Raw genomic sequence first — 54048 nt, forward strand, 5'->3', positions numbered from 1 at the left:
CTCGCTAGGCCAGGCGTTTCGCAGCATGCGAGCGGCAGATAAGCGCTGGCTCCGGTGATGTAGAGCGCCTCGCCCGACCGGCGGCAAGGGGCTGGTGGCGACCATGTCACAGAGTCACTACTTGCTCGCCCTAGGCAGAGACCTAATCTGTTCGACCATGAAAATGCGCAAGAAGTCAGAGCTCCCAACTAAGGTCTGCCCGGTATGCGGTCGCCCTTTCACATGGCGTAAGAAGTGGGCTCGGGATTGGGAGTACGTCATTTACTGCTCAGACCGGTGCCGGCGATCGGCAAAGTGAGCGTGCTTGGATGCCACCAGCCCCGCTCTAAGCAAACACCAGCAGAGCGAGGTGCTCGTGCCCAGGCTGCCCACGATAGGCCGCCCGAGCCTTCCCATACTTTACCGAATACGGTAATTTTCACCTCGCAACGAGCCCTGAGCGTCGATTTTTACCTTAAACGATAAATGCATTGCTCTTCGGTGCGATCTCCCGTAGCGTTTACCGTATTCGGTAAGAGGCGGCGCCATGAACATCGATGAGAACGGAGATATCTTGACCCGGGTCGGGGCTGAAATCCGGCGGCAGCGACAGGCCGCTTCTCTTAGCTTGCATGACCTCGCACTCTTGTCCGGCATCTCGAGCTCGGCCCTGTCGCTGATTGAGACCGGCAAACGCGATGCCCGGCTGAGCACTCTTGATAAGATCGCGCGCTCACTTGGCACCGACATCTCAACGCTCTGCTTCCGCTCGACTAAAGCGGATCCTGCTCAGGTCGGGGATAAGGGCCCAGGCTATGATCTGAGTGGCTTCGAATGAGCGAGGTTGAAGTCTACTTTGGCCGTCTGCTTGTTGGGCGCATTGGTGTGGCTCCGGAAGGCGACTTGAGCTTTTCGTATGAGCCCGCATGGCGAGCCACCGAGGGCACCTTCCCGATCTCGCTTAGCATGCCGATCAAGACTGCAAGCTACCCGTCAAACATCATTTCGCCCTGGCTCGCAAACCTCCTCCCCGAGGAAGAGCAACTCGACATGCTGACGCGCTCTCTGGGACGCTCACGAGCGGATATCCTGGGCCTCCTATCGGACATCGGCGGCGACACAGCTGGGGCGCTGTCGTTTGGAGAACCGAGCGATCCAACCGCTTGGCAGTATAGCCCGCTTACCGAGTTTTACGGGACAAAAGACGCCGCAGAAGCTCTTGAAAAGCACATTGCGGACCTCGATCACAGACCATTCCTTGCCGGAGAAGAAGGCGTCCGCTTGTCCTTGGCCGGCGGACAGAAAAATGAGCCAGCCCCTTTGAAGTGGTCCACCCACGAAGCCGGAAATCCGATAGGATTTCGGCGAACAGGAGGAGTATGGAATGGCTGGAAAGCGTGAGAAGCCTGAAGACATTGTCACCAAGCTGCGCCAGGTCGAGGTGTTGCACGGCCAGGGCCTGTCGATGGCCGATGCGGTGCGACAGATAGGGATATCGCAGCACACGTTCTACCGGTGGCGTAAGCAGTATGGCGGTATGAACCGGGCACAGTTGTCGCGGCTGAAGGACCTCGAGAAGGAGAACCTGAGGCTGCGGCGGGCGGTATCTGACCTGACGCTCGAGAAGTTGATCCTGGCTGAGGCTGCCCAGGGAAACTTCTAAGCCCTTCGCGCCGCCGCGAGTGCGTGGAGCATGTGTGCCAGACACTCGGCATCTCCGAACGCCGGGCCTGCCGGGTGCTCGGCCAGCACCGCTCCACGCAGCGCAAGCCGCCCCAGGGCCGGGAAGACGAGGCGCGGCTGACCGCCGACGTCATCGAACTGGCCCGGGAGTATGGCCGCTACGGCTACCGCCGGGTCGCCGTGCTGCTGCGCCGGGCGGGCTGGCAGGTGAACCACAAGCGGGTGGCGCGCATTTGGCGGCGCGAAGGGCTCAAGGTCCCACACAAGCAGAAGAAGCGCGGCAGGCTCTGGCTGAACGACGGCTCTTGCGTGCGGCTGAAGCCCGAGCACCCCAACCACGTCTGGTCCTACGACTTCGTGCAGGACCGGACCAGCGACGGCCGGGCTTACCGGACGCTCAACATCCTCGATGAATATACGCGGGAGGCGTTAATGATCCGTGTCGACAGGCGACTGAACTCCACCGATGTCCTGGACGCCCTGACGGACCTGTTCATCCAGCGCGGTCCGCCGCGGTTCATCAGGTCCGACAATGGCCCGGAGTTCATAGCGCAGAAGGTCCGCGACTGGATCGAGCTGGTGGGGTCAAAAACCGCCTACATCGAACCCGGGTCACCCTGGGAGAATGGCTACTGCGAGAGCTTCAATGCGCGCTTCCGTGACGAGCTGCTGAATGGCGAGGTCTTCTACTCGTTGAGGGAGGCGCAAATCCTCATCGAAAGATGGCGAAAACACTACAACATGGAACGACCACATAGTGCCCTCGGATATCGAGTGCCCACGCCAGAGGTCTTCATCCCCATAGATCGAAGGCCGACCATGCATTAGCATTTAACCCGGACCACTCAATGGGGTCAGCTCAAGCACATCCTCGTGCGGCCAACCGACCTGTGTTTCAGGGGTGCCAAGACTGCCCTTCAGGACGCAGTCGCCGGCAAGCACGATGATGATCGCCCCTGGGAGATCATTGATCTCAGAGGGGACCGCTACCAGTCCTCGGCCCTCAACTCTCTCTGCGCTCGCGAGAAGCGATCCCCGGGCGCTAGCCACAAGCTAGTCCTGATGAGTGCGGACCTCTCATTTCAGACCCTGTTCGACACCACCCGTGCCGCCCGCAACGGTGTCACCATCGCAATGACTGCCAGGCGCCCAGCGCGATACCGGTTGGCGCAAGGCGTTCAATTCGAGAGCGCAACCAGACGGTTCGAATACCGCGCGACACGGTCCTGGTCTGGTGCCTTTCGTCTTGAGAAACGAGATCCCGAGATGAGCCAGGTTCCGACACCAGCGGAGCTGCGGGCGCACTACGCCAAGGGAGGGCACATCCATGACATCTGATATTCAAATCGGGCAGCCTGAGATCCAGCGCAGGGCCTACTGCGTCGAGATTGACGTGGCCGACATGTTGGCGATTACCAACGCCGAACACGAAAACCTTTTCGACTATCACGACAAGCTCGTTTTCAGACTCGAAGGCGATGGCACCGCCAAAGAGGCCGAGGTCAAATACGTCCACAGTGTCGAGTACGACGGTCACTTTGGCGCAGCGATCTTCTACTCTGTCGATGACGAGGACGACACGCCGGAACTCCACGAGCAGGTCCGCGAAATCATCCGTGATCAGATCGAAAAGGCGCGCGGGCTGACCGCCGCGCCCGCTGCGCCCTCTCCTTGACGTGAGAGCTCTTCAACCCCATCGTCCGCCCACGGCGCGCCAACGATCAGAAAGATGACGGTCATGAAGTACTTCGCTCTCCCACTCCTCCTCGCGCTGGGCGCCTGTGCCTCTACGCAAGAGGTCTGCATAGATCGCGCAGGAGAGCGCCTGAACGCCATCCAGGAGCGCATTGAGACCGCTGAGGGCAACATCTCCCGCGGCTATGCGATCCACGTCTCAGAGGAGCCCAGAGCCTCCGTGGGCTTCTGTACCGGCAATGGATACGGTGGTGGCTACCACAGCAATATCGGTATCTCGACCTGCATCGGCACCGACAACGGCCCCCGTGAGCAGGCCGTGGCGATCGACGTCAGCGAAGAGCGCGCCAAACTAGAGCAACTCCGAGAGGCCTTTGCTCAGGAGCAGGTGACCTATCAGGCGCAGGTCGCTCAATGCCGATCTGCCTTCCCTGACTAATACTCTATTCAAGCGTCGCGGCAACTAGGCGTAGACTACGCCTGTGCGCCTTTCATTTTGTGCGGTATCCGGATCGCTTGAGAGTGCCACATGCCGTCGAAATGCAGAGCTCGCTATACCATGTCCTTTGCGATGTTTGCCCAGATTGCAGCAGGTTGTGTAGGCAATGCGAAACCGCCCGCGCTTTCGGGTGTGGCCACCCAGGTCGACGGCAAGGCGCTAAAGCTAGATCAGTCCCCGTCGATCCAGTTTCATGATGACGGCCGCTTCTCGATGTTCGCCGGCTGCAACACCCATAACGGCCAGGAAGAGATCACAGACACCGTGTTCATGCTCGTCGGCCCCATGGCCAGCACCCGGAAACTATGCTTCGAGGATTGGCGCACGCAACTGGAACAGGCCATGGTCGACCCGCTGGGCGAGGCGGAGGGCTACGTGTTGAATGGCCCCAAGCTCACGCTGACAAACGCAAGCGGCGTGCCCCTGGCCTCCTTCACCGCATCCGCAAAGTGAGTCACCGCCGAGCGACGCTGATGTCCGCGGAAGTCTCTGAATATCAGAAAGTTCCCAGATCTCCGTCGGCACGTTTCCGTTCTATCGCCTCTTCTGTAAGCCGCCTGCCCTCGTCCCCTTCGACGAACTCTCCGGCTCGGCGTTCTATAAGCAGCTGGCTGAGGGTGTATGCGATCTCGTTTTGCTGACGCATTAGTTCGACGGCTTCCTGCATCACGGCACTCAAGCTGGAGAAATGGCCCTCCTCCACTAGCCGGCTTGCGTACGCCGCCTGCTCTTCAGTCAGAGAGATCGACAGTTCGACGTTCATATCGTGCTCCTTACGAGGGCCACCCGTGAGAATGGACCCCTGAAGGCCTGCTGTCAAAGTCAGAGCCCCCTCACCGCCCCCTTTGCAAAAGGGGGGCGGTGAGTGTCCCGCCTCTCGTACGCATGTCTCCCTTCAAACCCTCATACAGCGTTCAATAACGGCGCAGCTGGATACTCCCATCCTCCAAGTTTTTCGCCCGCATGATCCATAAGGCTCATGCGCAAATCCCTCCAGTCCGGCATTACTCTACCTCCATCCAACATCTCACCGTCACCAGTGCACTCGGAGATCACAAGCGACAATATCTGATCGCCACTCCAAGTCAGCATTATAGAGGAAATTTCCTATGGCCCATTTTAAATCCTTCACACTAGTTATCATGCATTCGTTTCTGACGGCCATTCCCCCTCAAGCCAGTTTGGCCGGGAATTGTTACGATTATAACTCCACGGAATATAATTCTCCGATGTGCCAAAATCAAAGAAACGCTGATCGTGTATTCGAGCAACAACGTCGCGAGCAAGAAGCTAGCAGGCAACGGGAGTTAAATCGCCAGCACGATCGCGAACACAGCATCAACCAACGCCAGGGCTTCGTGGGAGCCCCATCTGGTGACGGGGCCTGGATCGGACACAACTGGACCACCGATTGAAATAATTAATTGATGGAGATATGCCATGAAAATTATCATTCTCGCAGTTTGCGCCATTGCACTCGCTACACCCACCCTCGCTGCCCAAGCCAATTTTAGGGCTGAGTGTCGAAAGACAAGCGACAGAGGATGTTCAGCCAATGCCAATGGCGTCTACAACGCTCCTCCTGGTAAATACATCGAGGAGCAAAGTGTTACATCTGGCCAAGTGCTCAACTACTGGCTGAAACAGCCAATTTGCGGGAAGCCCACCCTTGAAGGCAAAGTCTACAAACAATTTCCCGGCACAACAGCGACTGCGACATTTCACACGTCATTTAAGGCGCCCATCCACGTGGAGAGTGGTTCCGGCGGCGGCAACATTGGGAAAGTTGCATTCATAGACTGCCGATATAACTTCCGCCTTGGCGATCTACCTCAATAACAAGGCGACCGACCCTAAAATCCTTTGAGTGGCTCCTCGGCGCCACTCATTGCACTAGGTTTCCACTAGAAACCTATGCGACTGGAGGTAGTACTCTCAGAATCAACCTGATAAGCTCCGCTCTGCTTCTAACACTGGTTTTGGCAAGTATCGCCGCCACTTGATTCTTCGCTGTAACGGGACTGGTGCCTCGGCGCTCCGCGATTTCTTGCACAGCCGCGCCATCAGCAATCAATCTGCACACATCAGTTTCCGCCTGGGTTAAGCCATAAAGCTTGGTGAAGCGATCAAGGCGCAAGTACGGGATGTTTTCTGGATCAATTATAGTTACCAGCGCCCCGTCTAAACCTTTTTCAATTTCCGCCTCACAGTCCCTTATAGGGGCGACATCCAGGAGGAAAGGTGTTAACCCAGATTTTCGCTCGACCGAAACTAAGAATTCATGCTGACCGCCCTGCCCCAACGCCGTCGCGCTGACTTCAACAATGTGACTCTGAACTTTTGATGTTACATCAGGACGTGTCGTTACAATTTTCGCGTCTCGCCCCAATGCCATACCATCATCAAGATCAAATATCCGTTCCGCCTCCGCATTCATAACAACGATCTGTCCATCTTGAAGGGCGATCGCAACCCCAGCCTGCACCCGATCTATGGCCGCTAAAGCCGATCTATATCTCGCCCTCAGGAGGGAGAAAACACGGCCCATCTCAACCGCCTTGGTGAGATGAGGAAGCAAAAACCTTGCTCTATGTGCTCCGATGTCTGAAAGCTCTTTCTTGGAACTAGATAATCCGATGCTTAATGCATCGAACCAAACCGCGTCCTCGTTTAGACGAACTCCAACGCGGCGACCTACCCCCGTTCGGCCCCTTAAATAGGCGTAGTCCTTCCGAGAATCCAGATCGCCCTCCGAGCGACCGGTTGCTGTGTCAGGTATCAGCTGATGGGAACTCTGTGATTTGAGAAACTCCCAATCCTGGTTCTGAATTTTAGATAGCCAAGCCCCGTAGTACCAACCGGCCGGCGTACGGGAGAACTCAAGGTAGACGCTCGATAGCATGGTAAGGTCCTTCACACCCGCGCGTCTGCCACGGATCACAAGAGCTATCGCCTTGGCATCGATCGCATCGGCTGTCGCGTCTAGGGCACTGCGCCATCTCCCGGGGTTCACCGGCGTGTCGTAGATTGCTTCAAGAGCTCGAAACCCTTCTGCATCCATTATATATTATTACCCTAGAGCCAATGCGTGTGGAGAAAACGAGATGCAATGCCTCATCTTGCTTCGTCGGTTGAACTAACGCAATAGCTGTGCTGGCTCTCATATTATCAACCATGGGAAAAGGCACGCCCAGCGCGGACGTACCCTTCTACGATAATGGGTTGGCGCGCCTAGGCTGCCGGAGAAGCCTACTTCCCGCCCGAAGCCGTACGCGTCGTTTTCGAAAAGGTCTCCTCAGCCCTATCAGTAGCGCCAGCCGACACTGCGCCCATCTTCCCGCCGGTTGTCTGCGCGACGTCGTAAAGCGCCGATCACGCGCCCAACGCGCGAAAGGCCTCTGCGATGCTTGCTTAGACCGGTGTCGATTTCACCTTATGGTCGCCCTCGGGCTCAGCCTTTTCGACCACATCCTGGGCTTCTTCCGTCACCTCAACAGACGCCTCGATAACTTCCGTCATGACCTCAGTCGTCTCTTGTGCGGCTTCAGTCGCGAGCTCGCTGACCTCTGTACCGCTTCCCTTCATTATCTCGGAAAGGGACGCCGCAGTGTCCTGCGCGACTTTTGCCTGGGCCTGCATAAAATCTAAAAAAGCTTGGGCGTAGTTGGATCGATCACGCGCCTTGGTGAGCGTCCTGACATTTTCCAAGGCATCTTTCGTTCCCTTCAGAAGTACATCAGTGGACATCGACGCCGACGCGATAGCTATCTCCGAGAACTTCCCCTGAAAGTCTGAAAACGAAGCGAAGGCTCCCTTGAAGGCATCACTATCGTAGACGTTGGGAAGGCTGGAGAAGGCTTTGGTGAATTCAGTAGCAGTACCCATGACGAGCTCCTCAATCTGGATGGGCAGTCTCGAATGAGTGTGCTCGCTGCGCTGCAGTGCAGCAAGAGGCTTTATAGATCGCTCGACGACCCCGGCAAAACTTCGCCTTACCGCCGGCACCCCTGCTAGGTGCCGGCCATCAGCTTAGGGCTTTAGTCCTCCCACCGATAATGTTTACGCACCTCCGTGTAGGTGTCGTAGTTGTCTAGGAAGCGGACTCTCCGCGTGGTCTTGTAGTGCACCGGCATCACGGAGCCTGTTGCACCCAACACGATCACTAGCATCAGTATCGCGCCTCCCACCTTGAGCGGAAGATATCCAACACCGTGCAGCCAAACTGCGATCCCGTAGGCCCAGCCGGCAAAGTGAGAAAGCTCAGGAAGGAGGTAGGCAATCAGGATTAGCAGGGGCAGTCTGCACAGTGTCCAGGTGATGACTGAGATCATGATCAGCACAGGCGTGGGGCGTGTGTCGGCCTCCCATTCTTGGCGACATAGGGAGACAAATCCCGGAATCTTTGCGAGAAGGAGAAGTCCGGAAATCCCAAGCACCCAATAGGCGCTCTCGCCCAGCGCGTGCCAGCCTGGGAAAGATGCCAGCAGGTCCATGGTCGAAGACTTCAGACTGTGCCAGGAAATCGGCGCTTCCAGAGGGATATCGTTCGCGCCTGCCTGGAATGCGTTTGCTAGCTGATCCCTAAAAGTTGCATTGGCAACGAGCAGCATGAGAGCCACACCGGCTAAAATTCCCTGCAGCCGATAGATGAACTCCAGACCACTACTGCTCAGCTCCCAGTCGTTCACTTCATTTCGCAGTTTGACGATCAACGATCGCATGAGAAGGGCGAACCCACAGAAAATCAAGAAACCGGTCATTCATACTCGCCTTGGATGCTGTAATCTTTGAATAATCTCGAACTCGGACAAAAGTAAGACCGCTAGGTCAGAAACATGGAGGCACGGGCAAACCGCAGCACTCCTAAGGATGCGCCCGCCTCTACCGCCGGCGGAAACCCTTGCGCCGGTCTGCCAAACAGCCACATCAATGAGGCACCAACTTTCAGGATCCTCATGCCCCGCAATCGATACTACTCCGGACCCGTCAGCGCCCACTTCGATGGGGAGAGGTTCCAGACACCAGGTCACCGCACCGATCGCTCTTTCAAGGACCTTCTGAAATGGCACCGGAGTGGGCAGCGGGCAAAGTGGCCGACGCATGTCCCAATCACGCCGGCCATCCCTGTGGAGCGCAGCCAGGCGCCGCGGATCACGATGATCGGCCACGCTTCTGTCCTCATCCAGGTTGCCGGCTTGAACATCCTGACGGACCCTGTCTGGTCAGATCGCGCGAGCCCCTTCAGCTTCATTGGTCCCAAGCGGGTCACTGCACCTGGGATCGACTTCGACAAGCTGCCTCCAATCGATGTCATCCTGGTCAGCCACAACCACTATGATCACCTGGATGTCGCCACCCTGAAGCGTCTGCAGGTCCGCCACAGCCCGCAGATGGTGATGCCACTCGGGACGGACGTTACCGTCGGCCGTGCGGTGCGAGGCGCCAACATCAGTACCGGCGACTGGCACGACCAATTCGAGATCGGCAATGGTGTCACCGTGGCCCTCACTCCCGCAAACCACTGGTCGGCCCGCGGCCTAGGCGATCGCCGCATGGCGCTGTGGAGCGGCTTCTGGATTGAGACCCCGCAAGAACGCATCTGGTTTGCCGGGGACACCGGCTACGGGGATGGCTCCATTTTTCAGAGTCTGCGCAGCCGCTACGGCTCTCCGGAAATCGCCCTTATCCCGATCGGCGCATACGAGCCGCGGTGGTTCATGGCCCCCCAGCATGTTGCTCCCGAAGAGTCCGTGCAGATCTTCAATGACATCGGTGCTGGCCAGGCACTTGGCTTCCACTGGGGGACGTTCCAGCTCACCGATGAGCCGCGGGATGAGCCAGCTGAGTTGCTCGCGCAAAGCCTAGAGGCTGCAGGCATCCCTCGGGGTCGTTTTCAGGCTCTCTCTCCAGGAAATGTCTACGCGCATCCCTCAGGCTGATGAAGGCTTAGACGCGTCACATGCCGGCCGCGAAGCGCGAGGCCGTCGGCTGCTGGAAGGTCTCGATTTTCAGAGTCTTCGGGTCCATCACGCCGATGTGGAACGCTTTCCATTCGCCAAGGTCGTAGTTTTCTGAGATCTCATCCCAGAACTCACCACTGTCGAGTTCGGCATCTCCGTCATAGACGAACGTGTTGGCCACATAGACAACCATGCTGTGGCGATCGTCGAAGGCTCTCATGGTTTCTTCGTCGTTGCGGTCCGATGTATTGACGATGAAGACCTGAGCCTCCCCCTCGCGCGCGCCGGCCACTTCCGCCTCAGAGACACGTGGCTGAACAATCAAATCGCGGATGTCAGCCATCGTATCGGCCATATGGGGGCCAAACTGCGCCAGCTTCGGATTGTCCCAATCGCCCTGAAGGCGCGCCTGGATAGCCTGGAGGATGTCTTCTGCGGTATTCACGTTGCTCATGTGACCTCTCTGTCTGTGCTCGAGCATATGCGGTGCCTGATGAGAAGATCCAGAACCGCCTTACCCAATCAAACTGCGTACGAAATCAGAAATTTACTTCGCTGTGGCATCTTCATGAGCACTAAGAAAGCTCAAGACAATGAAGAATGACGACCAAAACATCCTGTTCTACGGAGACCCGCACGGCAACTACGCACCACTGATCAGCGCTTGCCTTGCAGAACGCCCCGACACTGTTCTGATTGCCGGTGACATGACCGGTCCCAAGGATGGGCCCGACCGCATCGTCCCCATTCGGGAAGCGATCGCTCCGCTGCTACGTGATGGTGTCGAGGTCATCTGGACCCACGGCAACCACGACACAGACTCCGAAGAAATCTTCGATGCCACGTTCGGAAGCTACCCGGAGCGTCATCTTCACGGCGACGTCCGCACGCTCAAGGGCTCATCGCTGCGCGTGGGTGCGCTGGGCGGGGTGTTCCGCGGCGCCATCTGGTTTCCGGAGATGGATTACGAGGATGCAGCTCGGTACGATAGCCCAGAGCATTTCATGTCGGAAACGGATACCCGGTGGAGAGGCGACCTCCCGCTCCGGCACTGGAGCTCGATCTTCCCGTCCGATGCCGAACGCATCCGCAATCTCGGTGCGGACATTCTTCTGACGGACGAAGCACCTTCGAACATGACAAAATTCGGCTTCATGGCACTTGACCAGTTGGCAGACGACATGGGGGCGAAGATGATTGTTCACGGACATCATCACACAGCCTCTAGGGGACGCCTCATGAATGGCCTGCATGTTTGCGGTTTGGCGAAGGCAGAGCCCTTTCGGTTTAGATTGCCTCGCCAGCAGGTATGCCCGGGCGCCTCACGGGACGGTGCAGACACCCGGGCGACCGAGCAATCTGGGGGACTGGTCGGCCTCAGCGCACGAGGGAACGCGCACCACGCGTCTCTATGACCACAGGTGGAGGAAGACGATAGTGCGCGGGCTTGCGTAAAGCACGTAAAGTGGCATTCCTGTGACAGGTTCGTTGGAGGGTATCCACCGCTGCAGATCACCGCGACACCCAGAAGCGCGTACATCTTGTGGTCGCCCCTGAAGTAGTCTTCGCCCTCCCGCCAGCGACCGGCGACCATCAGGACGATGAACGTCGCCCACCCCGCATAGTGGATATTCATGAGGTCAAAGGTGTCCATGAGAACGTCGCGCATGACGCTGGAGCATCAGCAACGAGTTTGCGCACCCGCGCATCAAACCCTGTCGCGCCGACCATTCCCACCTTGAGGCCAAAATTTCGCAGCTGCCCGCGCAGATCGTTCTCTATGTCTGCAGCTTTGCGCTGCAGGAGTTTGCGCGAGGTCAGGAGAAGACGCCTTTGCTGGCTCGCCGGCGTCTTGACGTGGACGAGCCTGAAAAGGCCGACCCGCATCATTTGCGCTATCCCGAGCGCGTCGTTCCGGTCGGTCTTGTTGATCCGCGCGGCCAGCGCAGCGTGCATATGGCGTGTCTCGACGCGAATTGCGGGAAGACCCGCGTCGACAAGGCCGGCATAGAGCCAAGGTGAAAGCGGGCCAGCCTCGAGACCAATCCGGCCAAAGCCGAGTTTCAAGGCGAGGAGGCTCGCGCAGATCATCTGCGGGTCGCTCTCGACGGACTCGCGTTGAACGACTTGGCCGCCTGGACCGACAACGCAGATCGCGGTCGTCTTCACAGAGATATCGAGGCCTACGAAGTGTTGCTGTGACATGGAAACGCTCCCGGTTGCTATGGAAGAACATCATGCAGCGAGTCCCACAGCAGGACGCCCCTCCGAATACCCCATCTAAGCCCTTCGCGCCGCCGGGAGTGCGTGGAGCATGTGCGAGACACTCGGCATCTCCGAACGCCGGGCCTGCCGGGTGCTCGGCCAGCACCGCTCTTCATCCCCATAGATCGAAGGCCGATCATGCATTAGCATTTAACCCGGACCACTCGATGGGGTCAGCTCATCCACTTTGCTGCTTTTCAGCAAGTTTTTGCCCTGTATCTGCTGGGCGTTTCGGTGTGCCAATTGCAATGAGGCCGCGCCTGAAAGACTCTGATTTACAGGCGCGGCCCGGACGCCAAGTTACTGGTTCACCATCTGTGGTGAGCCAGCCCCTTTGAAGTGGTCCACCCACGAAGCCTGAAATCCGATAGGATTTCGGCGAACAGGAGGACTACGGAATGGCTGGAAAGCGTGAGAAGCCGGAAGACATTGTCACCAAGCTGCGTCAGGTCGAGGTGTTGCATGGCCAGGGCCTGTCGATGGCCGATGCGGTGCGGCAGATCGGGATATCGCAGCATACCTTTTACCGGTGGCGGAAGCAGTATGGTGGGATGAACCGGGCACAGTTGTCGCGGCTGAAGGAACTCGAGAAGGAGAACCTGAGGCTGCGGCGGGCGGTATCTGACCTGACGCTCGAGAAGCTGATCCTGACCGAGGCTGCCCAGGGAAACTTCTAAGCCCTTCGCGCCGCCGCGAATGCGTGGAGCATGTGTGCGAGACACTCGGCATCTCCGAACGCCGGGCCTGCCGGGTGCTCGGCCAACACCGCTCCACGCAGCGCAAGCCACCACAGGGCCGGGAAGACGAGGCGCGGCTGACCGCCGACGTCATCGATCTGGCCCGGGAGTATGGCCGCTACGGCTACCGCCGGGTCGCCGTGCTGCTGCGGCGTGCCGGCTGGCAGGTGAACCACAAGCGGGTGGCGCGCATTTGGCGGCGCGAAGGGCTCAAGGTCGTCCCACACAAGCAGAAGAAGCGCGGCAGGCTCTGGCTGGACGATGGCTCTTGCGTGCGGCTGAAGCCCGAGCACCCCAACCACGTCTGGTCCTACGACTTCGTGCAGGACCGGACCAGTGACGGCCGGACCTACCGGACGCTCAACATCCTCGATGAATATACGCGGGAGGCGTTAATGATCCGTGTCGACAGGCGACTGAACTCCACCGATGTCCTGGACGCCCTGACCGATCTCTTCATCCAGCGCGGCCCGCCGCGGTTCATCCGGTCCGACAACGGCCCGGAGTTCATCGCGCAGAAGGTGCGCGACTGGATCGAGCTGGTGGGGGCGAAGACCGCGTACATCGAGCCGGGGTCACCCTGGGAGAACGGTTATTGCGAGAGCTTCAACAGCAGGTTCAGGGACGAACTCCTCAATGGCGAGGTCTTCTACTCGTTGAGGGAGGCGCAAATCCTCATCGAACAATGGCGAAAGCACTACAACACCGCTCGGCCGCATAGCGCTCTTGGATATCGGACACCGGCACCGGAGACCTTCATCCCCATAGATCGAAGGCCGACCATGCATTAGCATTTAACCCGGACCACTCGATGGGGTCAGCTCAGTGGAGCGCGATGGATGTTCACCGGGAACTTCGGGTCATTCACCAGCCAGCGGTCGGGGCGGTTGAGGTAGACCCAATGACTGATCCGGTCGAGTTGCTTGTGCAGGAGTGTCGACTTGCGCTTCGTGTCGCCCATGCTCCAAAAGTTGCCTGCATCATCCCGGTAGAACCCTAGGATGTGGTTGGTCACGTTCTCGGCGTTGTCGAAGTCTGGGGACGTGATGACAAAGCCCATCTTCTCTCGTGGCACGCCAGCGCAAATTGCCATGGCGACAGTGGTAGCAGCCTGGTCATCGCAATCGCCTTTCACGTTGCCGTCCGTTTCGAGCAGGATGTCGGGGTGAGCATCCCAATGATCTCCTTTGTCCCACCGGTAGCGGAACCGACTGCGAACCATGCGATCAATTTTCTGGATCACGGAGACGCTGTCTCCGGTTGGCCAACCCTGCTGGAAATAGGCCTTCTGATACTGGTCGCAGCTGTAGAGCTCGGGGCTGCGCGAGAACATCTGTATAGACTGGTAGATCCTGACTGACTTTGGAGCCTCTCGCGGAAGGGAGATGGGGTCTTGTACGGTTCCAGCGCAAGCGGTCAGAGTGGAAAAAAGGGCCAGAGCAGAGAGTGCTCGCCCAGCGGATGTCTTAAAATAGGATAGAGTATGCATGGCCCTTGGCTAGCCGAGGGCAGTTTCAGTGCATTTAATGCTTTAAGGATAGGCGGGATTGCAGTATCATAGGCATGGACGAGCATGGTGCGCCGAAGACACACCTCAAGGGTGTGGAAAACTTCCCATCTTATCAGCTCGTTAATTCGACGTGATAGTCGTCGAGCGCAAATCACTGCGTAGATGGTGGGTGACAGAGGTTTCAATGTTCAAGGAAACAAACGAGGCTGGGAGAGGAATTCTCAAGCTCGTGAGTGTAGTGGGTGGCGTCTCAATCGCGATTGGGGCCTTATCAGTACTTTATGGCCTAGGGGAGATGCGTGGCTTTGGGTCTATCTTTGTTGGAAGCGGTATCGCAACAGCCGTCGCTGGCATGATCCAAATCGCAGTCGCACAGATCGGCGTCGCCGTCTTCGACCAAAGAGACATCTCTCTGGAGATGCTGCGCATGATGAAAGGGGAGGCCACGCAGGGTCAGGAGCCCGTAAAGGAAGAAGCGAGTGCCGAGTACGTTGCTCCACAGGCCATCACTCGACAAATCGCTGAGGGCGTTCGGGTCTACAAGGGCGTGGAGATCCACAAGATCGGCAACAGGTGGTTCATTGGGGCGCAGGAATTTATGACGCTTGGGAAAGCCAAGCAATTTATCGACAAAGAGCCGAGCGCCGCAAAGGCTGCCGGTGCGAATTCTGTACAACTAGGGGAGTGAGTATGAGTAGAGCGATTTTTAACAAGACGCTGCGGGGAGGGCTCATTTTGGGTCTGCTCGCAGCAGTCTCTGCATGTGGCACCACCTATAACGTGCCGACCGCATCCGATAAGAATACGCAGATGGCAGCTAACATGTTCGCTGAGGAGCGAGACCCGGCGACAGCGCAAGCGGGCCGGCGTTTGTCGACATCAGCTGCCTTGCGGCAGTTCGCGCAGGTTGTCGCGCGAGTCGAGCCGGTTGCAGAGCGGTTCTGCAAGCAAGAGACGGCGGATCGTCCCGACTTCAATTGCGACATCAACATCGTTGTCGACGAACAGATGCCTGTCCGGAACGCCTACCAGACCTACACCAAGGATGGACGACCGGTCGTGGCCTTCACTGTGCCGATGATTGCAGATGCGCGAAACCCAGACGAACTCGCTTTTGTCATGGGCCATGAAATGGGTCACCACCTTGGCCAGCACATGCACAAGCAGAAGCAGCAGGCGATGGCAGGCGCCATCATCCTAGGGGCGGTCGCAGCCTACGGTCAGGCGTCGGCGAATGCTTCCAATCCGTACCGTTACCGCGGCAACGATCAGCAGGTTCTGCAGGATTCCATGACGCTCGGTGCTGGCGTCGGTCAAATGGCGTACTCGCAGACCTACGAACTGGAATCCGATGTCATCGGCGCCGCGATCACCAAGGCGGCAGGCTACGATCCTGTGAAAGGCGCTCGTTTCTTCGCACGGCCTGAAGGACAGAAAACTCAGGACGGAAATCTGAGCTTCTGGGGCACCCATCCGCCGGACGCTAAGCGGCTTGCAACAGTTCTCGCGACCGTGGAAGGGATCGAAGCCAACGGAGGCATCACCCGGAAAACGAACTGATGATTGGCGCCGGGATACATTGATTTTTGTATTCCGGTGAGCTACTTAGGCTTTGCCTTATGACCGGTGCCCCCTGACCTGGCCTTCGTCGCCTTGTTACGGCCCGGTCTTCTTCTTTCTGATGAGATTGGCGTTTCGCCGCCGTCTAGCAGGCCCGCTCGCTTGGAAGCTTGCGTGGTGAGCCGAGATCGCTGATCGTCAATCGGCCGGCGCATCCGGCATTTTCAGGGAGGAATTTAGATGGGCGATAGCATCCCGGTGGTCGATGCAGTGAAGTACGGAGATGATCTGATTGGGTCGGCTCTAGAGACCAAGGATTTTGCGATGGCAGGAACCTTGTTGAACGAGACTCCTTATAGCTGGAAGCAGGTGGATCAGTTCGGGGGGCCGATCGAGAATTTCTTTTCCATGGTCCCGCACGGGTTTGCTGCCTTATCTGGGTATACACCGGCAGATAGCAACCCAGGTTGGAAGCACGCGCCTGACTCCTACGTCCAACCGTACGATCCGAAGTTAGGAGACGTTCGGAACTCTCTCGATCTTTTCGTCGTGGAGGGGACCAGTCATGTCTACAATTTTAAGCAGGCTGGCGGCTTCGAGGTATGCGTGTCGTTTCATTGCGCGGAAATTGAAGTGACGATTATCCTTTACATGAACCACTGGCAGTACGCGAGCGACGACGTAGAGCGCGAGGTTGGAGGCCTGCTATGTGGACCGAGCCCTTACATAAAGAAGACCAATGGGACGCATCTTTCCGAGCGTGAGACAATCACCTTGCTTGAAAAAGCGTATAAAACAAAGCGAGGCAAGAGCTCCGGCCTGCTTGGGTTCTCAACCGGTAACGCGAAGGAAATCAAGATTCCGATCGATGGTAAGAACGACATCACGTTGGCTTTTGTGGCTGCTGAGAACACGATGTTTCACCTAAAGGGCGGTGACTGATTTTATTCCAGGGTGCCTCTTGAGACGTGAGGCACCCTACCAGCGTCGGCCTGGTATCTGCGTAGAAAGACGCTAGGGCGGTGCTCGGGAAGCATGGGTAGACTCGTCCCAGCATCGCCCTCAAGGGGTCGCTATAGAAACTCTGGTGAGCCGACTGCCCAGCCGAGTGTCAGTGGCAGCCCTGACGGCAAGACGACTTCTAATGGCTGGTTCAACTCGGTGTTCTGCCCCATGGCTTCGCAGAAGAGTGCGAAATCCTCAAACCAGCGATGCTGCTGCGAAAAGGACTGAACTACCATAGCTGCGCGATCAGTCTTGAAGCGTTGGGCTTCGATAACCGCGGCGGCCGTACGGTGAAGCAGTTGGTAACGTAGCTCCTCGGGAAGAGGGCCCTCTAGACCGAGTGCCTCGCAGATGAATGAGATACGCTCCCGCTTTCCCGGGCTGGGGTTCTGCATCCACTCTTTGACAGTGGGGCCGAAGGGCTCGTTTACCTTTGCCTCTACAGCGAGGGAAATCGTATTGTTGGACGCGCTGACCAAGGCAAACACGTCGCATTGGCTTTCGCGTCTCCCGCCTGGCAGGGGCACTTTGTGCTCGGGAATAGCCAAGAGGAGCTCAATGTCCCCGGCGAAGAGCGTCGCGATTTCAGTTGGCAAAGAGCCTGCAGCGGCTTCCCATGAGAGAGCTGCAGCCATGGCCGAATACCCGCGCTTCCACTGTTTTTCAGGGTCTGCCAGAAACTGGCGCCAATCGTTAGGACCATCCGTCGGAACGAGAATATGGGCGATCGCTACTACCTCCATTCGGGGCTCTGATGCTACCTGCCCCGAGTGATCATGAACCAGGTCACCACTCTATGCCAAGTTCGAATTCCTACGAGTGTCGCGAGAGATGCTTCAGATGCCCGGGGCGCTGACAGTACTAGCCTCCAGCTCGAGTGGCCCGTCTTACTTTGGTGTCAGTTCAAGCGGCTCTCGCGACAAAATCAGGATTTCCTCAAGGCCATCCTGATCGACGCCGCCAATTTCGTACGCATCTAGGTTCACCTCATCGTTGGTCCCAAAATAGAGATGATAGGTGCCCGGCTCGACCTTCCGGTGGATGATGTCTTGATGCTCCTCCACCCGCAAGGCGGAAGCCGAGGCAAAGCTAAAGCGCGAACACCCTGATGTCGTCCAGCATGAGGTCGTTCTTCGAGGTGCTTTCCGCAAGTAGCCGACCTGCACCTCCATCCCTGGTAGCAGTCAGCAACCGGCGCGAACTCGCGCGATGCGAACTCCTCCCTTGAAGCACGCGGGTGGCAGAGATAGCTCTCTGGCATGGCAGCCAAGACTTTCGTTTTGACCCCGCGCGAGGACGGCAGCGTCCACTTTTCGCTGAGCTACCGAGACCCCCGGCATAGTGGTCTCGCGCGCATAAGCTGTGAACTCACAGCTGAGGAAGCTCAGAAGCTTTCACTGTTCGCAGAGGCGACCAGCCTGCACCGCTCTCTGAACGTGCCGGGACAATCTGAGCTCGACCTCGAGGGACTGTCCCTGACCCATGATCCCGCTCGAGATGCGCTCTGGGTGGAGCGACGTGTCGGATTCAACAGTCAGACCGCGGAAATACCCTACGAGACCTTCCGCCAGGAAATGATCGATATCATCGATATGTGCCTCACCCGTGCCAGGGAGAGTAAGCACGGCGAACTCTTGAATGAGGTCTTGGTCGACTGTCCGCGGATCGAGGCATTGGAGTTCTCCTTGCCACCGAACGAAGCCGACATCGTCCAGCACAGGCTTCAGGAGATCACGTTGATGATTTTGGAACCAGAAGCTTCGCGCCGCGGGTCCGACCTCGGGCGGATGCTTCGCGCTAAGAAGTCAGGAGATGAAACCAAGGCCGAGGTCTACTGTATCATCACCACGCTTGCAGACGGATTGCTTCCGTCTGTTAGCCGTGATGTCGAGCAATCGGTCGCGAGGTAGGCTTCGTTATTCTCAAACTAGCGCATCCGAGATCTCGTGGCGAATGCAACATAGTCAGTCTACGAAATATCTAGCAAGCCACTTTGATGAGAACGACACTGCGTCTGTTAGACCCATGGTTTGAACAAACTCACGGCTTGCCCCACGCTCACCATTCGTTCTGAAAGTGGCGCTACAGCCCTCGGCCTTCATCGCTCCGCGCAACAAGTCCAACGCGTCGTTCCCACGAAAACCAGGCCTATATTGGCTAGCGGAGCTAGATGTCTTGCCCGATTTACGAATGCCTCCGCACGTTATTGAAAAGTTCGACCCGCGGTGCAATTTCGAGGGCAAGAATGAGACTGCCACCTCTCCCGACTTATCGAGCCGGAAGGCTATACCCTTCGATGGAGACTTCCGCACCCCGCTCCTAGGGTAGGTCTCACCGCTCCATGGCTCGAGAGTACAATTAGGCTCTCCAATGATTTTTCCGGAGATCTGCCGCGAGCACTCGATGTTCCAGCGCTTCGATGCAGCCAGTTCAGTACGCCACTGCTGGATCCCACCAGAGACTCTCGATTGATAAACGCTGACTTCGGCAAGCGCGGCTCCAGCAGGAAGGAACGCGGTCAATAGCCGCCGTGAAGCCATGCTCATCGCGAAGCCGCTCGAATACCCTCTTCGCCGTGTGCCGTTGCTTTCGATGGACCTCGCGATCCCCTTCCAGCCAGCCATCGATGATCTCGGTAAGGCGACTAGAATGAGCGCGTATAGGGCGGCGGCGACCGGTATGTTAAAATTTCGATCAAACACGGACCGCAAAGATTTCAGCTGTTCCTCACTACCGAGGGGTGCGCTGAATATCTGTTCGACGTCCCACCTTAGCTTATCCAAAGACCCGCACCCGACATACTAACGTCAGATATCTGCGAGAACCTTGTTAAGAATACCTCAAAAGGTCATCAGGAGTTCACCAGTCGGTACCCCACACCTCGTACGGTCTCGATAGTAACATGACCCCGAAGCGGCTCCCCCTTAAGGAGGTGGCGCAACTTGAAGATGTGCTGATCAAGAGATCTATCATCATACGACGGCTCACGGTTGAGGATGCGGCGGTAGAGGTCTTCTTTCGACACAACGTCTCCGAACGAGCCTATGAGGCAATCGAGGATCTTCGCCTGCGTTGAGGTGAGTTTCACGCTCCCCGACCTACCTTTCACCGTGAGAACTCGGCCGCTTTTGAGCTCAAAGGGTCCGCTCCCAAGCGAGGGAACATCCACACCTTCGTTCTTCAGTGTATAAATGACCCGCTCCAGGAGATCGTCAGGTTCGAAAGGCAGATTAAGGCGTCCAACGATACGAAAATCCTCGCGCATGTCGCCTACAAAAGAAATTTCTGCGCTCAAAAGGGCCAGGACCCTTACCCTGCTGCGTGCCATTCTGAAAGCGCCGGAAAAATCCGTGATCGCCCCATCTGAAAAAGGCGGATGACAGACAAAGAGGTCTGGAAACCCACCCTTAGAAACAGCGTCTGTGGCCTCATGGATGGAAGACACACAGTCTACGCGCCAATCAGGGCGAGCACTTCTAAGTGCCTGTGACATCAATAGGACCATGCTGCTGTCTGCGCCAACCACGGTAATATGGAGAGCTTTTTGTGTTTCACAACCATGAAGGTCTCTGGAAATCTTCATATTCGCTCCCCTAGACGAAACCAACGCAAAAAATGACCACATACTCTGTACTAGGCTGACCTTGAACAGATCAACTCGAAACCAACAAGTATGTCATTTAGCCGGCACATCCTCAAATTTGGTTACACGATTAACCACGTAAACTGCCCCTACATCATGAATTGTTACATGATTAGGAAGCCATAGGAGTGTATCATGTCGGCAACACAAATTCGCAAAATTACAACCGTCTGCCCTATCGGGACCAAAGGTCTTCAACTTGCACAAGGTGAAATGCTGAGCATCGGTGACAACGATCACGCCTCAGGAACCAAGAGCATCGCAAGCATTCGTGTAGGAAAGCGCGTTGTAGAAGGTGAGCTTCTAGCTGAAATGACATAAGAGAACTGTCTTTCAAAACATCCAATCATAGAGAACTACCAACCTAATGATCAGCCGGCGTCGAAATAAGGATTGACTCTACCTAAACTGTTCTTTAAAAATTGTGGCGTCTTTTGGTTTTAACGAGGATGATATGAAGGATTTCTCCGACATTCCCGCAACCCCTGCTCATGGCGAAACCGACGCCGCAACGATGGATACTGAACAGATGATTTTTCGCCTGGTCGCCGCCAAAGCTGCCGCCAGCGCGCGTGCGGGCCAACCAATGGGCCCTGAAGCCATTGCCAAGATGACGCTCGATCTTCACAAAATGATGTCTTCCAGTGACCTGCCCGTCGTGGCATCACTCGACAAAGAACCCAAGGCAGCGCCTGCCCCAAAGACTTGGAAAGGCGAACGCGCTCCTGACGATCCTTTTTGCGCGATCGAAGATACGGTGCAAGACGACTACATCGTTTGCCTCGAGAACGGCCGCCACCTCTCTATGCTCAAGCGTCACCTCAACGAGACCTACGGCATGACACCCGCGGAGTACCGTGCCAAGTGGGGCCTGCCGGACGACTATCCGATGACCGCCCCCAACTACACCGCGAAGAAGGCGAGCGCTGCGTTCAAAAGTGGGCTGGGCCGGCATGCTCGATCGGCAAAGGCAGTGCTCGCCTGACAAGCACGACATCGCACAGGAAAGGCCCCGCAACCGCGGGGCCTTTCTAGTAATTGTAGATAGAAAAGCAGGAGCCGCATGTAGCTAAAGAGATTGAACAAAAATTTCTGATCGATACCGATCATCCACACCTTAAGGCAATCTTTGCCATGAACCCATTGCGCATCAAGCAAGCCTATCTCTCGACAAGTGCAGGCTCCACCGTCCGTCTTCGAGTGCAAGATAGCCATGCATTCCTAAACGTTACTGCTTCCGCCACCGATAGAACGTGTGCTGCGATATCCCGATCTGGCGCACCGCATCGGCCGTCGACAGGCCCTGACCGTGCAGCACCTCAACGTGGCGCAGCCTGGTGACAATGTCTTCCGGCTTCTCTCGCTTTCCAGCCATTCCGTAGTCCTCCTATTCACCGAAATCCTATCGGACTTCAGGCTTCGTGGGTGGACCACTTCAAAGGGGCTGCCTCAGCTGCTCATGAATTTCGGAGGAGAAGTCATCGTCCTTCAACTGGCCACCTGCCTGCAGGGCCAGGTCCAGGAAAATTTCACTCCACCGCGGGAATTTCCCCGTCTGGCTGCAAGGAAGAATGGCATGACGGACGTCCCCGCTGCGGTCCTTGATCTCGATAGCAGAATTCGACATGATGCCTCCCTGCTAGAGAGGGTTGCGACGGAACTTTGAGAAGTCTTTTCTCCATGTCGCACGACGACGTTTTACCGAGGACATAAATGGACAACTCCAACGCTCTTCCAGACCGGTTCGAGGCCGCAAGCGAACCGACGGATGGTCTCATAACGATCACTGATAAGAAGACCGGCCGCGAGACTAAGGTTGGCCTCACGTTCTACGCGAGCTTCGTCCAATCCCTGAACGAGCTCATCGATTTCTCGGAAATTGAGACCCCCTCTTCCGAGACTGTCGCCACTGCGCCTGCCGCGGCAGACGAAGAGGTTCTCGTCGTAGAGGCTACCAAGCCCAAGCGTGGCCGGCCGAAGAAGGTCGTTAAAAGCGCGCCTGACGAGCCCGCGCAATCCCCGGAAGCTACGGACGCCGCTCAAGCGGAAACTCCCGCGGAGGAGCAACCTTCGCAGGAACCCACGAAACCCAAGCGTGGGCGAAAGAAGAGGGCCGCAGAACAAGAGCTGCCACTGGAGCCTGCGGCACAGCCGTCGGAGGAAGCCCCAAAGCCGAAACGTGGCCGCCCTAAAAAGTCTGACGCAGCACCCGAGACGTCAGCGGAACCTGCCGAGACCGCCCAGGTCGAAGAGGCAGCACCTGAAAAGGTTGCTGAACCGGCTGCCAAACCGAAGCGTGGGCGCCCCAAAAAGAGCGCTGCGAAGACCTCTTCCGCAAAGGCAACGGAAGAAGCCAAAGTTGTTGAAGAGGCTCCGAAGTCTAAGCGCGTACGACCTCAAAAAGCCGTTCCCAAGAAAGAGGCTGCTCCCGCAACCGCGGTCAGCACACCATCTATCGAAGGCAAGGGCTACGTCCTCGTTCCGCGATCCGACGACAAAATGCCGGTGTACGACATCATCGCTACCAGTGGCGCAAATCTCGGGACGGTCCAACAGAAGGCGGACAAGCGATATTACGTGGAGCCTGCGGATCAGGAAAAGTTCGACCCCACTGACCATACCAGCCTGATTGCCGCCAAGACACGCGTGTTTGTCATCGCGCGCTAAGGCTAGAGCTCGATCCCGAAGGCCAGCTCGTCTGCGGCCTTCGGGGCAAAGAGCGCGATGATATCCTCCGCCGCGCTCTGGATGGCCTCGTTCTCCGACAACGCTGAAATCTCCTCTTTCGTCGTTGGTCGCGCCTCAACGATCCGTACGATTTCGATCTCCCGCACCTGACCGGCATCCACCTTTTCAGAGAGCCGCTCTCTCAGGGAGACGAATTTCTCCTGCAGTCCTTCTGGAAGGCGATCACGCTGCCTTTCAGACAAAGCAACGTACTCCTCGACCTAAATCGTAGGGGCGATCTCATGCCAACTTCCTGACAGCACGATCTCCGCAGTATCGGACAGAAGTGCTCGCCAGCCATGAAGTGTGACCTTAAGGGCCCCATAGCGCTCAGGGAGGATCGCCATGTACCCGCTACCGATAAGCTGCCGAATGATCGACTTCCAGGTTTCCTGCGGCAGCGAACGCCCTGCACCAAAGCAGTGCAGTGCTTATTCTCGGCCGTTTCTTGTAAGCGGAGGTCTTCTGCAATTGTCACACTTGCCGCAGGGCTGCGCGTCGATCTCGCCGAAGTAGGCCAGCAAGGGTTTCATGCGGCAGCCCGGCGTCTCAATCATAGAGATCACGCTCTCCAGTTTAGAGCGCAAAACCGCGCGGCGGTCGTCATCCATGTCCCTGTTAGCTTCGATCTTCTGGCGTTGCTTCCCGAGAGCTTTCTTCTCAAACAGCATCAACGCCGAAGCAGGCTGGCCATCACGGCCGGCACGCCCGATCTCCTGATAGTACCCTTCCAAGGTCGAGGGCGGCTCCAAGTGCACGAAAAAGCGAACGTCGCCCCTATCGATCCCCATCCCAAAAGCGATCGTAGCAACAACGATGATTTCCTCTTCCTCGAGGAACCTCTCTTGGGCTCTTTCACGGTCCTCTGAAGACATGCCGGCATGATAGCCCACAGCGTTCAATCCCTTCCGTGTCGGTTCCAGAACAGTCTCGTCGACACCTTTTCTACTCGCGCGGTAGATGACGCCGGCCTGACCGCTACGCGATTTGAGGAACTTTTGGAGGTGAGGCAGGACTTCGCCCTCAACCTGCCGGATCTCCACGGACAGCTTTTCCCTCTGGAAACTGGATTGGAACCAGCGTGCGTCCTCCAACCCCAATGAGGCAACGATGTCATTCTGTGTTGCGGGGTCCGCGGTAGCTGTCAGCGCAATCTTCGGACTTCCCTCGAACTCCTCCAGGACGCAGCCAACCTCTCGGTACACACTCCTAAAATCGTGCCCCCATTGGGAGACACAGTGTGCCTCATCGATCGCGAAGAGAGAGACCTTCACGCTTCAAAGGAACTCTTGAAAGCGAGGTAATTGGAGCCTCTCTGGCGCCACGTAAAAAAATCCACCTCCCCTGCACGAATGCCCGACAGGGTGTCCCGGTGAGTGGCCGCCGACTGTGAACTGGAGATGTATTCTGCACGCAGGCCCCGCCCCCTAAGCGCGTCGACCTGATCCTTCATCACAGCGACCAAAGGAGAAACCACAACAGCAACCCCTTCACGGATGAGACCGGGAACCTGGTAGCACAAGGACTTACCGCCGCCCGTCGGCATGAGAACGAACACGTTCTCCCCCGAGACGACAGCGTCGACGATGTCCTTTTGGTTCAGGCGGAATCCATCATACCCGAAGACCTTCTTGAGTACTCCCAAGGGAGCTCCAGTGCTTTCCTTAAGGTCGTTTCCCATGTTCATGTCACCTCATTAGCGATGCGCGAAGGAAAATAGCACACAGTGCCTTTCGCACTTCCTTCTCGGTGACGCCAAAGAGAAGCACTTTCCTTGTTCTCAACAATAGTAACAAGATCACAAAAGGAATGAAAGGTGAACGTAAAAAGAACAGATCAGCATACGGCGTCAGGTAGAAAGACAGACTCTGAATTTTTCTCTATTAAATGGATAAATTCTTGACGAAACACTCTGAAAAGTCACATAAAGGGCCATCAACGACCCCGCTAACTCCCAGATTCATGGAGTATCCCCAAAATGGCATCCGACGATAACCAGTGGTTCAAGATAGCCGAGGCTTTCGCTTCCAAAGAGTCATCCAGCGCAGACGATGTTGTAAAACTCCTTCGCGAGATGAAGTCCCTAATGGGAACAGAAGCACCCACCTCCACTACAGCGCCAGTCGCAGAAGCGCCTGCCCCCACCCCGGCCCCAGAACAAACCGCTCCGGCTGTTGAGCCCCAGAGCGCCCCAGAAGAGGCTGCCCGCGCCGCGGACCTCTTTGAAGAGGCAACTAACACGGCTCCGGTCGCAACCGAGACCCCGGCTCCCAAAAAGCGCCGTGCACCTCGCAAGCCCAAGGCAGAGACCGCTCCCGAGGCAACCCAGCCCGTAGAAGACGCCCCTAAAACGCGGAAAAAGCGTTCGACAACCAAGGCTGAGGCCACTGTTGAGAACTTGCAGCCCGCGGTCCTCGAAGAAGGAGAACCCGAAGTCCAAGGGACTGATGAAGTCCAGGTAGAAATGCCGGATGGCCCGCCGGCGCTGCCGATCGAAGACGCTCTCACAGACGACGAGATTTTCTGTCTTGAGTGTGGCCGCGGCATGACGATGCTTAAGCGCCACTTGGGTTCAGCCCACAATCTGACACCGGAACAGTACCGCAAGCGTTGGGACCTCCCCGACGACTATCCGGTCACAGCACCGAACTACTCCGTGTCCAAATCGGACTATGCCAAGAAAATTCAGTTCGGTCAGAAGGACTCCAAATACGCTCCCAAGCGTCGAGGCCGCAAGAAGAAGAACGCTGCCTGACCCTAGGGATGTTTGAATGCGATCGCCGGGCCAATGGTCCGGCGATTTTCTTTTTGAGGCCCGTGGTGGCTCCATTTTAACGGCGATGCGCTTGGTTGCAGGAAAGAACTGCGGAGCCAAGCATGCAAACCAAGACAACCCTTTTCACCCTCCTGCTTTGCGGCGTTGCTGTCTGTGGGGGCGACGATCAACGCCCGGGGTACCTTACCTCCGACAGCGTCACCCCCTTGCCGCCCGTTGCGTACTGCTCTCGTAGCGCCAGGAGGTGTTCTTCGTGAACCAACTCCTCGGGGGCATGCAGGGCGACCAGCCGGCCGGCGAAGTCCTTCAACCTCGGGTCCGTGAGCTTTTCAATCTGCTGGAGTCGACGATCCCACTCCTCCTCTCGAGAAATGATCCTGCACCGATTTCTGTCCTCGTTGCTGACGCAACTTGTTGTAGATCTCGGACTCCCGGGCAACCTTTCGGCCAGAGAACTTCTGGCACCCGTCTGCCTCCATAATGGAGGCCACCTCTTGGAACTTCTTCACGATGTCTGGCCGCCGAATGTGCTCCGCGCGACGCTCCAAGGTGTCAAAATCGCACCGGTAGCGCATCTCAGTCAGACGCATGCGCAGGCTTCTATCGTGCCGCTCCACGAGTACGGGACATGCAATATGCTTGATGATACGAAAAGGACCGTCGCCCTTGTAAAGGTTTTCAGCGATCTCTTCCGCCGACATGTGCATCCACTCTCTTGGATGAATAGCCAGGTCGACACCAACTGTCTTGAAGCCACTGTTTCCGACCTTCGCCATCGGGCGAACGGCGTAACCTCTGGTGCACCAAAGTGCGAAATTCGAAAAGGAAGTCGCCACCAGTCATGTGCTTCTGGATAAGACTCCCAACATACTTCTTGTTGGAGAGGTCGACGAACTGGTGGAACACGGACGGGGCAGCCCGCACAAAGATGACAAGCAGATCCTTGGTCATCAGAGTGTCCGCCTCAGCATCGTGGGCATTATCAGAGATCATTCCATTGGCGATCATCACATCTGAGAGGCGCCAACTTACAGAACCGTCATCCTTCGTCCCCGGTTTGATGATCCCCGGGCGGATAAAATCCAGATACTGAAATGCAGGATACAAATCGAGACGCCGCACATCCTTACCCGTGGTAAGGTAAGTATCCTGCAGGTTGCGAAAAAGGAAGTATCTCAGGAGCCGCTCATCGTAAGAAAGGATGTTGTACCCGAAGATCACAGTCTTTTGTCCGTCAACTGCGGAGCGCGTTCCCACAGTCTTGCTGACTTCCTTAGCGGCTTCATATTCGGTCACACGGTCTGAGGAGGTAAGATCGGAAGGGCGAAGTCCCGTGACTTCAAGAGCTTTGGGGCCCGGAACCGCATAGGGCGTTCGCGCAATCTTGAGATTTACTGTCTTGATCACGTCCAGGTTTTGGTCAAGCTTAACGAAGGCCGCCTGCATTGGCTGGTCGGTGTCACAAAATAGACCTAGAGCCTCAAAGTCGTAACCAATATAGTTAAATTCGGGCAGAGAAGGCTTCTTCGGCGCTCTTCTGCCCATCAGTTTGATCGCCATAAGATGTAGTTCCGTTGGGCTCTAAGTGTGATAAAGCGCTACACTACACTTCTTACGAGAACGTTAACCGCAGGGTGAAGCCGTCGAATGAGACCTCAGTTCAAATCTCAGGGCCAGTTTAGTGTCGTACGCAAGAAGACCAAAAGCGTTCAGCAAGGCTTTCAGGAGTTTGACCAGAAGAGCGTGTTTGACACGACAGAACCCTCGCAGGGTAACGTGCTAGCGTCGGTCATAAGCACTGGTGACGTTCCGGTCATGAAAGTGAGATCAGATGCATTTGGAGCAGGCTCCAAAGAGGTAACTGTGCGCTTTCGAAGCGAAGAAGCCGCTAAGAAGTCTGCACCAGCCGAAGACGTGTACTCCTCATTCGCGATCAAGCCCGCTTGCCACGGGGAAGTTCCCAGAATTGCCGACAGCCTCCAGCCCGGCGATCTGGTAGAGCTTCAGGGGGTGATCGTCGATCAGTTTGAGCAGTCAGAGGTCTTCCCATGGAATGCGAAAACGGTTGTTCCGGCGGCTGAGACCAGAACAACCGTCGCTATGTCTGAAGCCCTCTGCAGCATCTTGCATTCAGTGAACCCGAAGGACGATGCGAAAAAAGACTTTCGCATCGTGATCGCCTCACCTGCCGAGGCGCAAGAGGTTACAGATGTCTTGGGTGATCTAACGCGACTGAAAGAGTATCTCGGTTTCAAGCATGGTGCCGTGAACGGCTTCGTCATCCGCGGTACGCACCGGGCCGGCGGCCGAGAGCTCAAAGGCGCTGCATGCTACCGGACTCTGCAAGACGACGAGAGAGGCCTCAGCGACGAAGCTGTCATCCTGAATTTCCTGAAAACGAAAAGCCATGTTTTCGCGCCTTACATGTCGGCAAAGAATCCCTGGGAAATCATACCGCTTCACGTTGTAAACGTGCTCAATAGCGCCTCTCACCGGTTGGAAAGCCTTACGAAGCGGTATAGCTTCATGGCCCAGATAGATGGCTCTCATCAGGAAATGGAGTTTGGACACGCGAATGTGGTCCTGGACTTCAGAAGTGGTTCTCAGCGCCCTGTCTGCCGACATTTCAACCTCTGCCGCCAGAAGCCAATCCGAATAGACACAGGCCTCCCAACGCGCGCACGCCCAAGGAAACTAAAGACCAACGAAGAGTCTGAGAGCTCAAAGATCACCAAGCTCTTCGGTTAACGGTCAGGAAAGCGATGTCTGCCACCTTGCGGGACAAAGGTGGACGACATGGCAGACGACAAGAAACAACCAATTATCGTAAAGAAGGTCATCGAAGAGGGCAGCCACGGGCACCATGGCGGGGCTTGGAAAGTGGCTTACGCTGATTTCGTGACGGCCATGATGGCCTTCTTCCTGCTTCTCTGGAGCCTAGCTTCCTCAGAGGAAGATGAGCTCAAAGGACTTGCGGACTACTTTACTCCCACGATGAGCACCGCAAATGGCGCTGGGGGAGATGGAGCTCTCGACGGCGACACTATCGGCCCCCCGGGCACTCTAAACTCGTCGAACTTCCCCATGAGCACTGTGGCCATGCCACAGTTCGGCCAGCAAGACCCAATGGGCGCGTCTTCGGCCGGCATCACGGAAACCATCGTTGAATACGAAGAGGTAACCGCTGAGGGCGAGCCATCTGATGAAGCCATGCAAATGCAGGGCGAGCTCGAGGAAGCGCTGCTAGAAAAGCATGAGCAGAGCTTCAAGAACCTCGAGGAAGAGATCGTCCAAGCGATGAATGAGGTTCCCGATCTCAAGCCGCTTATTCCTCGCGCTTATCGAAGAAGCCAGCTTCACGTAGCGCCCTTTGCAGCGCCACGACATAGAGAAACGCGAGGCCAGCCGTGCATAGATATCTGTAGGCACCGGTCTCATCATCCCGGTTGGGGTGCACCAGAATACCGGCAGGATGCTTCTCATCCGACAGGTGGTGGTCGAGCGTGATGATATCCATTCCGAGCTCAGCAGCTTTGGCCAAGGGCTCAAAAGCGACCGTACCGCAGTCGGCGAAGATGATCAGGTCCGGATTGTTATCTTCTCGATTGCCGGCACGTTGGGCCCATACCCTTCCGAAAGCCTTTGCGGGATGTAGTAGCTCACCTCACACCCCATCTCCTCCAAGTATAGAAGCAGCATAGACGAGGATGTCGCCCCGTCGACGTCATAGTCGCCAAAGACACAGACTTTCTGCTTCTCTTGCGCAGCTGTGCCGCCACGCGCGACCGCTTTATCCATGTCTTTGAGAACCAACGGGTCCGGCATGGAGCCTTTGAGGGTGGGTTTGAAGAACTCCTGCAGATCTTCAATGCCACGGGACATCGCGAACGAGACCACTTCGCTAGGGATTCCTGCAAGCTTACCTTCTACAGGTTCAGCCACCTTCCAGTCCAATCCTCGCACAGAGAGACCAGCTATACTTATCCTTCCTATGTTGCCGCCATTCTATTCAATCCAGGCGGACTGTGAAAGGATAAATATTCGGTTAGCCATTCTCTCTCTTCAGGTGGAATGAGTGACCTTCCTCCTTTGTAGCGGTAGGTTTTCCCCCGCCTGCGTCCGCCGGCGCTCTTCTTAGGCTTGGTCGCCGTCTCCTTGAGCTTTTTTTCTCCGCAGGTTTTTCAGAACTTCGTTCCGGATCGCTCCACTTGAACACGCCGACATTCTTCCCCTCTGCAAGGGCCGCCTCCTGCAGAAATCGGGAGGGTTTCTTCGGTTTGTTGTACCTGCGGCGTGCATAGCTCATCACAAGCTGACTGCGCGCGCGCGTCATGCCTAGCCATGTTGTCCTCTTCTCTTTCAATCCTTGTTTACGTTGCAAACCAACGTCTGTTGAGAATTGTGACGGCAGGTGAAAGAAAGATGATCTCGCTCGACATCGACAAGCTGAGACTGTGGTACTCTAAGCTGCCCAGCGACTTCCAGAAGGTCATTGAAAGCGACTTTCCCGACCCAGATGACGCGTTTCTCAAGGCATTCGCGGAGGAACTCGCCGAGCTAGAGTTTGTCGAGCTCAAGGAATTCTTTGACGAGTTTACCGAAGCCCTCACTAAGCTGGGCCGGATCGGCCGAATACGTCTTCTGGCGTCGCTGAGTGGGAAGACCTTCCCCTACCAGGTGAAGACTTAAAAGAAATCACCGAGGACCCTCAAGAGGGGGAAGACGGAACAACCTCTCAGTCGGCCTCTCAGGTCCTTTTCATCGAGGACATCAAAGCATTCGCTGAGGCAGTCGCAGCCCGCACCTTCACGGCGCAAAACCTCGACAGCATTGCTTTGTCAGCTCTCAACGACGCGGCGCTCGACCAGGAAGACGCTCCCGCTCCGCCGTCCGGACCTCCGTCTTAATAAACAAATTTTGAGCGCCTTACCCCACAAGTGATCGTCGGGCGCATATATCGACACAAAAGGATAGACGAAATGAAGAACAAATCTCTGGTCGCTTCAGCGCTCGCCCTTCTGGCCACCTCAGCCGGGGCTCAATCTATGACAGCGCTCAAATTCAATGCAGGAGACAATGGCGGCGCGCTAGGGGTCGCGCAATCCAAGTTTGGGCGCGCCCAGACGATGTCCACCGCCATCGTGGACATAAACGACGTTGGGAATGCTGAGATCGCAGTGAAATTCGATGAAACGTGCGAGCAAGATAGATGCGACATCTCTCTCCTCTACTATGGGGGGGGCTCGTTGGCAGGAGATCTTGGAGACCCGTAGCGCGACACTGGCAGTCGGCTCTGAAAAGCAGCAGTGCGCTCGCACGCTATATCAGGATCACAACGTTCAGTGGTCTTGGATGAATGGCGCCTACGAGCCCTCCCCTACCGACTTCGCACGCGTTGAATCCATCAGCAGCCCTTCCAACGCGCTTTCGCGCTCCGATTCCGATATTCGCAAAATCAGCCAGGTGACGCGTGAACTCGCCGACCTCACCGGCAATGGGGAAGACGAGAGTATCGTCCGTTCCCGGATTATCCCCGACTGCACGGGCACCAACATCTGCCCTGTACTGGTCTACGACAGTGACGGCAACAAGATCGGAGACTTCCTGTCCTACGCCGGCCAACTCGGCCTCTCTGGAGACGATCTCTACACCTTCGGCCGCTACGGTTTCTCGTCCTATGCTTTCGACGGGCAAACTTACTCACACAAAGAGACATTCACGTCCCTGGCAGTGCCGGGATAAAGAGAGGTTTTGCCCATGAGATTTCAGAATAAACAATTCGTTGCGGCCGTTTCGGTTATCTCCTTGATGGCTTCGAGCGCGATACCAGCTTTCGCTGCGCCGGTTGCCCCTATGGAGTGGTTCGAGCAAACCGCTGGCCAGGAGAGCCGAGGCTGGCCCAATGATGGCTACGGAGCTGACCATGGCTCAGGGCCAAATGACCCGATTGGGAGTGGCATCGGCCAAGGATCAACTGCGGCTGGGAAGTACCAAATCACAATCGAGAACTGGCAGAACCTTGGGTATGTCGAGCCAGGCGCGTCGGACTGGGATCAAGCAGTATTCACCGACAAAGCAGTGTCGATGGGTGTCTCCTCTTATCAGGACCTACTCGCATCGGACTCCGGAAGGGTTGTGCAGGATCAGATGGCAATGGAGCTGGCAGGCAACATGTGGGACAGTCTCAGTTCCACTGCAAAGTCAGGCGTGGGTGGCCAAATCAACGAAGCTGGCTTGTTGGGTGGCGCTTGGTTTTTAGGTCCCGGCGCAATGAATACGTGGGCAGAAGGAGGTTTCTCAGCAGAGGCCCTAGGCAATCTCGACAACATTGACCAGATCCTCGAGCTGAACGGATTTGACTCTCCAGCAGAACTCCAAAGCTACCCTATCGGCGACGTCGATGTTTCCAAAGATCCCCGTAAGCTCGGTGACGATCACGGCGTGAGAACAATGGTCGCTCGCAACATGGTGCGCTCTTCCCTCCCCCGCGAGCGGCAGATCGCTCGTTCAGGCGAGATCGAGACCTTCCTTAAACGGAGCGGCTTCGACGACAAGGTCGCCAAATTCGTTGCCGGCCGGAACTGGACGCGTGAGATCGGACCTCGTTTTCCGGGAGAGAAGACGTTTCAGGAAAGCTCGACGACACAGCGTATGCCGGACACCGTCTTGCTTGAGAAAGCTGTTGCCCTCGGTCTTGGTCGCCCCAGCACATGGGCCAATCACATCGAAAACTTCATCGAACGAGAGCTTTGTGACGAGAACTTGCAGCTCACGGAGAAGGGCCAATCCTGGGCGGCTGCGTCACCGGATGAGCTTCTCAACCCAAGGCTCTCAAATCTCACCGAGAACGCCTGCGAGCATGTCCTTCCAGGCATGATGGAGGATGCAGAACGGGAACCCTGGAGTATTCTCGCAGAAAAGATCTCGAGCTCCCTTCCGGAAGGTCTTTCTGCTGCAATGGGCCATGATCTCGAGCCCGAACCCAAGACACCAGAGGACCCTTATGCTTCTGTCATCGCACGGGTGGAGCACAGCGATGAGCCACCCACAAGCGAGAGCGACCAAAAACTCGCGAGCTAGAGCTTCGACCTCGGCAGCTGTTACCGTGGTAACAGCCGCTCCGATCAACCGGTGATTGGCTTCTCAACCGTTGCGAATAGGCAACCTAACACTCAAACCTCAGACATCTCTGGCCTAATTTCTGAATTCCCTTGATATTTAGATTCAATGCAGGCCATTTTGGGTCAAAACACAAAAAACCCAAAGCATAGAGCAGCTATCAAGGACAACGAGATGAAACACACGGCTATCGGGCAGATGCCGAGCTTTTTCCGTCGTTTGAGCGCGATGCTGAGAAGCATCGACAGCGTTGGCCGGCGGGACGACACCGTAAATCGACGCGTGGAGCGCAAGTTCTCTCTTAAGGAAGTCGCAGAACTCCTCGACGTCGATCCCGCCACGATCACGAGAGCAAGCGCTGCAGACGCTGATTTCCCGCAGGTCGATAAGATCGGGCGCGAAAAGCGCTTCGACATCGAGGACGTTATGAAAGTCCGCGCGATGCTCTCCAGCGCCCCGAGAGCACGGAAAAACCACCTTTTCTGGCGCGACCCCGAGGACACTTCTCCCATCCCGGTTGTATGCTTTTCCAGCCTCAAGGGTGGCAGCGGAAAATCAATCTCGGCATCGCACTTCGCACAGTACCTTAGCCTCTACTACGGCATGCGCGTCGGGATCATGGATACCGACCCTCAGGCGACCACGACGCTCTACTATGCGAACCAACAGCTCGAAGTGTTCGACCGGAAGGACGGCACCGTTGCCAGCTTTATGGGCGTTCGCGACTATGGCTCCAATGACGTTGTCGATGAGCCGGCCGATAAGCTCAATGCCATGTGGCAGCCAACTCCTTGGCCCGGCATTCGCATCATCCCTGGTGGGCCTGAAATCCAGCGCGGAGACCTGGTCCTCTACAACTTGAGCCTTAAAGCCGACAACCGTCGCCGCCTCGACTTCATCTTAAAGGACGCGATCGAACGTTGGAGTGCAGGGTACCCATCCAAAACCCAGCCGAGCGATCTGCGCCGTGCAGATGGAAGCTTTGACAACGAGCGGTACCAAGAAGCGCTCAACGAGACGGTTGATATCATCATTATCGACCAGCAGCCCTCGCTGACGACGACACAGATGAACGGCATTATCGCAGCGACCAACCTTGCTGTGGTCATCGGCTCCCGCGGCTTCGATCTGAACTCTCTCAGCGTTTACGTAGAGAGCGTTCGGAGCATCATCGACACCCACATGGAGCTCGACCCCAACCTCGAACTCGGCCAAGGGACGCATAGTGTCCTGGTAACAAACGTCGATGAGACCAATAGCACTGACCGTGAACAGTTCGCAGAACTGATCGAGCGTGCTCCGACCGACTTCCTGCCTCTCTACGCGATCAGAAGCGTCGCGGTGCCTAACGCAGCCAAAGAGTACAAGAGCAACTATGAGTGGACCCCTACTCCCGGCGGCCGTGTTGCTCAGCAACGTTTCATCAAATACGTGAACGCGGTCAATGATGCGCTGTTTAAGCGCGTGTATCCGAACCAACCCGGCAGGGGTTTCCAAGAGATCGTCGAAGCTGAGCTTTGGGCTGACGACGACGAGGAGCAGGCAGCATGAGCAAACTTTCCCGCAAGAAACCGACGGCAGCACCTGTTACCGCGGTAACAGCCGACGCCGAAACGGCGCCTCTGCAGCATCAAGAGGCTGAGGCATCGAACCTGCATGAGCAGCCGTCGGGACAGCACGATGCAATGCGGATGAACGCTATCCGCCGAAAGACACTCGACCAAATTTTCTCGCGTCAGCAAACGGTTGAGGTCCCCGTATCCCTCATCGAAGACGAAGTCGGAACCGACCGCTCGCACGACTGGCAAAACGACCCGGAGATTGAGGCTCTGGCCTACAATATCCAGAAGGAAGGCCAGATGACGCCAGTTGAACTTCGTGTCAGCGATCCGAACTGGGTTCCACGTGCCGGCAGATATGAAGTCCGCGATATCCAAGACGATGAGGACGTCAAGTTCTTGGTTCAGGCAGGCCGTCGTCGGATCGAAGCCTGCCGTCGGCTTGGGATCAAGGTCGTTGCGTTCTTGAATGCCGGCGAGCTCTACGATGACCTCCGCAAGCGTTTCTTCGAGAACTCGATGCGTCAGGACCTGACGCCAATCGACTTCTTGCGTTCAGTTGGCGGTCTTGCCAAGGAAATGCAGCAGAGGACCGAAGGTGTTTCCGGCGAAACCATCGCGAAGGAACTCGGAGTGAACCGCCAGTACGTTGTGAACGGTCTTAAGGTCCTTTCGTTGGAAACCGAGATCAATACGCTTCCGAACCAGGGCCGCGACCTCACACACACTGCCCTTCGCAAGCTTCTACCGCAGCTCACAAGCGGAGAGCCTGTAGAGGCTGTTACCGCAGTAACAGCAGAAGACTCACCGACTGCAATCGCGCACGATGACATTGAGATCGGACAAGAGCAGGATACTCGCGAAGTCAAAGACCACCGTTCGCGTTCTGTATCGGCTCCTCCGATCCGCCAGACGCGGCGGTTTGCTGGCTACCAATGCCACATGGACAGTCTCAAAACTGGCGCCGACCTGAAGATCCGCGGCGGAAAGATTTCCGACGAAACCCTGCAAAAGATCGGCGCGGCGATTGAAGACATCCTGCGAGACGCTCTCGACTAAACTCGCATCACCATACCTAAATGCCAAAGAGCCTCGGTTGCACCGGGGCTCTTTTTTCGTCTGTTACCGTGGTAACGACCGTGCTCATTGCACATCGAAGCCACAGTCCCTACGAAGGTTACCTTCCCACAGGACAGCTGAAATCTGCCTTACCCCTCTTTTCATTCGCTGGCTAAAAAGGGGGGTAATAAGGCATGAAGGTCACCCAGCCGCACGGGATGTTGTCCAACCGGAAAGACCCGTGACACGACTCAAGACATTACCCTCCGCACAATCATGACCGTCGTGCGTCACTTCCCGATCCGCAAACAATTCTTGTGCGAGCTCTCCTGTTACCACGGTAACAGCTCTACCAAAGCTTCCTCAGAGGGACCCTGCTCAACAAAACCTACCGGACCGTGGTCCAGACCCTGCGCTGTTACCACAGTAACAAATCACTGGCTGCCTGATAGAGTTCCTTGCTCTATCATCGCCTCAACCGGGGACAAGTTCCTATAGATGCGCATCCTGACCGGCTGAACATTCCCTCGAAATCATACCTAGAGGATTTCCGTCCCGGTCGACCGGACGCCCGCTTCTGTTACCACGGTAACAGCTTCCGCTCACACAGACGGCTCTACTTGCTCGGTATATAGCTCTCCCTTGAAGTGAGAGAGCAGGCTCTCGACGCCGACTAGCACTTGCTCGACAGTTTCTTCAGGCTCGTGAACGTCGTCACGTCTCTCGTCGGCTGCCTGCGACACTCCGCTATTCTCTCGCTCAAGCCTTAATGCGCTCTCGAAAATGGCGCTCTTCAGAGTTCCCATCACAGGCTGACAACGGGCGTGCAAGCTCGGAGCGCCTTCCGCTACCGGCTCGTAAGACAAGGCCAGCCCACAATAAATACAGCGATCGTCCGGGCAGGGGACATCCAACAGCCCCCAAAAATCCTCAGTCGAGCTCTCTGTTACCACCGTAACAGCAGACACCGCGAGAGCCTTTGCATGCGCCAGAGCCTGCGAAACCCGATCGAAGTCGTCTTCTCGCGCGCTCATAACCAACGGCCATGCGAAATCCCCGTGGGTCCGATCGACTTCGAAGTCCTCAAATAGCTCCGCCTCCCAAAGGTGCCGAACTGATCGCCAGAGTGCGGTCCGGACATCGTCACCACAGCGGATACGCGCCGAGGCATCTGCCATAACGGCGTCCAGAGTGTCTTCGGCCATAGCCTCCCGCACCTCGTCTGGCAAATGACCTCCGCTCGTCACGTGGCAAATCTATTCTTATAATTCTCCGAAACCTAAAGATCAACACTTACATCTAAAAGAATAAATTAACAGTAGATAAGGATAACCTGAAACCGCTCGACTCTGCAGACAGCCGTGTTGCCGAGGACAACGCCGACCTTATCGCCGTCGATTGCGCACGCCTCTCGTCTAAGCGTCCCGTCGTTATCAGAAAGACCCAGGGCTGGGTCGAGCTCATTCAAGATGAGCAGGTCAGAGTTCAGTTCCGTCTGCGCGCGGATCAGCCTCGCCATGACGGAGACGTCTTCCGCGGGTTACTGCAGGTGATCCGCAACGAGCGCACAACCCTACAAGACACGCGCAACCTCTTGTCGAGCGTCGCCCGACTACAGATCGTGAGCCTCGAAGACCACGGCTCGAGCTTCTTTGTTCACGTATCCGAAGGCCACAACGGCTTGCCGCGCGCGCTTTGCCATCTCGATGGCATCCACTTGTGTATTCACGGGTCTGATCCTCGTTATCTGTACTCCTCAGGTTGGCCAAATCATCGCAAGGCACAACGAAGCTGCCAGTTGCCGCGCTATGAAAACCTAAGACGCTGGAAGCGCAGTCCTGCAGCCCGGCAAGCTCGGGTGAGGGCGCCATCACAGTTCTCGCTGACATATCGACGGCCGAATACCGTCCCACCCGAGACCACGAGCGTATCATCTTTGATTGCCCCCATTTTCAGAGAAGACAGCCACGACCGGTAGAAATCGACCCCGCGATCTCTTGCCACAAGAAGGCAGGCCGCCCGGAACCGAGACGCTTCAGAAGCCTGAGGGGGAAGGGCGCTGCCAGCCAGGAGAGCCCCGGCGACCACCTTCGTTTGTCCAGAGATCATTGCATCGGACGCCATGAGCGCCTCAACATCGGTATCGATCTTGCTTCCGACCTCTTTCGTTGGCCTCGACGAGCTACGGGCACCAGATTTCGGGACCGAGGTCTGAGTTAGTCCCCGCTTCCGATCTGCATCGAGCCATTCCAAGATCGCGAGGTCGAAATCCGAGTACTGATAGCCGCGATCTTTGACCTTCGCACGGAACTTGCCGAGATACCGCTTCCCGGCTTCGGAGCCGAGAGCGTCCGTCAGCGTGGTTACGGTTGCGGGCTTCGGCTCCCATTCATCAACTGAAATTTCAGAGAGAGATTTGTTAGTTGGATTCTTGTTTGTGTTAGGCTGCTTTACAGGGGGTGTCAGAGGACTGACACTCAAAATTCTATCTGCATTCTCAGTCTCTTGCTCAGCAGCAACGCAGCAGTCGTTCTCACGATAGATGAGCTTGTAGAGACAGCTTGTAGTCGCGTAGCCGGTGCGGGTTTTCTTGATGCGGTTGACTTTCACGAGAAGCCCAAGGTTCACGAGCTCTTTGATTGCCGCATTCACCCAAGGTCGAGAGCGACCAAGAATCTCGGCAAGTTCTCCCTGCGAGGGAAAACAAGTGTCAGCTGTTGCGTCGGCGTGCGAAGAGAGCGTGTTCAAGAGCGAAAGGTGCATACCCTTCCCCTTGAGACGCTTGCCCCACCACGCCGGATGCCGAACAAACGGCTCCGGGGTTTCGATAGACATCACTGCTCCGTGGCCGGAATTTACTCATTCCGGTCCTTTTCTATTGTAAGCGGTTCCGAGGATGCCTATGATCAGAGTGCTAGTATGATCTAAGGCCCTCAGGGGTTTTATATCGAGGGGTGATCAGAGTTGGCGCTCTGGTCACCTCTTTCATTTAGTGCCTCTTGCTTGCTGCCTCCTTCAGTCGCTCCGCGCTCGGAGTAATCGTTCTGATTTCATAGTCATTGAGCGACGGGTCCCAGTCCGGGATGTCGTCGAGGTGACGATCAAGACGTGCCTGTTGTTTGGCGCCTCGAACGAACACGTACCACTGGTCTTCCGCTTTTACGCGGCGATTGAACTCGACGGATCTACCAGGTGCCGCAGTACTGTAAGCGTATACGGCATGGCCAGGAACCATCGTGGCGCCATTGGCGCCCACAACCTGCCGGCGGAAGTTCTTCCTGAATGCCTTAGGGTCCTGGTCGAAACCAGTGTGCATCATGAGTTTCTCGAGGCTGATCTTGAAAACCTCCTGAGCGCTTTCTACCCTCGCGACTTCATAAATCCTCTGCACAAAGGCGCTCTTGAGCTGGAAGTACTCAGGCGCATAGTTGAGAAGCTCAGCGTCTTCGTCGATTGCGGCAACGATCCAGTCACACGGCTCGATCGAGAAAGACGTCATGCAGCGGCGCTCTTTCCCGCCCACATTCCGAGTCTCATAGTGCATGCTCGCCCTCTGGAACCAGCTGAACCACTCATCTACACCGCGGCCGTTCATCTCGATGTTGGTGTAGATCCGCATGCTCTGAAGGCGCTGAATGCTCAAACGGACCTGATCGTAAGCGTAGCCAGTCGAAGTCGTGTTGGTAGCGCGGAGGTACTCGGAGATCGTCACGTCTACGTTCCGCGGCGTGGTGCCGGTCGAACGCCTGATATGAGCCATTTTTGAGATGACGAACATGAAGAAGTGCTTGTCGAACTGAGTTGCCAAACCGTACTTTGGGTTCGGTTCACACCGCAGTTCCACCGTCACATCGTTCCAAGGCGCTTTAGTAACCAGAGACATCTCTGTGGTCGCAATCGCGAAGAACTTGAAGACCATGAGCAACGGCTTGTTGCCGATGCCCGTCACACGGCTTTGGTCGCCGAGGTCAAGAGGCAGCTGCGCTACATCCATGCCCTCGAGCTCTTCCGTACCCTCAATGTCTACCGTTTCCAGCATTCTAGACGCCATTTCTCGGCCTGATTTTATGTTCCCTGCTCGTTGGTCACCATTGTTCACATCCGCCTCTTTCGACGCAAACGGATTCATACGTAGTTGCCGGTCCGTCAGACAGAAATCTGACGTAGTTGATGGTCCATCTTCAAGGTCACTTTGGGTGCCCCGCGTAGTTTCTGGTCCAACGCGGCACAAGAACGATCCAGGTGGGACTCCTGGCCCCGAATCTTCTCTTGCACGTAGTTGGTGGGCCATAGGGTCCTCAAGTTCTTGATTTACAGACGTAATTATTCACCCAAGGGTGGCGTCTGCGGTTTATAGTTGGATACCTCGGGAGCCGTTCTAGATTCCCGCAAGCTGCCCGTCGCCTACCGGTTCGCCCCTTGGACCCTCAACTACGCTCCGCGGAGATCAGCAGTAAGTGTGACCTGAAAACCTCGCGTAGTTCTCGGTTCGTTGGTAGGCTAACATCCAGTTTAAAGCAGTAATAACAGATATTTAAGTATATCTCGAACCACTTACTACGCGAGATATCTCGACTAAGGAGCCGATCCTGAAGGGACCATCTGCGACGTGTGGAGGCCCTTGATTGGACCGAGAACTACGCGTGTCAGAGTCAAATGGACCGTCAACTACGTGCTAGACGCGGTGATCGGGCGAAATATTGGGGGAATGCGACAGTTGCGGTCCTGTGAAAGCTCAAACCACGCCAATGACTTCGGACAGAATGGACCATGTATGACGCGTTTTCAGTGTCGCTTGGACCGGCAACTACGCGTCGATGTTGGGGTTGGACCCTGAACTACGTGGATAACTCTGTGCACGAAAATGCGACGGACCAAGTGTGACGCGATCAATTATCTCAAACTAGGTTTCGCGCAATGAGTTCTGAAGCAATGGACCATCTATTACGTGCTTTTCGGCCTCCTGAGAGACGATCGGACTGAGAATGGACCATGTGTTACGTGGATCGCGGGGACTTTGGACCATCAACTACGTGGAAAACTCGCAGCTGCTTGCGAATGGACCATCAGCGACGTGCATCGCTAGTCAACGGACCACCAACTACGTGAGTTCAATCGTCGTTAAGAGAGGCGAGCTAGTCTCGAGAGATGACCCCAGATTCCCTGCAAGACGAAACCAACACCCTTCTAGAAGACCTCCAGGCCATGCTTGCGACCGTCCCTGGTGCGCCTGAGCGAGACCAATTGCTGGCCCTTCTGCCTGACGCCAGGCAGTTCGATGTCTCTGACGGCTTGGCCACGGCAGTTTCAGACACGGTTTCGGAGTTTCCGCACACGATCGAGCACAACCTCGACTTCCTGATGCTACCTGACACAGTCTGCTGGTTCGAGTGGTCTGAACGCGCGAGACGGACCGATGTCGACGTGCTCATGCATGATGTCGAACATCCAGAGAGGATCGGCGTGATGGTGACTTATGGCGGTGAGGACAGCGATGCTGTGATCGGAACCGTTGCCTGGCGGTTCTCTGACGGGCGCGTTGATCATGCGCCGGCCTTCTTTTCCTGGGACGAGGCGCAGCTTGAGGACCTCTCACAGAGGGCTCGCTTCTCCTACAGTAAGGTTCCGGCGGAGTCCTGGGCCCGGATGATGTCTCTTATCTATACGCACGTTCCCAAAGGATACGTTGATCAAATGGAAGTGCTCGAGGACCTCAGGAAGAACGGTCCCGACATTGACACCATGACGGGCGCCGCCCGGCGCGAGGCTTCTGCAGAAGCTCTATTCATGCTGGGCGTTCTACTCATGCTTCAAACCGGACGAGTGCAAGCCGAAGGGCAGGGGGATCGAGAAACTCTGAAAATGATGGAGCCTAAGCCATGGAGGTTTTTACCTTCCAAGAAAGGCTTTTTCAGAAAAAAGCGCCGCGGTGGTGTCCATCTGAACTGGTTCCACGCCTGAGCTCACACAAGAAGGCCGAGAACCAAACATTGGACCCGGCCTCCTTAAGAGTCTTAGCATTCTTCACATGGTCATACTGGCGGGCTCGAACTCGTCGTCGTGCTTTCTGGTGGCGCCATAGATCGGGTCGATTGAGGCTACCACGTTCTGAAGAACCGGATGCCCGACAAAGTCGTCAATGCCGCGGACTGTCTTGGTGACACCCTTATGAACCAGACGACCGACAGCCATCATGGCGTTGGTGACATTGCCATCCTCTCTCCATTTATAGGCACAGACGGATTCCACCTCGTCGAACTGAACTCTCTCCCCATTCGCTTCCATGTACTGGCCAATTTGTTCTTCATTGAGCGAAATCGTCTTGGTCGATACAGCCTGTTCAAACCAGCGCAAAGCGTCCTGCATTTCTGCTGATGGACGGGTGTCGTTCACTGCGTAGAACTGACCTCGTGTGAGAGGCTTGCTGAAGTCTTGGATCTTGTGAAACTGGACGGTGGCCAAGCGCTGAAAGCTCTCTTCAACGACGCCAGTAACTGGGTCCGTCTTCTGAATGCGCCGGCGAAGGCTCGCGATGTGCGAAAGGAGCTCTTGCATTGGTGAGTGTAGCCACCGACACAGTGGGACAGACCTTGTGTGCCGTCGGCATTGCGACCAGGATTTCCTTCCGCCTGGAGTTCTTCGGTGCAGTCCAGGCTTTCGAAGTAGATCCCGTTGGGCGCGACTGGATTTCCTGGGAAGAGCCTCGGCCAATGCCCTTCCTTGAGGGTGCCCAACGTGTTCATCTGGATGCCGTCGCCGATGGTCTGAGACGAGATCCGCGCGAAGTCGTTAAGGAAGTACCTGGTGTTTTCGAAGATGTTTGGAGCGGTCTTCCCGGCGCCCGGGTTTTCGGGGTCCGGAAGAAACAATAGTCGGATCGCAGCTTCCCAGCCAGAGTTGAACTGGTTCCCAGCGATGCAGAAGTCATCGATGTTGCCGATCTCAAGCGCCCGCGTGGCAGCGGCCGGGATGACGACATGGTTCCGCACGAAATCCACCATCTCCATGGTCTGGTCAACGGCAGTCTGCAGTCCGAACTCCGACATGTCTGGCTTGTGCAGTCGAAGCATCCAGGCCTGAATATCGGCGCGCATTTCGGGGTCTGGGATCTCGAACTGTGACAGCTGACGGTTCACCGCCGAACGATGGTCCCGGCCTACTTTCTTGGCGGCGGCCTTCTCAAGCTCTTTCCAGTCAACCTTCTCACGCAGCTCCGTCTCGGGTTTAGGTTCTAGTCCCTGTGGCGGGCGGGTGTCGAGAAAGGCCATGGCGCAGCGACGGTGAAACTCCTGCCATCGCCCTTTGCTCCCCTTGTAAAGAACGTCGAGCGGACGATCCGTGATCTCACCGAGAGTGTCCGGCGTCAGCGCCCATGGGACATCTGAATTGGAGACCGGCTAAGTGCATGACTTCAGATGAGATCGCTGAACTGATGCTTTTCGGTCTATGACTGTAGGCCATTTGTGCGCGGCCCGAGCATGACGGCTTGCACGTCAGAACCTTAACAACGTATGTCAAAGACATGCTCATAGTTAGAACTACTCCCGACTACCAGTTTGGCCCCATCGTTCGAATGTGTCGAACTGAGCCTGATTTATTTTGGGGCGTCGATGGCGCCGATGAGGGGTGGGTCGTGTACGGAGATCGGCGCATCCAGCTCTACGACGCCGAGCTTGCTCTGAAGGGGTCGCCGGACCGAGAAAGTATCTATGTCGAGTTGCTGAAGCATGCGCCAAGCTTCCCGAATTTTCCGGACATGGGATGCGCGGCGAAGAGCTTTAAGGTAAACTACGACTTCAGCTCTCCGCATGCCGATGAGATCGTATGGGACATGATTTCAGGCACTCCTTCGCGGCTGGTTGGGATGCATGTCGATGAGCACGACAATTATTATCGGCTTAGACGGCAAGATGGCTCTGACATTTTTGCGTCGATGACATTCAAGCTTGCGTTGCTGAGAGGCGAGTGCCCTGCAGAAGAGTATGCAGCCGTTGATCATGAGCTTACTGAAGGAGGAGCAGGTCCAGTAGGCGAGTTCCTCGTTACTCGAGAGATAGATTCAGTCCTCGAGTATGTGGAGCCCTACCGGACGAGTGTGATTATCCGGTTCTTCACCAAGGATGATTACCTGATTTTCGGCCCGTTCGAGGAAGAAGCGGACTACGATGCTTTCAATGAAAGGCTCTCGGCCTTCGGCGACTTCAGTCGACAAAATAGATGGCTAGAGAAGATCAAAGACCACCCGCGATTCTGTGGTCATGAATTACCGGAGGGCATTGCCGTACGGCACACCGAGAACATTGACGGCGAAGGCTTCATCGAAACTCTTTTTGTGAATATCGAGGACCTGGAAAGCTAAGCGCATCAAGCGCGCTTGTTGCTTCTGATGTGATCCCCTAAAACGTCCCCGTTCCTGCTTAGAGTTTTCCGGACGGATTCCTTGGCTGGGAGAGGAGCGGAAACGCATGAAGGCATCGAAGTTCACGGACGCGCAGAAGGCGTTCATCATCAAGCAGGCAGAGGATGGCACGCCTGTCGTGGAGGTCTGCCGCAAGGCGGGGATCAGCACGGCGACCTTTTTCAATTGGAAGAAGAAGTACGCGGGATTGATGCCGTCCGAGATGAAGCGGCTGCGGGAGCTCGAGCAGGAGAACACGCGGTTGAAGAAGATCGTCGCCGATCTCGCGCTGGACAAGGAGATGTTGCAGGACGTCATCAAGCGAAATGTATGGTTCGCCCCGCCTGTGCAAGGTTCTTCCTGATGACGTTCAGGATTGCATAAATGTATCCGGCCTCTCGCGAGTGGGCTGGTTTTCCAGCCAGGCCATGATGAGATCCGCACGCGCCGTTCCCAATTAGCTTGTTCGGGCACGGAGCCCGCTTTCGGAACGGGTTTACAGCGCGTCGATCGTCCTTTTCGTCATCATTTCGAGCCTCGCATTCTGATCCGGGTTTTCCGGATAGGTTTAGACGCAGCCCCCTTCGGGAGCGCGCCGTTCGTATGTGGCCCCAGGTTCGCTGAGCACCACCCAAATCACCCTCGCCAACTTAGCCGCCAGTGCGACAGTCACCTTATTCACGTGCATCCTGGTTCGGAGTTCGTCCACCCACAGGCCAAGCCGGTCCTTGGCGCGATCGAGATGCATCAAGACTGACCGGGCGCCGTGGATTAGAAGCGTTCGTACGTAGCTGCTCCCGCGCTTCGCTATGCCGAGCAGCGTCTGTTTGCCGCCAGTAGAATGTTGCCTCGGCACAAGTCCTAGCCAGGCAGCAACATCACGTGCTTTCTTGAAACGCGTAGGGTCACCAATGGATGCTAGGATTGCCGTCGCCCCGAGAGGGCCGACACCAGGAATGGTCATAAGCCGACGCGCAGTTTCGTCGCTGTCTGCGATGTTCTTAATCTCGGTCGAGACGCTGAGGATCCGTTCTTCAAGACGGAGAAGGTCCTCCTGCAGCTCGCGCAAGACAACCCGTGCTCGATCAGTCAAATCGTTCTCAAGATTATCGATCGCGCGGACGATATCGAGCTTGAACACCCCGGCGCCTTGGCGAAGCGCGACGCCGTGTTCCAAGCAATACGACCGCATCTGACATATGAGATTGGTCCGTGCTTTCACCAGCCGGCTGCGAACACGATGCAGCATCTGCAAATCGACCTGATGCGCCTCCTTTATCCCGACGAACCGCATCGTCGGTCTGGTCGCAGCTTCCGCGATCGCCTCGGCATCGATAATGTCGTTCTTGTGCGACTTCACGTAGGGCTTGACGAACTGAGCCGGGATGATGCGGACATCATGGCCGAGCTCCCGAAGCTTCCTGGCAAGCCACTGCGAACCCGGACAGGCTTCCATGCCGACGAGGGTCGGGTCTGCCTCCGCGAAGAACTGAAGAACTGTGTCGCGTCGTAGCTTTGCTTTTTGGATAGGTGCGCCAAAGGCGTCGAGGCCCACGACGTGAAAGAGCGTCTTGCCGATGTCGACGCCGAAGACGGCGCAAGTCTTGGGGTTAAGTTGCATCTTCTTACCTCCCGAGTTGATATCCAACGATTGTCGCCCGGGGCGGCGGGGCGAACCATCCCATTAGCTTTGAGGCCTGCCCGGAAGAGGACGCTGGTCGACGAGATGCGGGCGGATTGGTAGGTGTCGATCCGCCGCGCCTGCGAGGTGATCCGGTTCGATCCAAGGACCTATCGCTACAAGTCTCGGCGACCTGGGCAGGCCGCTTTGGAACAGCGGATCCGAGAGATTTGCCAGACCCGTGTCCGCTTCGGTTACAGGCGGGTGCATGTGCTGTTGCGCCGCGAGGGCTGGGAGATCAACGCGAAAAAGACCTATCGCATTTACAAGGAGTTGGGCATGCAATTGCGGAACAAGACGCCGAAGCGGCGGGTAAAGGCCAAGCTCCGCGACGACCGGAAGGAGGCCGTCGGGCCCAACGATATCTGGGCGATGGACTTCGTCCACGATCAGCTCGCGACGGGGCGCAAGCTTCGCGTGCTCACGGTGGTGGACACCTTCTCGCGCTACGTGCCGGTGCTCGATGCACGCTTCACCTATCGCGGCGAGGATGTGGTCGCGACACTGGAACGGGTGTGCAAACGCAGCGGCTATCCAACCACAATCCGCGTCGATCAGGGCAGCGAGTTCATCTCGAAGGACATGGACATATGGGCCTATGCCAAGGGCGTGACGCTGGACTTCTCGCGTCCCGGAAAACCCACGGACAACGCCTTCATCGAGGCGTTCAACGGGCGCTTCCGGGCGGAATGCCTGAACAGCCACTGGTTCATGAGCCTTGAAGATGCCGCCGAAAAGCTAGAGGCTTGGCGTAGAGACTACAACGAAGAATGACCGCATGGGGCCATCGGCAAAAAGGTCCCGGCAGACCTGATCAAATCAGCTCACGACACCAGCCCGTGAGCCTGATGCAAGCGCGGAAACTCTAAGGACGGCCGAGGGCGCGTCGGGTAGCACATCAACCCTGAACAGAGCGAACTCGTAAACCCGGACTCTATGGGGAGCAGGTCACCAGTGATGTCGAACTTGGTTTTGCTTGCGAAGTGTCGATATCACGGTAAACTCTGACTTACGTTCATTTTATGACTCGCCGTATATTTCTTGGCCTTTTGTGTTTTTTATTTAATGCAAAGGATTCATAATGCTTTTTATCACTAACAGATTTCCCGAACAAAGTATTCGCTCCAGAATGGGTCGAAAGTTCACCTTCGACCTGGATAACAACGCTCCGTCGAACTCCATGTTCTTCTGCGAAGCGGGCTCTATAAAGACGCGGGGTGGCAAAAAGGAATACACTGAAAAAGTCGAACACATCGAAATCATGAGCGAAGGTCTCCTTGGACGCATTCGGGGACAGGATTATGATCAGGTTCTGATATACATCCACGGGTTCAACACACTTCCTCACGACGCTCTCACTAGAGCTCATGAACTGCAGGAGTTGTGCGACCAACAGGCAGGAAAAGTGCTTGTTCTCCCGGTCATCTGGCCTTGTGACAACGACTTTGGCATCGTTCAGGACTACTGGGACGATCAATGGTCCGCGTACTATAGTGGTGCATCCCTATCTCGTGTCATTTCAAGGTTTTTGGAGTGGCAACTCGAGATGGAGAAGAAGCTTTCGAAAAACTCTGAATTCCCCAGATGCTTGAAGAGACTGAATGTGCTCGCCCACTCGATGGGCGCTCGAGTATATCGCCAAACCCTTATCGATTGGCGCCGGAAAAACGTGTCGGCCGGGTTCCCAAGGCTTTTTCAGAACTCATTTCTCGTAGCTGCTGACGTGGTCAACGATACTTTGGACCCCGGGCACTCGGGCTCACTGATCTGCGAAGCGTCTCGAAACGTTGTGGTCTACTACGCGGTGGATGACAAAGCGCTGAATGCCAGCGTTGCTGCCAACGTGAAGAATGGCAACGTCATGCGGCGCCTCGGGAGCACTGGACCACACATGGAACTTCGAAAAGGCGAGGGGAACGTCTATCAGGTCAACTGTGACAACGTGAATTCGCTCTATGGTGACGATAAGGGCCACAACTACTTCCTCTCCCATCCAGGAACCAAAGAGGCGGGGAAGGTCTTCCTACACATATTCCAGTGCATGATGCGCAAGAGCGTTTACCCCGCGGACCCAAGCCAGAGATCCTTCAAGATTGGCTGAGGGTACTCATGACTCGGTAGAGGTCATCAAAAACAAAAAGAGCCCCACTCGGGGCTCTTTACGAAGGCATAGCTGGGTGCCTTAGGCTGCAGACTTGGCCTCGTCGATCGCCTTGTGAGCAAGGTCACGCTCCCGCCGGGTAATGAGGCCGACCTTGAGAAGTTCGTTGGCATCTTTCTTGGCGGAGGCCCTAGGGGCGCTGTGCATGAAGTTCTCCGGCTTGGCCCGCGAGAGATCGTAGTCGGGGTCGACCTCAACGATTGCACGGCGGAAGGTGTCCATCGAGATCGCGCGGCACTCTGCCAAATCGAACAAGTGGCCCTGCATGTAACCGATATCGCCCTTCTGCCGAAGCATACGGAGGTCATATCCAGCACGCTGGGCGCTCTCCTCGCTCTGCCCGTCGAGTTGGAGGCTCTTATATTCGTCATCAGGCAGGTCCGAGATCTGGGTTTCAATCACGGCGATCGCTGCATCACCTTCGGCATCCGAGATCAGTTGGCTCTCTCCTAGGATGGTCGCAAGGTAGAGGCTGTAAGGGGTAACCTCTTCTCTCTCGAGTGTCTTCATGTCGATAGCGTTCGGTGGAACTCGGGCGAATTCCAAAGGAAGCTTTACGATGGCCCGGTTGTAAGTGGACTGTTTGATCGCCCTGGCGCGAAGCAAGTGGTCGAGGGCGTGAGCTAGTTGCCACGTGTCGTTACCATCCAGAATGGGCTCATCATCTACGTGCGTGTCGTCATAGTCCGGGCCTGTCACGTTCGAAACGGAGTGGATTGCCGCTTGCTGCTGGGGGGCTTGACGATTCATGTAGCCGTTTTGGGCTGCAAATTTGAAATTGGCGAAGCCGCCAACTGCACCCAGAAGTACGGTTGCGGCAACGACAGTGTCTGTCCCCAAATTGTACTCGGTCGTAAGTGAGAACCCTACCCAGGCCCATGCCAGAGCGCCGACCACACTCATGATGCGGGGCATGAGTCCGATGATGAACCCGTAGATCAGGCACGCGGGGATCGAGCCGAATACAAACGATGCGAGGCCGCCAAGTCCAACGACATCGGACATGAATCCCCAACCGAGACCCATAGCGAAAAGGGCCTGAAAGCCCACCAATAAGTTACTCATCTAAAGCCCTTCAACTTCTCAGACGTCGAGAAAGACGTCATAACGTTTGGCACTAAAGCAATGACATCATGTCCGAAATTCGGAGAAGGTGTGGCGAGACGCATTCATCTGCGGAATGATGACCTTCCGCCACACCTTTGGTCGTGGCTACGGGATGATCACGCGACGCTCGGTTACAACTGCGAAGTTTCCGTCCATCCGCATGAATTCACGAATGCGACCTGCTCCTGGAATCTCCTGGCCGACACCGAATATGGATACGCCAGTTCTTGTCTTCGATGACCTTCATCTTCCACTTGTCCGGGATGATTGGGAGATCGTCTAGGCTCCATTTCTGGCAGAGCTCATCGTACTCTTTGGCCTCACGCAGCTCGTACATCTGACCGAATAGCCAGCAGACTTCATCGTCTCCGACCTTCCAGGCACCACCTGACTTGGTGGCCGTGGTCTTATTGATGTCTGCCAGCGCCTTTGCGATCGCTTCCGCCAGCGATGGCTTCTCCGCGATGTATAAATGATGGGCCAAAACACGTCCTTGGGATTACTCCCCGGAGACGTACTAAGAGATCCTGAAAGCGGGTTTTACGCGCGGCGGAGGGCTGCTTCGGTCATCACCTCAGTTCTGCATCGTTGATTTCAGGATATCCGACATTAGGATCATGGGGTGAGACTTGGTACGCCCGGTTTCTTGAGCCACGACGAACTCTGTCTTTCTACGCAAATGCTCGCTTCCCGGAACTTCGACAAACGGTCGGCGGGTTCGGATGCCTTCTACATAGTGGCGCGGCATAAATCCCACGCATCGTCCAGTATTGATGTAGGTTGCGACAGCTTCGAGCCCGCTCGCCAATACGATCCAAGCTGCAGTAATCTTGCGAGAATCCGCGCTGGGCCCAGGTCCGGAAAAATTGCGGTGAACAACTCCGACACCGCGCGAGCGCAGTGTGTTCAGGTGTGGTGGATGTTGCCCCGGTTGGGGACAACAATAAAGCGCGTAGTCCTCTTCAAAAAGACGCGTCGCCGTCATGTTCGGTTCTAGATTGGTCGCGCCGATCACTGCGAGATGGACTTTACGATCCGCGAGCGCTTGCGCGAGTTGATCGGGTGGAAGAATGGATAGTGACACACTCACCGCCGGGGCACGCTGAAAGAACACCTCAAGTGCATCAGAGATCTTGGCCGCCGGGTTTGTGAGCATGTTGTCCGCGACACCTAGACTGATTGCGCCGGTTAAGCGCTTTCGGGCGCCGTTGATTTCTGTGCGCACGTTTCCAAGGGCATCTTCTAGAGATGTGGCTGCTGAGTAGACCCTGCGGCCGTACTCTGTGAGACGGAAACCATTAGGCCCGCGCTCGCAAAGGGCGCCATCTAGACGCTCTTCAAGAGCTTTCAGCGAACGGCTGTAGGTCGACTTCTCCGCGCCATGGAGCTCGGCTGCAGCGGTAACGCCACCGGCATCCGCAACCCTACGGAAAATACGCATATTTTTGAGATCGGCTTCCGACAAGTTCCCGATCAAACGCGTCTGCCTTACGCCCATTTTGTGCTCCAAGTTGTTCGTTTCGCAACCACGGTTGCCAACTTCGCCCTTTTGGGAACCGCGGTGAACGCTCACCTTGGTGTCACGGCAAGAAGCCGACGGTATGAGCGCAAGGATGACTGATTGAGCGCCGCCGACACCCGACCATGATGAATTCGAATGCAGGAGCCGATTGCATGAACGAGGTCTCAAATATTGAGAACGAACAACTGACTGTGCCGGCGCCAGTCAGTTACGGCAGCTTCCTCTTCTCGGAAGTGAACACCGATCTCGACAAGCTGGACGCGGACATTGCCTTCGTCGGCATCCCAAATGGGAGTGCCTATACACCAGACGCTCTCGCCAACGATCAGTCGAATGCACCGGATACGATCCGTCGCATGAGTGATCGCGTTTCGCGTAGTTTAGAACGCCATGATTTTGATGTCGGTGGCCCCATCTACGACAACCGGCCGATTAAGGCCGTAGACGTGGGTAATGTGCCCTACGATCTCACCGTGCCCGGCGGGGATCACTACCGCAAAGCCGAAGAAGCAATGCGCAAAATTTTCAAGGCCGGCGCCATGCCGATCACGTTCGGTGGCGACCACGGGATCCCGATCCCGATCTTTAGAGCTTTGGAGGACTGTGAGCCGGAGAAGGGCCCAATCACACTCGTACAGATTGATGCTCACATCGATTGGCGTGACGAGGTGAACGGTGTTCACGATGGTCTGTCGAGCCCGATCCGGCGCGCGTCGGAGATGAGCCACTTCGGAGATATCTTCCAAATCGGCATTCGCGCGCAAGGTAGTGGGCGGCCTGAGGAATACCAAGCTGCTATGGAGTATGGCGCCAACATCGTACCAGCTTTCGAAGTCCATGACGCTGGAGTGGAGGCCGTGCTCGAGCGTATCCCCTCCGGCGGTCGCTATTACATTACGATCGATGCCGACGGGATCGACCCTTCGGAGGCTCCAGGAGTGGAAGGTCCGGCTCCCGGAGGTCTGACCTTCCATCAATGCCGAAAGCTTATCCACGGCCTTGTAGGTAAGGGGCGGGTCCTTGGAATGGACATTGTCGAGATCACACCGTCGCGGGATGTGAACAACATCACATCGATCTTGGCGGGCCGCCTCGCTGTGAACCTCATCGGCGCTGCAGTGCGCGCTGATTATTTCGAAGGCAAGTAAGTCACCTCCCACGAATACCCAGACCGAGCCGGCAAAAAGACTGGCAGGTCTGGGACCTTCCTAATCCAACATGGAGAACCAGATGAAACTCACCCGACGCCAATTCGGACTGATGACTATTGCTGGCGCAAGTGCATCCGTGCCCTCGCTTTCCTGGGCCCAGTCCGGCGGCACACTAGCCAAGATCCGGGAGACCGGTAAGGTAACCGTTGGCACCGAAGCGGCCTTCCCCCCGTTTGAATTCGTTGATGATAGTGGCGAGATCGTCGGCTACGGCAAGGATATCCTAGATGTGATAATCGCGGAACTCGACGTTGAGCTCGAGCAGTTGGACCTGCCTTGGCAGGGTATTCTGCCGGGTCTTCTTGCAGGTAACTTCGACTTCGTGGCGACAACAGTATCGATCAATGAGGAGCGCGCTAAGAAGTACGCCTACACTGTGCCGATTGCCAATGGACAGCCGTATGTGATGACCCGAAAGGGTGAAGCGATCGAGACAGAAAATGGTCTGGCTGGGATGACCGTTGGCACGCAGCTCGCGTCTTCTGCTGAGCCGATCGCTAAGGCTGTTGATGAAAAGCTGAAATCGGAGGGAGAAGGCTTCAAGGAGCTCAAACTCTACACTGCCTACACTGATTGTTACACCGCTCTGGCATCCGGTGAGATCGATGCAGTGATCCAGTCGCTCCCGTCTCTCGCAGTTCTGGTTAAAGAACACCCGGACGTATTCGAGGTCGCGGCGCCGATCGAGACTGGCGTTCAGTGGACCTATCAAGCTTGGGTAACCCGGCCGGAAGACGCCGATCTGCGCGATTTCATTTCGTCTGTGATCCTGAAGATGCGCGACGACGGCCGACTCTACGAGCTTCAGGAAAAGTGGTTTGGCTTCAAAATGGAGATCCCTGACGAGGGATATCTTCCGCCGAGCGCTGTCTGATCCAAAGCGGCTCCGGCGCATGTGCCGGGGCCGTCCTCCTCCCCTTTGGAAAAGAGCATGAAGTTCGATTTTGAATACGTCCTCTCCTCGCTGCCTCGCGTGTCCGATGCGGCGATGATCAATCTCCGGATTGCGGTTTTAGCCTTCTGCCTTGCTTTGGTCGGTGGAACTCTGCTGACCCTCATTCGATCGCTAAAGATTACGCCAGTGAACGGGCTGATTGCGTTATCTCTAAGCTTCATCCGAGGCACTCCGATCCTGATCCAGATCTTCCTGATCTACTACGGGCTCCCAGCCGCAACCGGCCTTCGCTTGCCCCCGGAGGTGGCGGGGGTCACCGCAATCGCGTTGAACTCATCTTTCTTTATTTCGGAGATCATGAGGGGGTCTCTCCCTGAAATTGACGGCGGGCAAATAGAGGCTTCAACGGCTCTTGGCCTTCCTCCTCGGATCATCTGGAGGAAAGTGGTTCTGCCTCAGCTCTTCCGCCGCATTACTCCTATGCTCATTAACGAGGGAACGGTGGTGGTGAAGGGCACTGCACTACTATCGGTCATCACAGTCGTCGAAGCGCTGCGTGTCTCTCAACAGATTGGGGCAGCAAAGTTCCGTCCGTTCGAGCCCATCCTCGCAGCAGCCCTGATGTTTCTCCTTATCAATCTCGCGCTTACAGCTGGGGGCTGGTTCCTTGAGCGCCGCTTTGCACGGGAGAGCCGCTAATGTCTCTTGATCCTTCTGTTATCATCGACAACCTCCCGCTCTTCATGGAGGGCGCAGGAATGACGCTCAGGATCACAGCCATCGCATTCGTCGTTGGAATGACGATCGGCGGTTTCGCATCCCTGGCCGCTCTTTCAAGGTTTGCACCTTTGCGCTGGATTTGTTCGACGTACATCGCGGTGATGCGTGGCATCCCGTTCATCGTGCTGCTCTTCCTCATTCACTATGGCTTGCCGGCCGCAGGGATCCGCTTTCCAGCAATCGTAAACGGAACCGCCGCGCTCTCACTCTTCGCGGGCGCCTACTATACAGAAATCATTCGTGCATGCGTGCAGGCTCTACCAAAAGGACAGTGGGAGTCTGCGCGGGCGATCGGCATGTCGCCTGCGGCGGCTGCAAAAGATGTCATCATCCCGCAGATCCTAGCGCCAATGGTTCCCCCAGTGGTCAACTGTACGATGACCATGATCAAGGAAAGCTCAGTCATCTCCACGATCACGGTCGCTGAACTTACCTTTTCAGGACTAGTGGTCCAAGGGGAGACCTTTGCCCCCTTCGAAGTCTTCATCGCCGTCGCTCTGATCTATTGGGCGATAAC

The 54048-nt window shown here is 56.3% G+C and carries 62 protein-coding genes and 4 pseudogenes (1 of these 66 only partly in view); 37 read left to right on the plus strand and 29 right to left on the minus strand.

The window, feature by feature from the left end; genetic code table 11:
- Nucleotides 1–163: 163 nt before the first annotated feature.
- From AYJ57_RS25675 to AYJ57_RS21455, 7 genes are all read left to right on the plus strand, one after another.
- Entirely contained in the window at nucleotides 164–298 is a 135-nt protein-coding gene (locus AYJ57_RS25675; protein WP_083191459.1) for a DUF2256 domain-containing protein, read from the plus strand.
- Between the two features lie 228 nt (nucleotides 299–526).
- Entirely contained in the window at nucleotides 527–817 is a 291-nt protein-coding gene (locus AYJ57_RS21425) for a helix-turn-helix domain-containing protein (RefSeq protein ID WP_066110837.1), read from the plus strand.
- Entirely contained in the window at nucleotides 814–1380 is a 567-nt protein-coding gene (locus tag AYJ57_RS25680; protein WP_083191441.1) for a HipA N-terminal domain-containing protein, read from the plus strand. The genes AYJ57_RS21425 and AYJ57_RS25680 overlap by 4 nt, the downstream gene beginning before the upstream one ends.
- Nucleotides 1364–2490, plus strand: a protein-coding gene (locus AYJ57_RS21435) for an IS3 family transposase (RefSeq protein WP_157374350.1) whose coding sequence is annotated in 2 segments (ribosomal slippage) — nucleotides 1364–1628 and nucleotides 1628–2490 — 1128 coding nt in all. Because the reading frame shifts where the segments join, the coding sequence is not laid out codon by codon here. Before AYJ57_RS25680 ends, AYJ57_RS21435 begins: the two co-directional genes overlap by 17 nt.
- A gap of 499 nt (nucleotides 2491–2989) precedes the next feature.
- Nucleotides 2990–3337, plus strand: a complete 348-nt coding sequence (locus AYJ57_RS21445; protein WP_066110844.1) for a hypothetical protein — start codon at nucleotides 2990–2992, stop codon at nucleotides 3335–3337.
- A gap of 63 nt (nucleotides 3338–3400) precedes the next feature.
- The gene (locus AYJ57_RS21450) at nucleotides 3401–3796 is read left to right on the plus strand and encodes a hypothetical protein (RefSeq protein WP_066110846.1); all 396 of its coding nucleotides are present in this window, start codon (nucleotides 3401–3403) and stop codon (nucleotides 3794–3796) included.
- Nucleotides 3797–3916: 120 nt separating this feature from the next.
- Nucleotides 3917–4309, plus strand: coding sequence for an META domain-containing protein (locus tag AYJ57_RS21455; protein ID WP_066110848.1), 393 nt, complete (start codon nucleotides 3917–3919; stop codon nucleotides 4307–4309).
- Nucleotides 4310–4352: 43 nt separating this feature from the next.
- Here AYJ57_RS21455 and AYJ57_RS21460 read toward each other — a convergent pair whose 3' ends face one another.
- On the minus strand, nucleotides 4353–4619 hold the full coding sequence (locus tag AYJ57_RS21460) for a ribbon-helix-helix domain-containing protein (RefSeq protein WP_066110850.1): 267 nt from the start codon (nucleotides 4617–4619) through the stop codon (nucleotides 4353–4355).
- Between the two features lie 346 nt (nucleotides 4620–4965).
- On the opposite strand from AYJ57_RS21460, the gene AYJ57_RS26035 reads away from it, so the two are divergent.
- Nucleotides 4966–5271: a hypothetical protein gene (locus AYJ57_RS26035; RefSeq protein ID WP_157374351.1), complete on the plus strand. Its 306-nt coding sequence runs from the start codon at nucleotides 4966–4968 to the stop codon at nucleotides 5269–5271.
- A gap of 25 nt (nucleotides 5272–5296) precedes the next feature.
- Nucleotides 5297–5695 carry a hypothetical protein gene (locus AYJ57_RS26040; protein ID WP_157374352.1) on the plus strand — a complete coding sequence of 133 codons (399 nt, stop codon included), beginning with the start codon at nucleotides 5297–5299 and terminating at the stop codon, nucleotides 5693–5695.
- A gap of 73 nt (nucleotides 5696–5768) precedes the next feature.
- Here AYJ57_RS26040 and AYJ57_RS21465 read toward each other — a convergent pair whose 3' ends face one another.
- From AYJ57_RS21465 to AYJ57_RS21475, 3 genes are all read right to left on the minus strand, one after another.
- Nucleotides 5769–6917, minus strand: coding sequence for a helix-turn-helix transcriptional regulator (locus AYJ57_RS21465; RefSeq protein WP_083191443.1), 1149 nt, complete (start codon nucleotides 6915–6917; stop codon nucleotides 5769–5771).
- A gap of 350 nt (nucleotides 6918–7267) precedes the next feature.
- On the minus strand, nucleotides 7268–7741 hold the full coding sequence (locus tag AYJ57_RS21470) for a hypothetical protein (protein ID WP_066110854.1): 474 nt from the start codon (nucleotides 7739–7741) through the stop codon (nucleotides 7268–7270).
- A 152-nt stretch (nucleotides 7742–7893) separates the two neighbouring features.
- Nucleotides 7894–8616 carry a hypothetical protein gene (locus AYJ57_RS21475; RefSeq protein WP_066110856.1) on the minus strand — a complete coding sequence of 241 codons (723 nt, stop codon included), beginning with the start codon at nucleotides 8614–8616 and terminating at the stop codon, nucleotides 7894–7896.
- A 195-nt stretch (nucleotides 8617–8811) separates the two neighbouring features.
- Between AYJ57_RS21475 and AYJ57_RS21480 the strand changes: the two genes are divergently transcribed.
- Nucleotides 8812–9795 (plus strand): MBL fold metallo-hydrolase, encoded by a 984-nt coding sequence (locus AYJ57_RS21480; RefSeq protein ID WP_066110857.1) that lies wholly within the window; start codon nucleotides 8812–8814, stop codon nucleotides 9793–9795.
- Nucleotides 9796–9811: 16 nt separating this feature from the next.
- On the opposite strand, the gene AYJ57_RS21485 is transcribed toward AYJ57_RS21480, so the two are convergent.
- Nucleotides 9812–10270 (minus strand): hypothetical protein, encoded by a 459-nt coding sequence (locus AYJ57_RS21485; protein WP_066110859.1) that lies wholly within the window; start codon nucleotides 10268–10270, stop codon nucleotides 9812–9814.
- 139 nt (nucleotides 10271–10409) lie between these two features.
- Between AYJ57_RS21485 and AYJ57_RS21490 the strand changes: the two genes are divergently transcribed.
- The gene (locus tag AYJ57_RS21490; protein WP_066110860.1) at nucleotides 10410–11231 is read left to right on the plus strand and encodes a metallophosphoesterase family protein; all 822 of its coding nucleotides are present in this window, start codon (nucleotides 10410–10412) and stop codon (nucleotides 11229–11231) included.
- A gap of 259 nt (nucleotides 11232–11490) precedes the next feature.
- Here AYJ57_RS21490 and AYJ57_RS21495 read toward each other — a convergent pair.
- Nucleotides 11491–12021: pseudogene (locus AYJ57_RS21495) on the minus strand (IS110 family transposase); the annotation flags it as partial.
- A 458-nt stretch (nucleotides 12022–12479) separates the two neighbouring features.
- Here AYJ57_RS21495 and AYJ57_RS21505 point away from each other — a divergent pair.
- Nucleotides 12480–13609 (plus strand): IS3 family transposase gene (locus AYJ57_RS21505; RefSeq protein ID WP_157374189.1). Its coding sequence is split into 2 segments (ribosomal slippage): nucleotides 12480–12744 and nucleotides 12744–13609, totalling 1131 coding nucleotides; the frame shifts between segments, so codons are not numbered across the junction.
- Nucleotides 13610–13635: 26 nt separating this feature from the next.
- On the opposite strand, the gene AYJ57_RS21510 is transcribed toward AYJ57_RS21505, so the two are convergent.
- Nucleotides 13636–14151, minus strand: a complete 516-nt coding sequence (locus AYJ57_RS21510; protein WP_066110862.1) for a transglutaminase-like domain-containing protein — start codon at nucleotides 14149–14151, stop codon at nucleotides 13636–13638.
- Nucleotides 14152–14512: 361 nt separating this feature from the next.
- Here AYJ57_RS21510 and AYJ57_RS21515 point away from each other — a divergent pair, with 361 nt between their 5' ends.
- The 3 genes from AYJ57_RS21515 to AYJ57_RS21525 all read left to right on the plus strand — a co-directional run bounded on the left by AYJ57_RS21515 (nucleotide 14513) and on the right by AYJ57_RS21525 (nucleotide 16830).
- Nucleotides 14513–15016, plus strand: a complete 504-nt coding sequence (locus tag AYJ57_RS21515; protein ID WP_066110863.1) for a hypothetical protein — start codon at nucleotides 14513–14515, stop codon at nucleotides 15014–15016.
- 2 nt (nucleotides 15017–15018) lie between these two features.
- The gene (locus AYJ57_RS21520) at nucleotides 15019–15888 is read left to right on the plus strand and encodes a M48 family metallopeptidase (RefSeq protein WP_066110865.1); all 870 of its coding nucleotides are present in this window, start codon (nucleotides 15019–15021) and stop codon (nucleotides 15886–15888) included.
- Nucleotides 15889–16128: 240 nt separating this feature from the next.
- Entirely contained in the window at nucleotides 16129–16830 is a 702-nt protein-coding gene (locus AYJ57_RS21525; protein WP_066110867.1) for a hypothetical protein, read from the plus strand.
- 131 nt (nucleotides 16831–16961) lie between these two features.
- Here the strand turns inward: AYJ57_RS21525 and AYJ57_RS21530 are convergent, their stop codons facing one another.
- Nucleotides 16962–17636, minus strand: a complete 675-nt coding sequence (locus AYJ57_RS21530) for a DUF6946 family protein (protein ID WP_066110869.1) — start codon at nucleotides 17634–17636, stop codon at nucleotides 16962–16964.
- 144 nt (nucleotides 17637–17780) lie between these two features.
- Entirely contained in the window at nucleotides 17781–18059 is a 279-nt protein-coding gene (locus AYJ57_RS21535; protein WP_157374353.1) for a hypothetical protein, read from the minus strand.
- A gap of 93 nt (nucleotides 18060–18152) precedes the next feature.
- Between AYJ57_RS21535 and AYJ57_RS21540 the strand changes: the two genes are divergently transcribed.
- Nucleotides 18153–18803 carry a hypothetical protein gene (locus tag AYJ57_RS21540; protein WP_066110871.1) on the plus strand — a complete coding sequence of 217 codons (651 nt, stop codon included), beginning with the start codon at nucleotides 18153–18155 and terminating at the stop codon, nucleotides 18801–18803.
- A 941-nt stretch (nucleotides 18804–19744) separates the two neighbouring features.
- On the opposite strand, the gene AYJ57_RS25685 is transcribed toward AYJ57_RS21540, so the two are convergent.
- Complete coding sequence (locus AYJ57_RS25685; RefSeq protein ID WP_193789561.1) at nucleotides 19745–20476, minus strand: winged helix-turn-helix domain-containing protein; 732 nt, start codon at nucleotides 20474–20476, stop codon at nucleotides 19745–19747.
- A 195-nt stretch (nucleotides 20477–20671) separates the two neighbouring features.
- Between AYJ57_RS25685 and AYJ57_RS26045 the strand changes: the two genes are divergently transcribed.
- Together AYJ57_RS26045 and AYJ57_RS21555 are read left to right on the plus strand one after the other, a co-directional pair.
- Nucleotides 20672–20857 carry a hypothetical protein gene (locus tag AYJ57_RS26045; protein WP_157374354.1) on the plus strand — a complete coding sequence of 62 codons (186 nt, stop codon included), beginning with the start codon at nucleotides 20672–20674 and terminating at the stop codon, nucleotides 20855–20857.
- 133 nt (nucleotides 20858–20990) lie between these two features.
- Entirely contained in the window at nucleotides 20991–21521 is a 531-nt protein-coding gene (locus AYJ57_RS21555) for a MucR family transcriptional regulator (RefSeq protein ID WP_066110875.1), read from the plus strand.
- A 243-nt stretch (nucleotides 21522–21764) separates the two neighbouring features.
- Here the strand turns inward: AYJ57_RS21555 and AYJ57_RS21560 are convergent, their stop codons facing one another.
- Together AYJ57_RS21560 and AYJ57_RS21565 are read right to left on the minus strand one after the other, a co-directional pair.
- On the minus strand, nucleotides 21765–21911 hold the full coding sequence (locus AYJ57_RS21560) for a helix-turn-helix domain-containing protein (protein ID WP_083191445.1): 147 nt from the start codon (nucleotides 21909–21911) through the stop codon (nucleotides 21765–21767).
- A 60-nt stretch (nucleotides 21912–21971) separates the two neighbouring features.
- The gene (locus AYJ57_RS21565) at nucleotides 21972–22163 is read right to left on the minus strand and encodes a hypothetical protein (protein ID WP_066110876.1); all 192 of its coding nucleotides are present in this window, start codon (nucleotides 22161–22163) and stop codon (nucleotides 21972–21974) included.
- A gap of 86 nt (nucleotides 22164–22249) precedes the next feature.
- Between AYJ57_RS21565 and AYJ57_RS21570 the strand changes: the two genes are divergently transcribed.
- Nucleotides 22250–23203 (plus strand): hypothetical protein, encoded by a 954-nt coding sequence (locus AYJ57_RS21570; RefSeq protein ID WP_066110877.1) that lies wholly within the window; start codon nucleotides 22250–22252, stop codon nucleotides 23201–23203.
- A gap of 2 nt (nucleotides 23204–23205) precedes the next feature.
- Here AYJ57_RS21570 and AYJ57_RS21575 read toward each other — a convergent pair whose 3' ends face one another.
- The 4 genes from AYJ57_RS21575 to AYJ57_RS21585 are packed head-to-tail and all read right to left on the minus strand — an operon-like array spanning nucleotide 23206 to nucleotide 24950.
- On the minus strand, nucleotides 23206–23466 hold the full coding sequence (locus AYJ57_RS21575) for a hypothetical protein (protein WP_066110879.1): 261 nt from the start codon (nucleotides 23464–23466) through the stop codon (nucleotides 23206–23208).
- 18 nt (nucleotides 23467–23484) lie between these two features.
- Entirely contained in the window at nucleotides 23485–23691 is a 207-nt protein-coding gene (locus tag AYJ57_RS26675; protein ID WP_083191446.1) for an RQC domain-containing protein, read from the minus strand.
- Between the two features lie 3 nt (nucleotides 23692–23694).
- On the minus strand, nucleotides 23695–24537 hold the full coding sequence (locus tag AYJ57_RS21580) for a RecQ family ATP-dependent DNA helicase (protein ID WP_066110881.1): 843 nt from the start codon (nucleotides 24535–24537) through the stop codon (nucleotides 23695–23697).
- A complete protein-coding gene (locus tag AYJ57_RS21585; RefSeq protein WP_066110882.1) occupies nucleotides 24534–24950 on the minus strand; it encodes a DEAD/DEAH box helicase in 417 nt (138 codons plus the stop codon). Before AYJ57_RS21585 ends, AYJ57_RS21580 begins: the two co-directional genes overlap by 4 nt.
- Nucleotides 24951–25241: 291 nt before the next feature.
- Here AYJ57_RS21585 and AYJ57_RS21590 point away from each other — a divergent pair, with 291 nt between their 5' ends.
- A complete protein-coding gene (locus AYJ57_RS21590; RefSeq protein WP_066110883.1) occupies nucleotides 25242–26018 on the plus strand; it encodes a MucR family transcriptional regulator in 777 nt (258 codons plus the stop codon).
- A 350-nt stretch (nucleotides 26019–26368) separates the two neighbouring features.
- Here the strand turns inward: AYJ57_RS21590 and AYJ57_RS21595 are convergent, their stop codons facing one another.
- Together AYJ57_RS21595 and AYJ57_RS21600 are read right to left on the minus strand one after the other, a co-directional pair.
- Entirely contained in the window at nucleotides 26369–26740 is a 372-nt protein-coding gene (locus AYJ57_RS21595; RefSeq protein WP_157374355.1) for a hypothetical protein, read from the minus strand.
- Nucleotides 26718–27599: an exonuclease domain-containing protein gene (locus AYJ57_RS21600; RefSeq protein WP_066110886.1), complete on the minus strand. Its 882-nt coding sequence runs from the start codon at nucleotides 27597–27599 to the stop codon at nucleotides 26718–26720. The genes AYJ57_RS21595 and AYJ57_RS21600 overlap by 23 nt, the downstream gene beginning before the upstream one ends.
- 87 nt (nucleotides 27600–27686) lie before the next feature.
- On the opposite strand from AYJ57_RS21600, the gene AYJ57_RS21605 reads away from it, so the two are divergent.
- Together AYJ57_RS21605 and AYJ57_RS26680 are read left to right on the plus strand one after the other, a co-directional pair.
- Nucleotides 27687–28787 carry a hypothetical protein gene (locus tag AYJ57_RS21605; protein WP_066110888.1) on the plus strand — a complete coding sequence of 367 codons (1101 nt, stop codon included), beginning with the start codon at nucleotides 27687–27689 and terminating at the stop codon, nucleotides 28785–28787.
- Nucleotides 28788–28835: 48 nt separating this feature from the next.
- A pseudogene (locus AYJ57_RS26680) lies at nucleotides 28836–29018 on the plus strand (flagellar motor protein MotB); the annotation flags it as partial.
- 346 nt (nucleotides 29019–29364) lie between these two features.
- Here AYJ57_RS26680 and AYJ57_RS26685 read toward each other — a convergent pair.
- The gene (locus AYJ57_RS26685; protein WP_442974857.1) at nucleotides 29365–29580 is read right to left on the minus strand and encodes a hypothetical protein; all 216 of its coding nucleotides are present in this window, start codon (nucleotides 29578–29580) and stop codon (nucleotides 29365–29367) included.
- A gap of 38 nt (nucleotides 29581–29618) precedes the next feature.
- Nucleotides 29619–29981, minus strand: a complete 363-nt coding sequence (locus tag AYJ57_RS21615) for a DHH family phosphoesterase (protein ID WP_157374357.1) — start codon at nucleotides 29979–29981, stop codon at nucleotides 29619–29621.
- A 480-nt stretch (nucleotides 29982–30461) separates the two neighbouring features.
- Between AYJ57_RS21615 and AYJ57_RS21620 the strand changes: the two genes are divergently transcribed.
- The 6 genes from AYJ57_RS21620 to AYJ57_RS21645 all read left to right on the plus strand — a co-directional run bounded on the left by AYJ57_RS21620 (nucleotide 30462) and on the right by AYJ57_RS21645 (nucleotide 35776).
- Nucleotides 30462–30728: a hypothetical protein gene (locus AYJ57_RS21620; RefSeq protein ID WP_066110894.1), complete on the plus strand. Its 267-nt coding sequence runs from the start codon at nucleotides 30462–30464 to the stop codon at nucleotides 30726–30728.
- Nucleotides 30729–31018: 290 nt separating this feature from the next.
- On the plus strand, nucleotides 31019–31312 hold the full coding sequence (locus tag AYJ57_RS21625) for a hypothetical protein (RefSeq protein ID WP_066110896.1): 294 nt from the start codon (nucleotides 31019–31021) through the stop codon (nucleotides 31310–31312).
- On the plus strand, nucleotides 31299–31781 hold the full coding sequence (locus AYJ57_RS21630) for a hypothetical protein (protein WP_066110898.1): 483 nt from the start codon (nucleotides 31299–31301) through the stop codon (nucleotides 31779–31781). The genes AYJ57_RS21625 and AYJ57_RS21630 overlap by 14 nt, the downstream gene beginning before the upstream one ends.
- 15 nt (nucleotides 31782–31796) lie before the next feature.
- Nucleotides 31797–33119 carry a hypothetical protein gene (locus AYJ57_RS21635; RefSeq protein WP_066110900.1) on the plus strand — a complete coding sequence of 441 codons (1323 nt, stop codon included), beginning with the start codon at nucleotides 31797–31799 and terminating at the stop codon, nucleotides 33117–33119.
- Nucleotides 33120–33332: 213 nt separating this feature from the next.
- Complete coding sequence (locus AYJ57_RS21640) at nucleotides 33333–34709, plus strand: ParA family protein (RefSeq protein WP_066110903.1); 1377 nt, start codon at nucleotides 33333–33335, stop codon at nucleotides 34707–34709.
- Nucleotides 34706–35776, plus strand: coding sequence for a ParB/RepB/Spo0J family partition protein (locus AYJ57_RS21645; RefSeq protein WP_066110905.1), 1071 nt, complete (start codon nucleotides 34706–34708; stop codon nucleotides 35774–35776). The genes AYJ57_RS21640 and AYJ57_RS21645 overlap by 4 nt, the downstream gene beginning before the upstream one ends.
- A 602-nt stretch (nucleotides 35777–36378) precedes the next feature.
- Here AYJ57_RS21645 and AYJ57_RS21650 read toward each other — a convergent pair.
- The 3 genes from AYJ57_RS21650 to AYJ57_RS21665 form a co-directional block, all read right to left on the minus strand.
- A complete protein-coding gene (locus AYJ57_RS21650) occupies nucleotides 36379–36981 on the minus strand; it encodes a hypothetical protein (protein WP_157374358.1) in 603 nt (200 codons plus the stop codon).
- Between the two features lie 601 nt (nucleotides 36982–37582).
- Nucleotides 37583–38611, minus strand: a complete 1029-nt coding sequence (locus AYJ57_RS21660) for a helix-turn-helix domain-containing protein (protein WP_066110911.1) — start codon at nucleotides 38609–38611, stop codon at nucleotides 37583–37585.
- A gap of 154 nt (nucleotides 38612–38765) precedes the next feature.
- On the minus strand, nucleotides 38766–39815 hold the full coding sequence (locus tag AYJ57_RS21665) for a replication initiator protein A (protein ID WP_066110913.1): 1050 nt from the start codon (nucleotides 39813–39815) through the stop codon (nucleotides 38766–38768).
- A 1109-nt stretch (nucleotides 39816–40924) separates the two neighbouring features.
- Between AYJ57_RS21665 and AYJ57_RS21670 the strand changes: the two genes are divergently transcribed.
- Entirely contained in the window at nucleotides 40925–41737 is an 813-nt protein-coding gene (locus AYJ57_RS21670; protein WP_066110914.1) for a hypothetical protein, read from the plus strand.
- Between the two features lie 63 nt (nucleotides 41738–41800).
- Here AYJ57_RS21670 and AYJ57_RS21675 read toward each other — a convergent pair whose 3' ends face one another.
- Entirely contained in the window at nucleotides 41801–42169 is a 369-nt protein-coding gene (locus tag AYJ57_RS21675) for a hypothetical protein (protein ID WP_157374359.1), read from the minus strand.
- Nucleotides 42166–43044, minus strand: coding sequence for a hypothetical protein (locus AYJ57_RS21680; RefSeq protein ID WP_066110918.1), 879 nt, complete (start codon nucleotides 43042–43044; stop codon nucleotides 42166–42168). Before AYJ57_RS21680 ends, AYJ57_RS21675 begins: the two co-directional genes overlap by 4 nt.
- 365 nt (nucleotides 43045–43409) lie before the next feature.
- Here AYJ57_RS21680 and AYJ57_RS21685 point away from each other — a divergent pair, with 365 nt between their 5' ends.
- Together AYJ57_RS21685 and AYJ57_RS21690 are read left to right on the plus strand one after the other, a co-directional pair.
- Nucleotides 43410–44135 carry a hypothetical protein gene (locus tag AYJ57_RS21685; RefSeq protein WP_157374360.1) on the plus strand — a complete coding sequence of 242 codons (726 nt, stop codon included), beginning with the start codon at nucleotides 43410–43412 and terminating at the stop codon, nucleotides 44133–44135.
- 106 nt (nucleotides 44136–44241) lie between these two features.
- A pseudogene (locus AYJ57_RS21690) lies at nucleotides 44242–44499 on the plus strand (transposase); the annotation flags it as partial.
- 243 nt (nucleotides 44500–44742) lie between these two features.
- Here AYJ57_RS21690 and AYJ57_RS21695 read toward each other — a convergent pair.
- A complete protein-coding gene (locus AYJ57_RS21695) occupies nucleotides 44743–45795 on the minus strand; it encodes an IS110 family transposase (RefSeq protein WP_066110923.1) in 1053 nt (350 codons plus the stop codon).
- 66 nt (nucleotides 45796–45861) lie between these two features.
- Between AYJ57_RS21695 and AYJ57_RS21700 the strand changes: the two are divergent.
- A pseudogene (locus AYJ57_RS21700) lies at nucleotides 45862–46698 on the plus strand (IS3 family transposase); the annotation flags it as partial.
- Nucleotides 46699–46936: 238 nt separating this feature from the next.
- Nucleotides 46937–47956, plus strand: coding sequence for an alpha/beta hydrolase (locus AYJ57_RS21705; protein ID WP_066110925.1), 1020 nt, complete (start codon nucleotides 46937–46939; stop codon nucleotides 47954–47956).
- Between the two features lie 81 nt (nucleotides 47957–48037).
- Here the strand turns inward: AYJ57_RS21705 and AYJ57_RS21710 are convergent, their stop codons facing one another.
- From AYJ57_RS21710 to AYJ57_RS25695, 3 genes are all read right to left on the minus strand, one after another.
- On the minus strand, nucleotides 48038–49021 hold the full coding sequence (locus AYJ57_RS21710; protein WP_157374361.1) for a hypothetical protein: 984 nt from the start codon (nucleotides 49019–49021) through the stop codon (nucleotides 48038–48040).
- 268 nt (nucleotides 49022–49289) lie between these two features.
- On the minus strand, nucleotides 49290–49607 hold the full coding sequence (locus tag AYJ57_RS21715) for a hypothetical protein (protein WP_066110929.1): 318 nt from the start codon (nucleotides 49605–49607) through the stop codon (nucleotides 49290–49292).
- 90 nt (nucleotides 49608–49697) lie between these two features.
- A complete protein-coding gene (locus AYJ57_RS25695; RefSeq protein WP_157374362.1) occupies nucleotides 49698–50696 on the minus strand; it encodes a LysR family transcriptional regulator in 999 nt (332 codons plus the stop codon).
- Nucleotides 50697–50797: 101 nt separating this feature from the next.
- Here AYJ57_RS25695 and AYJ57_RS21720 point away from each other — a divergent pair, with 101 nt between their 5' ends.
- The 4 genes from AYJ57_RS21720 to AYJ57_RS21735 all read left to right on the plus strand — a co-directional run.
- Nucleotides 50798–51793 (plus strand): agmatinase, encoded by a 996-nt coding sequence (locus AYJ57_RS21720; protein ID WP_066110931.1) that lies wholly within the window; start codon nucleotides 50798–50800, stop codon nucleotides 51791–51793.
- A gap of 82 nt (nucleotides 51794–51875) precedes the next feature.
- Nucleotides 51876–52730 carry a transporter substrate-binding domain-containing protein gene (locus AYJ57_RS21725; protein WP_066111058.1) on the plus strand — a complete coding sequence of 285 codons (855 nt, stop codon included), beginning with the start codon at nucleotides 51876–51878 and terminating at the stop codon, nucleotides 52728–52730.
- A 57-nt stretch (nucleotides 52731–52787) separates the two neighbouring features.
- Entirely contained in the window at nucleotides 52788–53450 is a 663-nt protein-coding gene (locus AYJ57_RS21730) for an amino acid ABC transporter permease (protein WP_066110933.1), read from the plus strand.
- Nucleotides 53450–54048, plus strand: the 5' portion of a protein-coding gene (locus AYJ57_RS21735) for an amino acid ABC transporter permease (RefSeq protein ID WP_066110935.1). Its footprint extends 118 nt past the window's final position; only the first 599 of its 717 coding nucleotides appear in the window; its start codon is at nucleotides 53450–53452; the stop codon falls past the right edge of the window. Before AYJ57_RS21730 ends, AYJ57_RS21735 begins: the two co-directional genes overlap by 1 nt.

Origin of the sequence: Salipiger sp. CCB-MM3 (assembly GCF_001687105.1) — a bacterium.
Lineage (GTDB): Bacteria > Pseudomonadota > Alphaproteobacteria > Rhodobacterales > Rhodobacteraceae > Salipiger.

What these genes read in the sequence shown, in the direction of transcription:
- AYJ57_RS25675 (WP_083191459.1), top strand. Translation starts at nt 164, where the DNA reads ATGCGCAAGAAGTCAGAGCTCCCAACTAAGGTCTGCCCGGTATGCGGT.
- AYJ57_RS21425 (WP_066110837.1), top strand. Translation starts at nt 527, where the DNA reads ATGAACATCGATGAGAACGGAGATATCTTGACCCGGGTCGGGGCTGAA.
- AYJ57_RS25680 (WP_083191441.1), top strand. Translation starts at nt 814, where the DNA reads ATGAGCGAGGTTGAAGTCTACTTTGGCCGTCTGCTTGTTGGGCGCATT.
- AYJ57_RS21445 (WP_066110844.1), top strand. Translation starts at nt 2,990, where the DNA reads ATGACATCTGATATTCAAATCGGGCAGCCTGAGATCCAGCGCAGGGCC.
- AYJ57_RS21450 (WP_066110846.1), top strand. Translation starts at nt 3,401, where the DNA reads ATGAAGTACTTCGCTCTCCCACTCCTCCTCGCGCTGGGCGCCTGTGCC.
- AYJ57_RS21455 (WP_066110848.1), top strand. Translation starts at nt 3,917, where the DNA reads ATGTCCTTTGCGATGTTTGCCCAGATTGCAGCAGGTTGTGTAGGCAAT.
- AYJ57_RS21460 (WP_066110850.1), bottom strand. Translation starts at nt 4,619, where the DNA reads ATGAACGTCGAACTGTCGATCTCTCTGACTGAAGAGCAGGCGGCGTAC.
- AYJ57_RS26035 (WP_157374351.1), top strand. Translation starts at nt 4,966, where the DNA reads ATGGCCCATTTTAAATCCTTCACACTAGTTATCATGCATTCGTTTCTG.
- AYJ57_RS26040 (WP_157374352.1), top strand. Translation starts at nt 5,297, where the DNA reads ATGAAAATTATCATTCTCGCAGTTTGCGCCATTGCACTCGCTACACCC.
- AYJ57_RS21465 (WP_083191443.1), bottom strand. Translation starts at nt 6,917, where the DNA reads ATGGATGCAGAAGGGTTTCGAGCTCTTGAAGCAATCTACGACACGCCG.
- AYJ57_RS21470 (WP_066110854.1), bottom strand. Translation starts at nt 7,741, where the DNA reads ATGGGTACTGCTACTGAATTCACCAAAGCCTTCTCCAGCCTTCCCAAC.
- AYJ57_RS21475 (WP_066110856.1), bottom strand. Translation starts at nt 8,616, where the DNA reads ATGACCGGTTTCTTGATTTTCTGTGGGTTCGCCCTTCTCATGCGATCG.
- AYJ57_RS21480 (WP_066110857.1), top strand. Translation starts at nt 8,812, where the DNA reads ATGCCCCGCAATCGATACTACTCCGGACCCGTCAGCGCCCACTTCGAT.
- AYJ57_RS21485 (WP_066110859.1), bottom strand. Translation starts at nt 10,270, where the DNA reads ATGAGCAACGTGAATACCGCAGAAGACATCCTCCAGGCTATCCAGGCG.
- AYJ57_RS21490 (WP_066110860.1), top strand. Translation starts at nt 10,410, where the DNA reads ATGAAGAATGACGACCAAAACATCCTGTTCTACGGAGACCCGCACGGC.
- AYJ57_RS21510 (WP_066110862.1), bottom strand. Translation starts at nt 14,151, where the DNA reads ATGTTCTCGCGCAGCCCCGAGCTCTACAGCTGCGACCAGTATCAGAAG.
- AYJ57_RS21515 (WP_066110863.1), top strand. Translation starts at nt 14,513, where the DNA reads ATGTTCAAGGAAACAAACGAGGCTGGGAGAGGAATTCTCAAGCTCGTG.
- AYJ57_RS21520 (WP_066110865.1), top strand. Translation starts at nt 15,019, where the DNA reads ATGAGTAGAGCGATTTTTAACAAGACGCTGCGGGGAGGGCTCATTTTG.
- AYJ57_RS21525 (WP_066110867.1), top strand. Translation starts at nt 16,129, where the DNA reads ATGGGCGATAGCATCCCGGTGGTCGATGCAGTGAAGTACGGAGATGAT.
- AYJ57_RS21530 (WP_066110869.1), bottom strand. Translation starts at nt 17,636, where the DNA reads ATGGAGGTAGTAGCGATCGCCCATATTCTCGTTCCGACGGATGGTCCT.
- AYJ57_RS21540 (WP_066110871.1), top strand. Translation starts at nt 18,153, where the DNA reads ATGGCAGCCAAGACTTTCGTTTTGACCCCGCGCGAGGACGGCAGCGTC.
- AYJ57_RS25685 (WP_193789561.1), bottom strand. Translation starts at nt 20,476, where the DNA reads ATGAAGATTTCCAGAGACCTTCATGGTTGTGAAACACAAAAAGCTCTC.
- AYJ57_RS26045 (WP_157374354.1), top strand. Translation starts at nt 20,672, where the DNA reads ATGTCGGCAACACAAATTCGCAAAATTACAACCGTCTGCCCTATCGGG.
- AYJ57_RS21555 (WP_066110875.1), top strand. Translation starts at nt 20,991, where the DNA reads ATGAAGGATTTCTCCGACATTCCCGCAACCCCTGCTCATGGCGAAACC.
- AYJ57_RS21560 (WP_083191445.1), bottom strand. Translation starts at nt 21,911, where the DNA reads ATGGCTGGAAAGCGAGAGAAGCCGGAAGACATTGTCACCAGGCTGCGC.
- AYJ57_RS21565 (WP_066110876.1), bottom strand. Translation starts at nt 22,163, where the DNA reads ATGTCGAATTCTGCTATCGAGATCAAGGACCGCAGCGGGGACGTCCGT.
- AYJ57_RS21570 (WP_066110877.1), top strand. Translation starts at nt 22,250, where the DNA reads ATGGACAACTCCAACGCTCTTCCAGACCGGTTCGAGGCCGCAAGCGAA.
- AYJ57_RS21585 (WP_066110882.1), bottom strand. Translation starts at nt 24,950, where the DNA reads ATGAACATGGGAAACGACCTTAAGGAAAGCACTGGAGCTCCCTTGGGA.
- AYJ57_RS21590 (WP_066110883.1), top strand. Translation starts at nt 25,242, where the DNA reads ATGGCATCCGACGATAACCAGTGGTTCAAGATAGCCGAGGCTTTCGCT.
- AYJ57_RS21595 (WP_157374355.1), bottom strand. Translation starts at nt 26,740, where the DNA reads ATGTCGGCGGAAGAGATCGCTGAAAACCTTTACAAGGGCGACGGTCCT.
- AYJ57_RS21600 (WP_066110886.1), bottom strand. Translation starts at nt 27,599, where the DNA reads ATGGCGATCAAACTGATGGGCAGAAGAGCGCCGAAGAAGCCTTCTCTG.
- AYJ57_RS21605 (WP_066110888.1), top strand. Translation starts at nt 27,687, where the DNA reads ATGAGACCTCAGTTCAAATCTCAGGGCCAGTTTAGTGTCGTACGCAAG.
- AYJ57_RS21620 (WP_066110894.1), top strand. Translation starts at nt 30,462, where the DNA reads ATGATCTCGCTCGACATCGACAAGCTGAGACTGTGGTACTCTAAGCTG.
- AYJ57_RS21625 (WP_066110896.1), top strand. Translation starts at nt 31,019, where the DNA reads ATGAAGAACAAATCTCTGGTCGCTTCAGCGCTCGCCCTTCTGGCCACC.
- AYJ57_RS21635 (WP_066110900.1), top strand. Translation starts at nt 31,797, where the DNA reads ATGAGATTTCAGAATAAACAATTCGTTGCGGCCGTTTCGGTTATCTCC.
- AYJ57_RS21640 (WP_066110903.1), top strand. Translation starts at nt 33,333, where the DNA reads ATGAAACACACGGCTATCGGGCAGATGCCGAGCTTTTTCCGTCGTTTG.
- AYJ57_RS21645 (WP_066110905.1), top strand. Translation starts at nt 34,706, where the DNA reads ATGAGCAAACTTTCCCGCAAGAAACCGACGGCAGCACCTGTTACCGCG.
- AYJ57_RS21650 (WP_157374358.1), bottom strand. Translation starts at nt 36,981, where the DNA reads ATGGCCGAAGACACTCTGGACGCCGTTATGGCAGATGCCTCGGCGCGT.
- AYJ57_RS21660 (WP_066110911.1), bottom strand. Translation starts at nt 38,611, where the DNA reads ATGTCTATCGAAACCCCGGAGCCGTTTGTTCGGCATCCGGCGTGGTGG.
- AYJ57_RS21665 (WP_066110913.1), bottom strand. Translation starts at nt 39,815, where the DNA reads ATGCTGGAAACGGTAGACATTGAGGGTACGGAAGAGCTCGAGGGCATG.
- AYJ57_RS21670 (WP_066110914.1), top strand. Translation starts at nt 40,925, where the DNA reads ATGACCCCAGATTCCCTGCAAGACGAAACCAACACCCTTCTAGAAGAC.
- AYJ57_RS21680 (WP_066110918.1), bottom strand. Translation starts at nt 43,044, where the DNA reads ATGGCCTTTCTCGACACCCGCCCGCCACAGGGACTAGAACCTAAACCC.
- AYJ57_RS21695 (WP_066110923.1), bottom strand. Translation starts at nt 45,795, where the DNA reads ATGCAACTTAACCCCAAGACTTGCGCCGTCTTCGGCGTCGACATCGGC.
- AYJ57_RS21705 (WP_066110925.1), top strand. Translation starts at nt 46,937, where the DNA reads ATGCTTTTTATCACTAACAGATTTCCCGAACAAAGTATTCGCTCCAGA.
- AYJ57_RS21710 (WP_157374361.1), bottom strand. Translation starts at nt 49,021, where the DNA reads ATGTCCGATGTCGTTGGACTTGGCGGCCTCGCATCGTTTGTATTCGGC.
- AYJ57_RS21720 (WP_066110931.1), top strand. Translation starts at nt 50,798, where the DNA reads ATGAACGAGGTCTCAAATATTGAGAACGAACAACTGACTGTGCCGGCG.
- AYJ57_RS21725 (WP_066111058.1), top strand. Translation starts at nt 51,876, where the DNA reads ATGAAACTCACCCGACGCCAATTCGGACTGATGACTATTGCTGGCGCA.
- AYJ57_RS21730 (WP_066110933.1), top strand. Translation starts at nt 52,788, where the DNA reads ATGAAGTTCGATTTTGAATACGTCCTCTCCTCGCTGCCTCGCGTGTCC.